56 protein-coding genes (2 of these 56 only partly in view) are annotated in these 56,885 nt (G+C 63.3%); 24 read left to right on the forward strand and 32 right to left on the reverse strand.

What is annotated here, in order from left to right; translation table 11 throughout:
- From fliF to fliR, 13 genes are all read left to right on the forward strand, one after another.
- On the forward strand, positions 1 to 657 hold the end of the coding sequence (gene fliF, locus ACZYGA_RS07530) for a flagellar basal-body MS-ring/collar protein FliF (protein ID WP_404625601.1). Its footprint begins 1,101 nt before the window's first position; only the last 657 of its 1,758 coding nucleotides appear in the window; its start codon lies off the left edge, out of view; the stop codon is at positions 655 to 657.
- Positions 650 to 1,648 carry a flagellar motor switch protein FliG gene (gene fliG, locus ACZYGA_RS07535; RefSeq protein WP_084208650.1) on the forward strand — a complete coding sequence of 333 codons (999 nt, stop codon included), beginning with the start codon at positions 650 to 652 and terminating at the stop codon, positions 1,646 to 1,648. Before fliF ends, fliG begins: the two co-directional genes overlap by 8 nt.
- Entirely contained in the window at positions 1,641 to 2,531 is an 891-nt protein-coding gene (locus ACZYGA_RS07540) for a FliH/SctL family protein (RefSeq protein ID WP_404625603.1), read from the forward strand. The genes fliG and ACZYGA_RS07540 overlap by 8 nt, the downstream gene beginning before the upstream one ends.
- Positions 2,528 to 3,886, forward strand: a complete 1,359-nt coding sequence (gene fliI / locus ACZYGA_RS07545) for a flagellar protein export ATPase FliI (RefSeq protein WP_404625605.1) — start codon at positions 2,528 to 2,530, stop codon at positions 3,884 to 3,886. Before ACZYGA_RS07540 ends, fliI begins: the two co-directional genes overlap by 4 nt.
- Before the next feature lie 55 nt (positions 3,887 to 3,941).
- Positions 3,942 to 4,391 carry a flagellar export protein FliJ gene (gene fliJ, locus ACZYGA_RS07550; protein ID WP_303564895.1) on the forward strand — a complete coding sequence of 150 codons (450 nt, stop codon included), beginning with the start codon at positions 3,942 to 3,944 and terminating at the stop codon, positions 4,389 to 4,391.
- Between the two features lie 58 nt (positions 4,392 to 4,449).
- A complete protein-coding gene (locus tag ACZYGA_RS07555) occupies positions 4,450 to 5,850 on the forward strand; it encodes a flagellar hook-length control protein FliK (protein ID WP_404625607.1) in 1,401 nt (466 codons plus the stop codon).
- A 181-nt stretch (positions 5,851 to 6,031) separates the two neighbouring features.
- On the forward strand, positions 6,032 to 6,520 hold the full coding sequence (locus ACZYGA_RS07560) for a flagellar basal body-associated FliL family protein (RefSeq protein ID WP_077376268.1): 489 nt from the start codon (positions 6,032 to 6,034) through the stop codon (positions 6,518 to 6,520).
- 6 nt (positions 6,521 to 6,526) lie between these two features.
- Positions 6,527 to 7,537 (forward strand): flagellar motor switch protein FliM, encoded by a 1,011-nt coding sequence (gene fliM, locus ACZYGA_RS07565; protein ID WP_404625608.1) that lies wholly within the window; start codon positions 6,527 to 6,529, stop codon positions 7,535 to 7,537.
- Positions 7,530 to 8,021, forward strand: a complete 492-nt coding sequence (gene fliN / locus ACZYGA_RS07570; RefSeq protein WP_191237035.1) for a flagellar motor switch protein FliN — start codon at positions 7,530 to 7,532, stop codon at positions 8,019 to 8,021. The genes fliM and fliN overlap by 8 nt, the downstream gene beginning before the upstream one ends.
- Positions 8,022 to 8,033: 12 nt before the next feature.
- Positions 8,034 to 8,594 carry a flagellar biosynthetic protein FliO gene (gene fliO / locus ACZYGA_RS07575; protein WP_404625610.1) on the forward strand — a complete coding sequence of 187 codons (561 nt, stop codon included), beginning with the start codon at positions 8,034 to 8,036 and terminating at the stop codon, positions 8,592 to 8,594.
- A gap of 80 nt (positions 8,595 to 8,674) precedes the next feature.
- Positions 8,675 to 9,373, forward strand: a complete 699-nt coding sequence (fliP, locus tag ACZYGA_RS07580; RefSeq protein WP_136938393.1) for a flagellar type III secretion system pore protein FliP — start codon at positions 8,675 to 8,677, stop codon at positions 9,371 to 9,373.
- Between the two features lie 157 nt (positions 9,374 to 9,530).
- A complete protein-coding gene (fliQ, locus tag ACZYGA_RS07585; RefSeq protein ID WP_077376253.1) occupies positions 9,531 to 9,800 on the forward strand; it encodes a flagellar biosynthesis protein FliQ in 270 nt (89 codons plus the stop codon).
- A 13-nt stretch (positions 9,801 to 9,813) separates the two neighbouring features.
- Entirely contained in the window at positions 9,814 to 10,605 is a 792-nt protein-coding gene (gene fliR / locus ACZYGA_RS07590; RefSeq protein ID WP_084208640.1) for a flagellar biosynthetic protein FliR, read from the forward strand.
- A gap of 1 nt (position 10,606) precedes the next feature.
- Here the strand turns inward: fliR and flgL are convergent, their stop codons facing one another.
- The 11 genes from flgL to flgB all read right to left on the reverse strand — a co-directional run bounded on the left by flgL (position 10,607) and on the right by flgB (position 21,767).
- On the reverse strand, positions 10,607 to 11,860 hold the full coding sequence (gene flgL, locus ACZYGA_RS07595; protein ID WP_404625612.1) for a flagellar hook-associated protein FlgL: 1,254 nt from the start codon (positions 11,858 to 11,860) through the stop codon (positions 10,607 to 10,609).
- 10 nt (positions 11,861 to 11,870) lie between these two features.
- Positions 11,871 to 13,514 carry a flagellar hook-associated protein FlgK gene (gene flgK, locus ACZYGA_RS07600; RefSeq protein WP_404625613.1) on the reverse strand — a complete coding sequence of 548 codons (1,644 nt, stop codon included), beginning with the start codon at positions 13,512 to 13,514 and terminating at the stop codon, positions 11,871 to 11,873.
- Between the two features lie 109 nt (positions 13,515 to 13,623).
- Positions 13,624 to 15,033 carry a flagellar assembly peptidoglycan hydrolase FlgJ gene (flgJ, locus tag ACZYGA_RS07605; protein ID WP_404625614.1) on the reverse strand — a complete coding sequence of 470 codons (1,410 nt, stop codon included), beginning with the start codon at positions 15,031 to 15,033 and terminating at the stop codon, positions 13,624 to 13,626.
- Positions 15,033 to 16,169, reverse strand: coding sequence for a flagellar basal body P-ring protein FlgI (locus tag ACZYGA_RS07610; RefSeq protein WP_077376238.1), 1,137 nt, complete (start codon positions 16,167 to 16,169; stop codon positions 15,033 to 15,035). The genes flgJ and ACZYGA_RS07610 overlap by 1 nt, the downstream gene beginning before the upstream one ends.
- A 69-nt stretch (positions 16,170 to 16,238) precedes the next feature.
- The gene (locus tag ACZYGA_RS07615; protein ID WP_404625686.1) at positions 16,239 to 16,877 is read right to left on the reverse strand and encodes a flagellar basal body L-ring protein FlgH; all 639 of its coding nucleotides are present in this window, start codon (positions 16,875 to 16,877) and stop codon (positions 16,239 to 16,241) included.
- Positions 16,878 to 16,989: 112 nt separating this feature from the next.
- Positions 16,990 to 17,772, reverse strand: a complete 783-nt coding sequence (gene flgG / locus ACZYGA_RS07620; protein ID WP_136937770.1) for a flagellar basal-body rod protein FlgG — start codon at positions 17,770 to 17,772, stop codon at positions 16,990 to 16,992.
- Between the two features lie 29 nt (positions 17,773 to 17,801).
- Positions 17,802 to 18,569: a flagellar basal body rod protein FlgF gene (locus ACZYGA_RS07625; protein ID WP_404625687.1), complete on the reverse strand. Its 768-nt coding sequence runs from the start codon at positions 18,567 to 18,569 to the stop codon at positions 17,802 to 17,804.
- 124 nt (positions 18,570 to 18,693) lie between these two features.
- A complete protein-coding gene (flgE, locus tag ACZYGA_RS07630) occupies positions 18,694 to 19,953 on the reverse strand; it encodes a flagellar hook protein FlgE (protein WP_136937769.1) in 1,260 nt (419 codons plus the stop codon).
- Between the two features lie 129 nt (positions 19,954 to 20,082).
- Positions 20,083 to 20,775: a flagellar hook assembly protein FlgD gene (locus ACZYGA_RS07635; protein ID WP_077376223.1), complete on the reverse strand. Its 693-nt coding sequence runs from the start codon at positions 20,773 to 20,775 to the stop codon at positions 20,083 to 20,085.
- Between the two features lie 69 nt (positions 20,776 to 20,844).
- Positions 20,845 to 21,345, reverse strand: coding sequence for a flagellar basal body rod protein FlgC (gene flgC, locus ACZYGA_RS07640; RefSeq protein WP_404625617.1), 501 nt, complete (start codon positions 21,343 to 21,345; stop codon positions 20,845 to 20,847).
- Positions 21,345 to 21,767 carry a flagellar basal body rod protein FlgB gene (gene flgB / locus ACZYGA_RS07645; RefSeq protein WP_077376218.1) on the reverse strand — a complete coding sequence of 141 codons (423 nt, stop codon included), beginning with the start codon at positions 21,765 to 21,767 and terminating at the stop codon, positions 21,345 to 21,347. Before flgB ends, flgC begins: the two co-directional genes overlap by 1 nt.
- A gap of 349 nt (positions 21,768 to 22,116) precedes the next feature.
- On the opposite strand from flgB, the gene flgA reads away from it, so the two are divergent.
- The 3 genes from flgA (at position 22,117) to ACZYGA_RS07660 (ending at position 23,834) form a co-directional block, all read left to right on the forward strand.
- Complete coding sequence (flgA, locus tag ACZYGA_RS07650; RefSeq protein ID WP_404625619.1) at positions 22,117 to 22,893, forward strand: flagellar basal body P-ring formation chaperone FlgA; 777 nt, start codon at positions 22,117 to 22,119, stop codon at positions 22,891 to 22,893.
- A gap of 198 nt (positions 22,894 to 23,091) precedes the next feature.
- Entirely contained in the window at positions 23,092 to 23,364 is a 273-nt protein-coding gene (flgM, locus tag ACZYGA_RS07655; RefSeq protein WP_404625620.1) for a flagellar biosynthesis anti-sigma factor FlgM, read from the forward strand.
- Positions 23,361 to 23,834: a flagella synthesis protein FlgN gene (locus ACZYGA_RS07660; RefSeq protein WP_404625622.1), complete on the forward strand. Its 474-nt coding sequence runs from the start codon at positions 23,361 to 23,363 to the stop codon at positions 23,832 to 23,834. The genes flgM and ACZYGA_RS07660 overlap by 4 nt, the downstream gene beginning before the upstream one ends.
- A 204-nt stretch (positions 23,835 to 24,038) precedes the next feature.
- On the opposite strand, the gene ACZYGA_RS07665 is transcribed toward ACZYGA_RS07660, so the two are convergent.
- The 18 genes from ACZYGA_RS07665 to fliD all read right to left on the reverse strand — a co-directional run bounded on the left by ACZYGA_RS07665 (position 24,039) and on the right by fliD (position 44,375).
- Entirely contained in the window at positions 24,039 to 24,476 is a 438-nt protein-coding gene (locus ACZYGA_RS07665) for a flagellar protein FlhE (RefSeq protein ID WP_479398745.1), read from the reverse strand.
- Positions 24,477 to 24,615: 139 nt separating this feature from the next.
- Positions 24,616 to 26,712, reverse strand: coding sequence for a flagellar biosynthesis protein FlhA (gene flhA, locus ACZYGA_RS07670; protein WP_077376204.1), 2,097 nt, complete (start codon positions 26,710 to 26,712; stop codon positions 24,616 to 24,618).
- A complete protein-coding gene (flhB, locus tag ACZYGA_RS07675; RefSeq protein WP_404625626.1) occupies positions 26,709 to 28,022 on the reverse strand; it encodes a flagellar biosynthesis protein FlhB in 1,314 nt (437 codons plus the stop codon). Before flhB ends, flhA begins: the two co-directional genes overlap by 4 nt.
- A gap of 128 nt (positions 28,023 to 28,150) precedes the next feature.
- Positions 28,151 to 28,798: a protein phosphatase CheZ gene (cheZ, locus tag ACZYGA_RS07680; protein WP_136938390.1), complete on the reverse strand. Its 648-nt coding sequence runs from the start codon at positions 28,796 to 28,798 to the stop codon at positions 28,151 to 28,153.
- Positions 28,799 to 28,898: 100 nt separating this feature from the next.
- Positions 28,899 to 29,288 carry a chemotaxis response regulator CheY gene (gene cheY, locus ACZYGA_RS07685; RefSeq protein ID WP_077376199.1) on the reverse strand — a complete coding sequence of 130 codons (390 nt, stop codon included), beginning with the start codon at positions 29,286 to 29,288 and terminating at the stop codon, positions 28,899 to 28,901.
- A gap of 194 nt (positions 29,289 to 29,482) precedes the next feature.
- Positions 29,483 to 30,760, reverse strand: coding sequence for a protein-glutamate methylesterase/protein-glutamine glutaminase (locus ACZYGA_RS07690; RefSeq protein WP_404625628.1), 1,278 nt, complete (start codon positions 30,758 to 30,760; stop codon positions 29,483 to 29,485).
- A gap of 160 nt (positions 30,761 to 30,920) precedes the next feature.
- Positions 30,921 to 31,787 carry a CheR family methyltransferase gene (locus tag ACZYGA_RS07695; protein WP_077376196.1) on the reverse strand — a complete coding sequence of 289 codons (867 nt, stop codon included), beginning with the start codon at positions 31,785 to 31,787 and terminating at the stop codon, positions 30,921 to 30,923.
- A gap of 77 nt (positions 31,788 to 31,864) precedes the next feature.
- Positions 31,865 to 33,673 (reverse strand): methyl-accepting chemotaxis protein, encoded by a 1,809-nt coding sequence (locus tag ACZYGA_RS07700; protein WP_404625630.1) that lies wholly within the window; start codon positions 33,671 to 33,673, stop codon positions 31,865 to 31,867.
- Between the two features lie 188 nt (positions 33,674 to 33,861).
- A complete protein-coding gene (locus ACZYGA_RS07705; protein WP_136937760.1) occupies positions 33,862 to 34,395 on the reverse strand; it encodes a chemotaxis protein CheW in 534 nt (177 codons plus the stop codon).
- A gap of 54 nt (positions 34,396 to 34,449) precedes the next feature.
- Positions 34,450 to 36,567 carry a chemotaxis protein CheA gene (gene cheA / locus ACZYGA_RS07710; RefSeq protein ID WP_404625632.1) on the reverse strand — a complete coding sequence of 706 codons (2,118 nt, stop codon included), beginning with the start codon at positions 36,565 to 36,567 and terminating at the stop codon, positions 34,450 to 34,452.
- A gap of 87 nt (positions 36,568 to 36,654) precedes the next feature.
- A complete protein-coding gene (gene motB / locus ACZYGA_RS07715; RefSeq protein ID WP_404625634.1) occupies positions 36,655 to 37,596 on the reverse strand; it encodes a flagellar motor protein MotB in 942 nt (313 codons plus the stop codon).
- Positions 37,597 to 37,649: 53 nt separating this feature from the next.
- Positions 37,650 to 38,519 carry a flagellar motor stator protein MotA gene (gene motA, locus ACZYGA_RS07720; protein WP_077376180.1) on the reverse strand — a complete coding sequence of 290 codons (870 nt, stop codon included), beginning with the start codon at positions 38,517 to 38,519 and terminating at the stop codon, positions 37,650 to 37,652.
- Between the two features lie 234 nt (positions 38,520 to 38,753).
- Complete coding sequence (gene flhC / locus ACZYGA_RS07725; RefSeq protein WP_136937757.1) at positions 38,754 to 39,317, reverse strand: flagellar transcriptional regulator FlhC; 564 nt, start codon at positions 39,315 to 39,317, stop codon at positions 38,754 to 38,756.
- Entirely contained in the window at positions 39,314 to 39,646 is a 333-nt protein-coding gene (flhD, locus tag ACZYGA_RS07730; protein WP_077376174.1) for a flagellar transcriptional regulator FlhD, read from the reverse strand. The genes flhC and flhD overlap by 4 nt, the downstream gene beginning before the upstream one ends.
- A gap of 784 nt (positions 39,647 to 40,430) precedes the next feature.
- On the reverse strand, positions 40,431 to 41,990 hold the full coding sequence (locus ACZYGA_RS07735; protein ID WP_404625636.1) for a hypothetical protein: 1,560 nt from the start codon (positions 41,988 to 41,990) through the stop codon (positions 40,431 to 40,433).
- 109 nt (positions 41,991 to 42,099) lie between these two features.
- Complete coding sequence (locus ACZYGA_RS07740; protein WP_404625638.1) at positions 42,100 to 42,450, reverse strand: flagellar protein FliT; 351 nt, start codon at positions 42,448 to 42,450, stop codon at positions 42,100 to 42,102.
- Complete coding sequence (fliS, locus tag ACZYGA_RS07745) at positions 42,447 to 42,848, reverse strand: flagellar export chaperone FliS (protein ID WP_404625640.1); 402 nt, start codon at positions 42,846 to 42,848, stop codon at positions 42,447 to 42,449. Before fliS ends, ACZYGA_RS07740 begins: the two co-directional genes overlap by 4 nt.
- A gap of 90 nt (positions 42,849 to 42,938) precedes the next feature.
- The gene (gene fliD, locus ACZYGA_RS07750) at positions 42,939 to 44,375 is read right to left on the reverse strand and encodes a flagellar filament capping protein FliD (RefSeq protein ID WP_404625642.1); all 1,437 of its coding nucleotides are present in this window, start codon (positions 44,373 to 44,375) and stop codon (positions 42,939 to 42,941) included.
- 339 nt (positions 44,376 to 44,714) lie between these two features.
- Here fliD and rbsD point away from each other — a divergent pair, with 339 nt between their 5' ends.
- From rbsD to ACZYGA_RS07790, 8 genes are all read left to right on the forward strand, one after another.
- Positions 44,715 to 45,134, forward strand: a complete 420-nt coding sequence (gene rbsD, locus ACZYGA_RS07755; protein ID WP_136937754.1) for a D-ribose pyranase — start codon at positions 44,715 to 44,717, stop codon at positions 45,132 to 45,134.
- Positions 45,134 to 46,774, forward strand: a complete 1,641-nt coding sequence (locus ACZYGA_RS07760) for a sugar ABC transporter ATP-binding protein (protein WP_479398746.1) — start codon at positions 45,134 to 45,136, stop codon at positions 46,772 to 46,774. Before rbsD ends, ACZYGA_RS07760 begins: the two co-directional genes overlap by 1 nt.
- Positions 46,774 to 47,751: a ribose ABC transporter permease gene (rbsC, locus tag ACZYGA_RS07765; RefSeq protein WP_404625644.1), complete on the forward strand. Its 978-nt coding sequence runs from the start codon at positions 46,774 to 46,776 to the stop codon at positions 47,749 to 47,751. Before ACZYGA_RS07760 ends, rbsC begins: the two co-directional genes overlap by 1 nt.
- Positions 47,752 to 47,905: 154 nt before the next feature.
- Positions 47,906 to 48,799, forward strand: coding sequence for a ribose ABC transporter substrate-binding protein RbsB (rbsB, locus tag ACZYGA_RS07770; protein ID WP_084208618.1), 894 nt, complete (start codon positions 47,906 to 47,908; stop codon positions 48,797 to 48,799).
- 164 nt (positions 48,800 to 48,963) lie between these two features.
- Positions 48,964 to 49,989 carry a LacI family DNA-binding transcriptional regulator gene (locus ACZYGA_RS07775; protein WP_404625645.1) on the forward strand — a complete coding sequence of 342 codons (1,026 nt, stop codon included), beginning with the start codon at positions 48,964 to 48,966 and terminating at the stop codon, positions 49,987 to 49,989.
- Positions 49,990 to 50,127: 138 nt separating this feature from the next.
- Positions 50,128 to 51,348 carry an MFS transporter gene (locus ACZYGA_RS07780; protein ID WP_404625647.1) on the forward strand — a complete coding sequence of 407 codons (1,221 nt, stop codon included), beginning with the start codon at positions 50,128 to 50,130 and terminating at the stop codon, positions 51,346 to 51,348.
- Between the two features lie 227 nt (positions 51,349 to 51,575).
- Positions 51,576 to 52,781, forward strand: a complete 1,206-nt coding sequence (locus ACZYGA_RS07785) for a dicarboxylate/amino acid:cation symporter (RefSeq protein WP_479398748.1) — start codon at positions 51,576 to 51,578, stop codon at positions 52,779 to 52,781.
- 248 nt (positions 52,782 to 53,029) lie between these two features.
- A complete protein-coding gene (locus tag ACZYGA_RS07790) occupies positions 53,030 to 54,064 on the forward strand; it encodes a hypothetical protein (protein WP_404625651.1) in 1,035 nt (344 codons plus the stop codon).
- A 146-nt stretch (positions 54,065 to 54,210) separates the two neighbouring features.
- Here the strand turns inward: ACZYGA_RS07790 and ACZYGA_RS07795 are convergent, their stop codons facing one another.
- The 3 genes from ACZYGA_RS07795 to ACZYGA_RS07805 form a co-directional block, all read right to left on the reverse strand.
- The gene (locus ACZYGA_RS07795; protein WP_176503370.1) at positions 54,211 to 54,750 is read right to left on the reverse strand and encodes a hypothetical protein; all 540 of its coding nucleotides are present in this window, start codon (positions 54,748 to 54,750) and stop codon (positions 54,211 to 54,213) included.
- A 319-nt stretch (positions 54,751 to 55,069) separates the two neighbouring features.
- The gene (locus ACZYGA_RS07800; RefSeq protein WP_141391600.1) at positions 55,070 to 56,611 is read right to left on the reverse strand and encodes a c-type cytochrome; all 1,542 of its coding nucleotides are present in this window, start codon (positions 56,609 to 56,611) and stop codon (positions 55,070 to 55,072) included.
- 2 nt (positions 56,612 to 56,613) lie between these two features.
- Positions 56,614 to 56,885 carry the 3' portion of a GMC family oxidoreductase gene (locus ACZYGA_RS07805; RefSeq protein WP_077376139.1) on the reverse strand. Its footprint extends 1,342 nt past the window's final position, so the window shows 272 of its 1,614 coding nt (coding positions 1,343–1,614); its start codon lies off the right edge, out of view; the stop codon is at positions 56,614 to 56,616.

A 56,885-nucleotide genomic window follows, 5' to 3' on the forward strand; every position in this document is an offset into this window, starting at 1 on the left:
AGCTCGATCACCAACTACGAGCTGGACAAGGTCGTGCGTCATACCCGTGAGCGACTGGGGCGACTGGACAAGCTGTCGGTGGCGGTGGTCGTCAATCACCGAGGCGTGACGGATGCCAACGGCAATGTCACCTCCCGCCCGCTGGATAGCGAAGCGCTTGAGCAGATCAAGGCATTGGTACGTCAGGCCATGGGCTACAGCGAGCAGCGTGGCGACAGCCTCAGCGTGATCAATGCGCCCTTCGTGATGGCAGGCAGCGCCGACGTGAGGCCGGATGACATTGCCGAATGGTGGCAGAACCCTGAACTCCAGGCGCTGGCCATCGAACTTGGCCGCTACCTGATCATCCTGATCGTCGCCTGGATTCTGTATCGCAAGCTGCTGCGGCCGCTGCTGACACCTCTGCTACGCCCGCAGAGTGACTACCAGACCATCGGGCAACCGGCGGGGCCCATGGGAGAGAGCCTATCTGCCGCAGGCATGGAGGCCAGTGTCGCTGTGCCGGGTGCCAGTCAGACGGCCCCCTCGGGACAGGAGCCGCCCTCTCGTGGCCCCAGCACTTACCAGCAGAATCTCAAGGATGCCCGTGACATGGCCCGTGAGGACCCTCGCCTGGTCGCCATGATTCTCAAGAACTGGATGAGTCACCATGAGTAAGTCCCTGTCCAACCTGGAACGCAGCGCCGCGCTGCTGATGAGCCTCGATGAAGACAGCGCGGCCGAGGTCTTCAAGTTTCTCTCCACCGAGGAGATCCAGAAACTGAGCACCACCATGACCCACATGCCTCAGGTGTCCCATCAGCAGATGGCCAAGACCCTCGAGGATTTCCATGCTGACAGTGAGCAGTTCAGCGCGGTCAACATGCTCTCCAGCGACCATATCCGCGCGGTGCTGGTCAAGGCACTCGGTCAGGATCGCGCCAGCTCCCTGCTCGAGGACATTCTGGAAAGTTCCGGCAAGAGCAACGGCATCGAGTCGCTCAATCTGCTGGAGCCGGCATTGGCCGCCGAGATGATCCGCGATGAGCATCCGCAGATCATCGCCACCATCATGGTGCATCTGGAACGTCATCAGGCCTCACAGATTCTCGAGCAGTTCGCGGAAGCCCTGCGCAACGACGTGCTGCTCAGGATCGCCACCTTCAATGGCGTCCAGCCGGCAGCCCTGCAGGAATTGACCGAAGTACTGGCCAACATGCTCGATGGCCAGAACCTCAAGCGCAGCAAGATGGGCGGTATCCGTACGGCGGCGGAGATTCTCAACCTGATGCCCGGCCAGCATGAAGAGCAGGCTCTGGAAGCGGTACGCCACCACGATGAAGCCCTGGCGCAGAAGATCGTCGATGAGATGTTCGTGTTCGAGAATCTGGTTGATCTCGAGGACCGCTCCATTCAGCTGCTGCTCAAGGAAGTGGACAACGACACCCTGGTGATCGCTCTCAAGGGCTCTGGCGACGCGGTACTGCAGAAATTCCTGCAGAACATGTCGCAGCGTGCCGCGGAGATGCTCAAGGACGACATGGAAGCGCGCGGCCCGGTGCGTGTCACCCAGGTCGAGGGCGAGCAGAAGAGCATCCTGCAGACCGTCCGTCGCCTGGCAGACAGCGGCGAGATCGTGATCAATTCGAGTGGCGACGCCTATGTCTGATCACCTCACCAGCAGCGCAGATGACGGCTGGCAGCCGCTGGAACTCGAGTCGCTGGACACGGCGCTGGAAGCGCGGCCAGACGCCACCGGCTCGCGACAGGCAAGCACGAGACAGACGGGGTCAGGCACTTCTCCGGATGCGGAGCTGCTCAGACGCATGACGCAACGGGCACGTGCCACGCTGGAAGCGCAGCGCCGCCAACTCGAACAGGCCGCCCATGAAGCAGGCTACGCCGCCGGTGAAGCGGCCGGCTATCAAGCCGGGCTGGAGCGCGCACGCCAGCAGGCGCAGGCGCAGGCCGAGCAGCAGGACAAGGCCGCTCGACAGGCGCTGGCCGAGCAGATGGCTCAGGTCACGCCGCTTGTCCATCACCTGCAACAGTCATTGACCAGCCTCGAGGAGCAGATCGGCGATGAGCTGGCGGCCCTGGCCGTCAGTGTCGGTCGGCATCTGGCCAGAGAGGCGTTCCGCGCGCACCCCGAGCATGTCGTCGAGAGCGTCCGCAGCCTGCTGGCCGCGGATCCACCGCTGCTCGGGCGCCCTCGCCTCTATCTGAATCCGGCGGATCTGCCGCGGGTCGAGCAGGCGATGGGCGCAGAACTTGCCCGCCTGGGCTGGCAATGCCTGCCGGATGCCAGTCTCAGTGTCGGAGGCTGTCGTGCCGAGGCGGACAGCGGCTGTCACGATGCCAGTCTGGAAAGCCGACTGGCACTGCTGTCACGCCAGCTGCGCAAGCGCGCGGCCCCCACGGATGACACCACGGCAGGCGCACGTATCCTGCACCTGGAGCCGGCGCTGCAGGAGACCCCCGAGAACGCCTTCGCGCCAGCGCCGGCAGCGTCATCGCTGTCCCCTGACACCCTCGAGCGTCTGCCCTCATGAGCGATTCTGCCTCTCAGCAATGGCGCAGCGCCATGCAGGCCATCCGTCAGCGCGTCGAGACGCTGGAACCCCAGCTCACCACCGGGCGTCTGGTGCGTGCCACCGGTCTGGTACTCGAAGCCGTCGGCCTGCGGCTGCCGGTGGGCGCCAGCTGCCTGATCGAACTGGGGCCGGGCATGGCCCCGGCCGAGGCCGAGGTGGTGGGCTTCGCCGACCAGACCCTCTACCTGATGCCCATCGACCCGCTCAGTGGGGTGGCGCCGGGTGCCAAGGTCATCCCCCTGGGGCATGGCAATGTCGGCGAACGTCGCTATCCGGTCGGCGACGCCCTGCTGGGGCGTGTCGTGGATGGCGTCGGCCGACCGCTGGATGGATTGGGGCCGCTGGAGGACGTCAGTCATGCGCCCTTGGAGGGACAGCCGCTCAATCCCCTCGAACGCGCCCCCATCGACACGCCGCTGGACGTGGGGATTCGCGCCATCAATGCCCTGCTCAGCGTTGGCCGCGGGCAGCGTATGGGGCTGTTTGCCGGCTCAGGGGTCGGCAAGAGCGTACTGCTGGGGATGATGGCCCGCTTCACCAATGCCGATGTCATCGTGGTCGGCCTGATCGGTGAGCGTGGTCGCGAGGTGCAGGAATTCATCGAGCACACGCTCGGCGAAGAAGGCCTCAAGCGTGCGGTGGTGGTCGCGACCCCTGCTGACATGACCCCCCTGCATCGACTCAAGGGGGCCAGCTACGCGACACGCATCGCCGAATCCCTGCGCGATCAAGGCCGGGACGTGCTGCTGATCATGGATTCGCTGACCCGCTACGCCATGGCGCAGCGCGAGATTGCCCTGGCCATCGGTGAGCCACCGGCCACCAAGGGCTACCCCCCTTCCGTGTTCGCCAAGCTGCCGGCACTGGTGGAACGCACGGGCAACGGCCGGCGTGGCGGCGGGTCTATCACCGCCTTCTATACCGTGCTCACCGAAGGGGATGATCAGCAGGACCCGATCGCGGACAGTGCCCGCGCGATTCTCGATGGTCATATCGTGCTGTCGCGGCGCATCGCGGAGAGCGGGCACTACCCGGCCATCGATATCGAGGCCTCCATCAGCCGCGCGATGTCGGCGGTGGCGCCGGAGCGCCAGCTGACCAGAGCCCGCCGCTTCAAGCAGCTGTACTCGAGTTATCAGCGCAATCAGGACCTCATCGCCATCGGGGCCTACCAGCCGGGCAGCGACAAGACCCTGGACAACGCGGTGCGCCTGCATGAGCCCATGGGGCATTTCCTGCAACAGGCCACTTCACAACGCGCCAGCCTTGCCGATAGTACTGACATGCTGGAACAGCTGCTGACCCAGCAGTGACGCGGCTGTGTCGCGTCAGCGCTGCGCCTTTCGCCATCACGAGGGAACGTCACGCATGACCCTATCCACTTCACGCTTTGACACCTTGACCCGGTTGAGCGAACGCCGCCGTGATGGTGCCGCACGCCTGCTGAATCAGCAGCGTCAGCGCCAGGACTCCGCCGCCAGCCAGCTGGCGACGCTGGAGCAGTATCGACTCGATTATCGCCAGCAGATGCAGCAGCGCCTGGCCCAGGGTCTGGACCCGGCCAGCTGGCAGAATTTCCAGACCTTCATCGCCTCGCTGGACAATGCCATTGCGCAGTGCCGCCAGCGTGTCGCGATGGAGACGTCGCAGACGACCGCCCGGCATCAACGTCTTGTCAGTGAGCAGCGCACCCATGCGGCCTGGCAGGGTTTGGCGGAACGCGCCGCCCTGGAGACCAGTCGCGAAGTTCGGGCAAGCGAGCAACGTCGCAGTGACGAGATGGCCATGCAGGCCTGGCGGCGCCACGCCAGCCTCTGAGCGTAGTGAATGACGGCACGATCACTGCGCGTATTCCGGCGCATCAGGGAGAGCTTGCATGACCGATAGCCCCAGCATCCTGGCCACGACAGGGCCTTCCTCGTCGTCGATGGCCTTTTCAAACAGCCAGCCGCGCAATGCCCGGGTCAGTCCCCCCGGTCAGGACTTCGAGCAGCATCTGGCGCAGGCTCGCAGTGAGGAGAAGCGCAGTGCGGAGCAGGCTCAGGAAGCTCGCCTGCAATCCCGTCATCAGCGAGCGCAGGCGACGAACGACGAGTCAGCTCGAGCACTCGAGGATGATCGCGCCGCCAAGGCTGACTCAAGTGCTGATTCAAGCGCTGACGCCACGACTGACGAGACCTCTCGAGATCTTGCAGGCGACACCGCCCGTCACGAGGTCGAGCCCCGCCATCCCTCCGATGACACCTCGGACCTCAATGGCGCGATACAGCACATGCAGGCCCTGCAGGAGATGACGAATCAGGCCCGATCATCCTCCAGCCCCGCCACGCCGGATGCGCTCGCGGGCGCCAACGGGCAGCAGGCCCAGGCGTCTCTTCCGCGCAGTGACTGGTTCACCTCACTGCGTAGCGGCAAGGTCGGTGACATCAAGAGCGAGGCAGGCAAGGCCTCGGGCACACCCACCACGTCTCCCCCGACAGACACGCCGCCCCTGTCGTCCCGTATATCAACCGACGCCGTGAGCCGTGCACTCACTGCGCTGACTCCCGCAAGCCTGACTCAGGGCGAGGCGGGACCGTTCACCGCGCTCCCCGGCGAGGGAGGTGTCGCGACGGGGTCGCCGAGCCATCAGGTCGCGCTATTTTCCGGCATGCTGGGCGATGCCAGCAGCGCCTCCGGTGGCCGCTCACTGGCTGGCATGCCTCTCGCCGCCCCCGGCATGGCACCGCAAGGCATGCTGCAAGGCACTCTTCACGGCGTGTCCCCCAACGTCGGCAGCCAGGCCTGGCAGCAGTCCCTGAGTGACCAGGTGGTGCGCATGCAACTGAGCCGAACGCCCCAGGCGGAGCTGACGCTCAACCCGGCGGATCTCGGCAGGCTCAGCATTCACCTGAGCCTTGGCGAGCAGACGACCAGCGCGCACTTCGTCGCCGCGCATCAGCAGGTGCGTGCCGCGGTGGAAGCGTCCCTGGCGGACCTGCGTCAGGCGCTGGATGCGCAGGGCCATGCGCTGTCAGAGGTCACCATCAGTGGCGAGGACGATTCCGCTGCTCAGTTCCACTGGGGCGATGGCCAGCAAGGTGGGCGTGATGACGGCCACGGCGAGCGACAGTCCGGCGAGCACGCTCCCCTTTGGGCATCACGCACCGGAGGAGCCCCCTCATCAGACACTCACGACCGCCAGGCCTCCTCCCTTGGAGACCCGGCGCTTGCGAGCCGCCAATCCTCCGACCTGACGCTTGCCGCGCTCTCCTCTGGTCGCGAGTGGCAGGCATGATCTGCGGGATGAACTTGCGTGACGACATCGTGCGAGCAGAGGCCCCCGCGCCTGACCTGAGGCGCAGATGATACGACCATCACCCAAGTAAGCCCCCAAGCGTGGCCTTATTCCGCCCTTCGGCATGGTCCCCGTCGGGCATACTGGCGCCAGCCACCGACCCCGGAGACCTTGCATCACGATGTCATCGACCACCGCTTCACAGAATCCATCCCGTACCTGGCTGATGATCGGTCTGATCAGCATGGTGACGGCCGTGATTGCTGCCCTGGCAGTGGTCTATTTCGCCTTGCCGGTCTTCAGTGACCGCCAGGCGAGCGAGGCGGACGACACGCCGGACGTCGTGGTCGAAGCGCCCCCCGTCTTCCTGCCGCTGGCACCGTTCACCGTCAATCTGGAGAGCCCGCGAGGCAATCGACTGCTCTATATCGGGGTGACCTTCAAGCTGGCCGACGAGGACGCCTCACGCCTGGTGCAGTCACGCCTGCCTGAGCTCAAGAGCCGGATGCTGCTGTTGCTGTCAGGCCAGAACCCGCAAGAGCTGACCAGCCAGTCCGGCAAGTTGGCGCTCCAGACCACGCTGCGTGACGAGCTGTCTCGTCCCTACAGTGAAGGGGGCCAGCCACTGGCCATCACCGGCGTGCTCTACAACGACTTCATCGTGCAGTAATCCTCCATGGCTCAAGACGACCTGCTATCCCAGGATGAAATCGACGCGCTGCTCTCCGGTGTCAATGGAGAGCACGGCTCGGAGGCCGCCAAGGCCCCCGAGAAGGAGCGTATCCGCCCTTTTGACCCCGCACGCCAGCACCGCGTGATCCGGGACCGTCTGCATGCGCTGGACATCATCAATTCACGCTTCAGCCGCCAGTTCCGCATGGGGCTGTTCAATCTGATTCGGCGCGGAGCTGATATCACGCCAGGGCCGGTGCAGTTTCTCAGCTACAACGAGTTCTCGCGCAACGTGCCGGTGCCCACCAACATCAATCTGTTCACCATGAAGCCTCTGCGCGGCACCTCGATGCTGGTCTTCCCGCCCAGTCTCGTCTTCATGGTGGTCGACAGCCTGTTCGGTGGTGATGGCCGCTTCGTGACCAAGTCCGAAGGCCGTGAATTCACCCGCACGGAACAACGTGTCATCCAGCGCCTGATGAGATTGGCCCTCACTGCCTATCAGGACGCCTGGTCGGGAGTGTTTCCGGCAGAGCTTGAGTACCTGCGCAGCGAGATGCAGGTCAAGTTCGCCAATATCACCAGCTCCCCCAACGAGATCGTGGTCTGCACCAGCTTCCATCTCGAGGTGGGCAATCACAGCAGTGACTTCCAGATCTGCCTGCCCTACTCGATGATCGAACCCCATCGTGAGCTGCTATCCAGCCCGCTGCAGGAAACGACCTCCGAGGGCGACAGCCAGTGGAGCAAGCGACTGCGGCAGGAAGTCCGCGCCACCGATGTCGAGCTGCATACCGATTTCTGCACGCTGGAAACGACGCTCGGGGCACTGGCGGAACTGGCGGTTGGTGACGTCCTGCCCATCGAACGCCCGGGCACCGTCAATGCCTACGTCAATGGCGTGCCAGTCCTGGAAGCCGGTTTTGGCAGCGCCAACGGGCATCGTGCCCTGCGCGTGAGCCGCATCATCAATCACCCGATCAATTCCGCATACGAGGACACCGGCGATGAGTGAGCCCAATTCGCCCGAAGAGCACCCGTCACCCGAATCCCCGGGAGATGCCGGATCGTCAGCCTCGGGCCAATCCCCCGATGATCCCTGGGCGGAAGCGATGACTGAACAGATGGGAGAGGAATGGGCCCAGGCCATGGAAGAGCAGGCGCCGAACGCCAGCGCCGCGCCAGGCTCAAGCGACATCTTCCAGCCGCTGGATGGCTCTGGAGGTGAGACGAGGCCGCGTGAGCTGGACATGATCATGGACATCCCGGTCAAGATGACCGTGGAGCTCGGACGCACCCGCTTGACCATCAAGCAGCTGCTGGAGCTTTCCCAGGGCTCGGTGATCGAGCTGGATGGCCTGGCCGGTGAGCCGATGGACATCCTGATCAATGGCTATCTGATCGCCCAGGGTGAGGTCGTCGTGGTCGAGGACAAGTACGGTATCCGCATCACGGAAATCATCACTCCCAATGAGCGGGTACAGAAGCTCAACCGCTGAGGCTGTCTCTGCATGTCTGCCACTGCTCCCATATCCGCCGCGCTCTCGGAGTCTGATCTCGCCGAGACGACCACTGCCGTCGCCACCGACGCCCCCCCTGCGGGTGACATCCTCGCGGGTGGCACCACCGCTGCACACACCACGCAGACGCTGGCCCCTACCGAGCCCGGCTTCCGGCATGACCCACAGGAATCGCCGCTCGGGGCGGCGAGTCTTGCCACCACGGGACTAGCGCTGTCAGGGGTGATCGCGCTGATCCTGCTGCTGGCCTGGCTGGTCAAGCGTCTGGGAGCCGGGGCCGGTGTTCACGGCACACGCGTACCGCTCCGCGCCCTGGCACGCCTGCCACTGGGCCACAAGCAGAGTCTGGTAGTGGTCGAGGTGGGGCATCAGCGCCTGATGCTGGGGGTGGGGCCGCAGGGCGTCAGCCATCTGGGTGATCTCGACGAGCAGGCACTGCCCGAGAACCTCGACTGCGAGGCCGGCGGCGAGTCTGGGTCTGATGCCGCACGCAAGCAGGGCTTCGCGGCGCTGTTGCAGTCACGTCTGACGAACAAGGCGGTCGAGCGATGACCGCGACATGCCACATCCCCCGACCAGCCGGCCGCGGGACGGCGACGCTCATCAAGGCGGGGCTTGCGATCCTGCTGGCCATGACCAGTCTGCCGACCCACGCCGATGTCCTGACGGGGCTGACCAGCCAGCCATTGCCCAACGGTGGCGAGCAGTGGTCGCTCAATGTCCAGACATTGATCCTGTTGAGCGGGCTGGCGATGTTGCCGGCGGCACTGCTGATGATGAGTGCCTTCACTCGCATCATCATCGTGCTGGGGCTGCTGCGCACGGCCATCGGTACCCAGTCGGCTCCCCCCAATCAGATTCTGGTCGGCATCGCGCTGTTTCTGACCTTCTTCATCATGTCGCCCGTCATCGAGCGCATCCATGACGAGGCCTGGCAGCCTTACGACAGCCAGCAGATCGGCCTTCAGGAAGCCATCGAACGCGGCGGCGTGCCGCTGCGGGAGTTCATGCTCGGCCAGGTGCGTGAGCCTGACATCGCGCTGTTCGCGCGCCTGGCAGAACTCGATGAGATACAGGGGCCACAGGAGGTGCCTTGGCGTGTCCTGTTGCCGGCCTTCGTGACCAGCGAACTGAAGACGGCCTTCCAGATCGGCTTCACGCTGTTCGTGCCCTTCCTGATCATCGACCTGGTGGTGGCCAGCGTCCTGATGGCGCTGGGGATGATGATGGTACCGCCTGCCACCATCTCGCTGCCCTTCAAGCTGATGCTGTTCGTGCTGGTCGATGGCTGGCAGCTGTTGCTGGGGTCACTGGCCGACAGTTTCTACTGACGTCTCGACGGAGGGTTCCTCTGATGTGGCGAGTGAGATGGCTGGCCTGGCCCTCCCGCTGGCCAGCAGCACCGGCCCTCTGTGTCTGATCTTCTTTTCATCCTCATCTTCATCACATCTCCGTCTTTTCTCCGCCTCATCGCCCATGGAGTCGCGCATGACACCTGACGTCATCACCAGTCTGGCCTCACATGCCATGTACATCACGCTACTGGTAGCAAGCCCGCTGCTGGCCAGCGCACTGGTGATCGGGCTCGTGGTCAGCCTGTTCCAGGCCGCCACGCAGATCAACGAGATGACACTGTCCTTCATCCCCAAGATTCTCGGCGTCTTCGCGGTTCTGGTCGCGGCGGGCCCCTGGCTTCTGGAGACGCTGCTCGACTTCACGCGCAGCGTCTTCACGGGCTTTCCGCAGTTGATCGGCTAGGCTGGGAGCGCGCATGAACGGGTTGGACCCGAATCAGCTCCAGGCGATGATCGTCAGTGTCATGTGGCCGTTCGCGCGCCTGTCAGGCTTCATGCTGATCGCGCCGATCTTCGGGCACCGGAGTCTGCCGACCCCGGTGCGACTGCTGATGGCGTTCGGCCTGGCCGTGATCATCGCGCCATTGATCGACAGCCCACCGGCACCGGACATGCTGGGGCTGGTGGCCGTGTGGCAACTGGCACTGCAGATGGCGGTCGGCATGGCACTGGGTCTGGTGATGCGCATCACCTTCGCCATCGTCGAGGCGGCGGGGGAATTCATCGGTCTGCAGATGGGGCTGGCCTTCGCCAGCTTCTTCTCGGAGGACACTGGCACCAACACCCAGGTGCTGTCGCGTCTGCTGGGCATGCTCGCGATGCTGCTGTTTCTGGCCTTCAACGGCCATCTGCTGGTGCTGGAAATTCTGGTGGGACATTTCCATGACATCCCGCTGGATCTCGCTAGGCTGGGGTCACCGGGACTGGAAAACCTGCTGCTCTGGAGCGCCAGCCTGTTCAGCGCAGGCCTGCTGCTGGCATTGCCACTGGTGGCATCGCTGCTGGCCATCAATCTGGCCATGGGCGTACTGAACCGCTCGGCGCCGCAGCTATCCGTCTTCTCCATCGGCTTTCCGCTCACCCTGCTGCTGGGCATCGCCATGCTGTGGCTGATGATGCCCGGCATGACGGATTGGCTGTCGCTGCTGTTCCGTCAGGCGTTGAGCGCCCTGCAGGCCGTGCATGCAGGGCTGGGAAGCGGTCTGTGAATCAGCGCAGATAATCGAACAGCGACATCGAGGAGATCTCGGAAAAGGCCTGCTGGGAGGCCTGCAGCCCGACCTGAGCCAGTGAATAATCAGAGATCGCGGCATTGTAATCCAGGTCGATCAGGTCAGAGCGTGTGGCGGCATAATTGATTTCGCGGTCATCACCGATGAGATCGAGAGCGTCCAGTTCATTGAGCTTGGTGCCGACATCGGCGCGTACGGTCAGCACGTTGTCGAGACTGTTGCGGAACTGGCGACTGGCGCTCGCGATGGCATTGTCGAACGCGGCTTGATCCTCGTCGGTCTCGATGGGCGTCGCCAGCGCCGTGATGAGGCTGTCCAGATTGGCGAAGACCTCGGCGCTGGCCTCTCCCTCCTCGATCACCAGCTGCGTTGCCTTGCCGGACGCCTGAGCCTCAAGCACCTGTTGCTCATCACCGGACAGCGTCATCGACAGGCCATTGAACGCAAGCGTCATGCCATCGCGGAACGCCACCGGTGATGCCAGCGGGTCGCCATCACCATCCAGCATCGTGACATCCGCACCGTCGGCATCGGTGATCGTGACGCCAGTCGCATCGATGTCGATGATGTAGGAAGCGCCATCGACACGCGCGCTTGAATCGATCAGCTCCGGCCCCTTGAAGGTGATCGGCAATGACGACTCGCGGCTGCTGGTCTGGATCGCCAACGACTGGCTGCCGGATGCCACGCCAGCGAAGATCTGGCTGCCGGTGTGATTGACCTCCATCAGGCGCGAGCTGTCGACGCGCTGCTGGCGCTGCTGGTCATCTCCGCGATAGGTGCCGTCCTCAGCGAAGGGCGCCGTATCCCCCTGCAGGCCACCGAACAGATAGTTGCCATTGCCATCGGTGCTGTTGGCCAGCCCCAGCAGCACGTCTCGGCTGCCTTCGATCTCGGTGGCCAGCGCGTCGCGATCGCTGTCACTGAGGGTGCCGTTGCCTGCCTGGACGATCAGGCTCTGGACACGCGTGATGGTATCGGTGACCTGATTGAGCGTACTTTCCTCGAGGGACAAGGTGTTGCGCGCCGTGGTCCGACTGTCTGCGAACTGCTCATTGACGGCCTGTGCCTGTGAGATCGTCACTGCCTGACTGGCGGCACTGGGGTCATCCGAGGGATTGACCACGCGCTTGCCGCTGGCGAGTTGCTCGGACATCTTCGAGAACGCGGCCTGCTGCTCCAGCATCGAATTGACGCCCTGGGCATAGAGGGTTTGGGTACTGATGCGCATCACGACCTCGTTAGCGGATGTTCAGGAGGGTATCCAGCACCGTCGCCGCGGTCTGGATGACCTGAGCGTTGGCCTGGTAGAACTGCTGATAGCGAATCAGGTCCGCGGCTTCCTCATCGAGGTTGACCCCTGACACCGACTGCTCGGCGGCCGTCAGCTGCTCGGTCAGGCTCTGTTGCGCCTCCAGATTGACCTGCACCAGCCGAGTCTGATTGCCGACCTGGCTGACCAGCGAGGCGTATTGATCATTGAAGCTGCCGGCACTGCCCAGCGCGTCGCTGCTCTGCAGCTGCTGCAATGCCAGGATATTGCGGTTGTCGAGGCTGCCGCTGCTCTCGCCCGCCGCGATGTCAGCGCCGTCATCGATCGCGACCCCAAACGTCGCCGCAATCTGGCGCGTCGGCTGGATGGTGAAGCTGTCACCCTCCTGCATGTTGGTGGCCGAGAGGATCAGACCCTCATGTTGCATCAGGCCTTCGCTGTCCGGACTCAGACTCTCCACTGTGCCATTGCCCAGATTCTCGAGCCGGTATTCCCCGCCCTCCAGGCTCAGGCGATAGTCATCACCGGTCAGGGCGACACTGTAGAAGTCCTCACCCTCCTTTAGGGTCGCAGGAGCGAACTCGACCTCAAGCGCCGCATCGAGGGTGTTGCCGCTGGCGGGCAGGATCTCCGGCGTGCCGAGCGTGAAGAAGTCGCCGCCGGCGTCACCATTGGCATCGACCCCGTCGCCATGCTGGGCATTGAAGGTCAATGCCAGACCCGCCGCCAGTTGCCCCAACTGATTCTGGGCCGGCGCCAGACTCTCCTCACGAAAGCCCAGCAACCCGCCCAGCGTGCCGCCCTCAAGCTGGCCCTCTTCGAGACTCATCGGCATTCCCGGGGCCGCGCTGTAATTGACCACCACCCGACTGGCATCCTGTGGGTCCACCACCGCGACAAGATCATGGCTGTCGCTGCCATTGACCAGCAGCTGACCGTTGCCAAGGCTGATGCTCAAGCGCCCGTCCTGCTCCTGCACGTCGACACCCGCCAGCGATTGCAACTCGGTGACCGCCTGATCACGCTGATCCAGCAGCCCCAGCGGCTCTTCTCCGGTGCGCGCACGCGTCATGGAAATCTGCTCGTTCAGCGAGGCGATCTGGGTGGTGGCGTTGTTGATATCGCCGACCACATCGCCGATTCGCGCATTGACACCGGCATCCATCTCATCGAGATACCCCGCGAAGGCATTGAGTTGCCCGGCCAGGCTCTCCGCCGTGCCCAACATGCTCTCGCGGGCGGCAGGGTCGCCCGGCTGGCTGGCGACACCCTCGATGGCAGCGAAGAACTGCTGCATCAGAGGCGCCAAGCCAGCCTCTTCATCCGCCAGCAGATTGTCGATCTGGCTGAGATTGGCCTCACGGGTTTCCAGCGCCGCGCTGGCGCTCAGCGCCGAATCCAGCTGCGCCGAGAGATACGCATCCGTCTGGCGACTGATGGAAGACACGCTGACGCCAGAGACCTGGCTGGCCCCCGGCCCGCCACTCAGTTCCACCGTCTCGCGGCTATAACCCGGCGTATAGACGTTGGCGATGTTGTTGCTGTTGGTGGCAAGCGCGGTCTGGGCGGCCTGCAGACCACTGACACCGATACTCAACATGCTGCTGGCCATGACGTTTACCTGAAGCGAATGAAGAAGACAGTAGGAAGATGGGCACTCTGCCGCGACGTGCCGGGCATGCCTGACTATCGGCCAGTGCTGAGCGAACTTGAGTCACGACCTACTCCAGTAGCCCTCGAGAGGTCGTTATCGCAAGCGGAATCGCTCCGCTCTGCGAAGGCGTTGCCGCCGGGGCTGTCACCGACATTGCCGTATCATCGGCGAAGAGGGGCCTGGCCTCACCGGCGTCGCGCTGCCACAGCGGTGCGGAGGCAGCCAGCCATCCCGGCTCTTGAGTGTCCTGCGAGGCGCTGGCGGTTGAGGTGCCCGGGAGGGAGCGTTCCACCTCCGAAGACGGCAGCACGTCACGTGACGCCAGGCGAGGCAATGAACGCTCGCGATCACCGCTGGCATCCAGCGGGCCGACACGTTGCATGATCGAGATCAGCTTGTCGGCATAGTGAGGGTCGGTGGCATAGCCTGCCGACTGCAGGGCACGCGCGGCGCTTTGCGCATCCGGTGACCGGGCAACATGGGCATAGCGCTCGGCCCCGCTTAGCAACGCGGCGTGGTCACGCAGCGCACTGGCCTGATCCGGATAGACCCGGAAGCTGTCTTCCAGCTGCAGCCGACGTCCCTCACGATATTCCGTGGTCAATACCGTGGTGCTGTCCCCCTGCCAGCCACTGCCGGCCTTGATCCCGAACAGGTTGTGGCTGTCCTGGCCGTCCTCGGTGTGGATGCGTCGCTCGCCCCAGCCGGTCTCGAGTGCGGCCTGCGCCAGGATCAACTCAGCCGGCAAGCCGCTTTCACGACTGGCTGCGCGCGCCGCTGGCGCAAACTCCGCCACGAACCGCTGGACGTTGTCGGGTTGCTGACGCTGGTGCACGCTTAGCATGGACACGTCAGCGGCTGAGCGTGCCGTCTGATGGCCTTGTGAAAGTCGCTCAGTACCCGCCCCGACAGCTCCCTGAGATATCTCGGCATAGAGTCCCTGAACCTCCCGACCCGCCGATACCACCTCCAGCATCGCCATGAAGCCGCCAGGCGAGTCGGCGCCTTCGGCTTCCACCGCTGACAGCCAGTTCGCGTCCGCCACCCCCTGCGCAGCGCCAACCTCCTTGGCGACGAGATCAGAGGCAAGAGCGTGGGCAGACTCACTGGACGATGTCTCAGGCGGGGAATCACCGCCAGCCGTGCCTGCCCGGGAGGACAGTTGCTGAATCAGGATCCGTGAAAGCCCCACCCCCTCCCCGACACTGGCCAGCTGCTGTGAGAGCTGCTGATCCAGCATCGAGGTCATCATCTCCTGCTGCTGGGAGCCGGTCAGCGCTGAGCTTTCGGTCGCCGAGCGCATCTGCTTGAGCATCATGTTGAGCATCAAGGCTTCAAATTGACGGGCGCTCTCCTCAAGAGCCTGCTGTTGCCGCTCTCCGCCACTCGTGGCCGCCCCCTTGAGACTCGCAAGCCCCTGGGTATCGAAGGCCAGACGCCCGGCATCCACGCCGGCATTGCTCGTGGACAGCCCCATCAGATCACCTCGAGATCAGCACGCAGCGCGCCGGCTGCCTTGAGCGCCTCGAGAATCGAGACCAGATCCTGCGGGGTGGCCCCCAGGGCATTGAGACCGTCGACCACCTCGGAAAGGCTGGCCGTCCCCTCGACCATGCGCAGCGCACCGCCCTGCTGGTTAACGCTGATATCGGGGTCGTTGACCACTGCCGTCTGTCCCTGGGACAGCGGCGCGGGCTGACTGATCACCGGATTGGCATCGATCACCACCGAGAGGTTGCCGTGGGTGACGGCGGCACGCGCCAGGCGCACCTCGGAATTCATCACCACCGAGCCGGTACGGGCATTGACCACCACACGTGCGCGCGGCACGCCCAGTGACACCTCGATATTTTCCAGCCCGGCGATGAAACCGACGCGCTGGCTGATGTCGCGTGGCGCCTGAATCACGATGTCCCGATTGCTCAACGGCGAGGCCAGCGAGCCACCGAAGTGTCGATTGATCGCAGTGGCGACGTTCTGGGCATGATTGAAATCGCCCTCGAAAAGATCCAGATGAATCACGCCATTCTCATCGCCGAGTCGGGTGGGTACACCACGCTCCACCGTCGCCCCGCCAGGAATGCGCCCTGCCGTGAGCTGATTGACCTGCACGCTTGAGCCACCCGCCTGGGCGCCGGCGCCCCCGATGATCAGATTGCCCTGCGCCAGTGCGTAGACCTGGCCGTCCACCCCCTTGAGCGGCGTCAGCAGCAAGGTGCCGCCACGCAGACTCTTGGCATTGCCAAGCGAGGACACCACGACATCGATGGGCTGACCGGAACTGGCGAAGGCCGGCAGGCTGGCGGTCACCATCACCGCAGCCACGTTCTTGAGCTGCATGTTGGTGCCCGACGGAACCGTCACCCCCAGCTGGGAGAGCATGTTGGTCAGACTCTGCCCGGTGAAGGGGGCCTGGGTGGTCTGGTCACCACTGCCATCGAGTCCCACGACCAGGCCATAGCCGACCAACGGGTTGTCGCGAACGCCACGTACCTGTGCGAGGTCCTTGATGCGGTCGGCCTGCACCGACTCCAGGGAGAACAGCAGGCCGGTCAGCAGCAGACAGGCAGAGAGTGCTGCACGCAGTCGCACGGGGAGTATCAGCTCAAGCATCGGAAAGCGACTCGTCAAGAAAGGTCATGGTGGGAAGACACCCTGTCAGGCTCACGCCGGGCAGCGCCATCAGAACGGTGCCAGATTCAGGAAGAAGCGCTGCATCCAGCCCATGCTCTGGGCCTCATTGATGTAGCCGTCGCCCACGTATTCGATGCGCGCGCTGGCCACCTGGGTGGACTGCACGGTATTGGCCGAGGAAATCGTGCGCGGGTTCACGACCCCTGAAAAGCGGATCGACTCGGTGCCCTGATTGATCGCGATGCGCTTCTCGCCACGCACCTCGAGATTGCCGTTGGGCTGCACCTGACTGACCGTCACGGTGATGGTGCCGGTGAAACTGTTGTTGGCATTCGAGCCACCGCTGCCGGTGAAGTCGTTGTCGCCCTCGATATCGGCATCGGTACCATCCAGCAAGCCGGTCATGAAGTCGGGAATGGCGCTCAGCGAGAAGCCGACGCTGCCATCGCGACTCGCGTTGCTGGCCGAGCTCTTGCTGGCACTGACGTTCTCATCCAGCAGAATGGTGATGATGTCGCCGATGGCACGCGGGCGTCGGTCCTCGAACAGCGGCTGATTGCCATAAAGCGGCTGGAAGATGGCGCCATTGGCCATCGGCTGGGGACGCGGCTGCAGCGTGGATTCCAGTGGCGTGGTGTCCACCAGCGGCTCGCTTGGGACATAGGCGCAGCCAGCCCCCAGCAGCATCGCGCCCAGCAGGCCCGCAATTCCTGCTCCACGCACAGACGCCCGCCGCACGGCCTGCCGTGACGCCTCTACCCTGCTCACCAGATCACACGAAAGCGACATGCAAGAACCCTTACATCTGGACCAGACGCTCGAGCATCTGATCGGTGGTGGTCACGGCCTTGGAGTTGATCTCGTAGGCACGCTGGTTCTGGATCATGCCCACCATCTCTTCCACCACGTTGACGTTGGAGGTCTCGACGAAGCCTTGATAGAGCGTGCCAGCCCCATTGAAGCCGGGCACGCTGTCGCTGCGCGGCCCAGAGGCGTCCGTCTCGGAATAGAGATTCTCCCCACGACTGAAGAGGCCAGCGGGATTGATGAAGGTGGAAAGCTGCAGCTGCCCGACTTCGGTACTGTTGGTCGCGCCCGGCTGGGTGACACTGACCACGCCATCCGAGGCGATATCCACGCTCAGCGCATTGGCCGGGATGACGATCGCCGGGTCCAGCGGATAGCCACTGGACGTCACCAGCTGGCCGGTACTGTCGAGCTGGAAGGACCCATCGCGGGTATAGGCGCTGGTACCATCCGGCAGCATCACCGCAAAGAAGCCCTGCCCGTTGATGGCGACGTCCTTGGAATTTTCCGTCTGCTCCAGATTGCCCTGGATATGCAGGCGCTCGGTGGCCACGGTTCGCACCCCGGTCCCCACCTGCAGGCCCGAGGGCAGCTCCGTGGTGGCGGATGAAGCCGCGCCCGGTTGGCGCAGATTCTGATAGAGCAGGTCTTCAAATACCGCGCGCGAACGCTTGAAACCATTGGTCGAGACGTTGGCCAGGTTGTTGGCGGTCACGTCCATCTGCATCTGCTGAGCTTCAAGGCCGCTCTTGGCCGTCCATAGGGCACGAATCATCTGATGGGCTCCGCAATCAGGCTTCGGTGTCAGTCGAGACCAAGCAGGCTATTGCCCCGCTCGGCCATGCGCTCCGCGGTCTCGATGCCTTTCATCTGCATCTCGAAACCGCGGGCATTGTTGATCATGGCGACCATGGCGTCGGTCGCCGAGATATTGCTGCCTTCCAGCGCTCCCGAGACGACACGCACCTCGGGGTCCGCCACCAATGGCGCGGCCGGCACCCCCTCGGCGGTCAGCGGCTGGCGAAAATAGCCGTCCGCCCCACGCTCCAGCGGCAGCCCACCGGGCACGCTCTCGGGGTTGACCAGCTTGAGCTGTGCCTGCAGCACCATGGTATCCGGTGCATCCGCCGCCGAACGAGCGCTCACGCCACCATCCGCGGCGATGTGAACGATGGCATTGAGCGGCAGCGCGATCGGCCCGCCATCGCCCATCACCGGCAAGCCACCCGATGTCAGCATGCCGTCGGCGTCGATCTGCAGGGCGCCGTTGCGGGTATAGCGTTCCTCGCCATCCGCGCCCTGCACGACCAGCATCCCCGGGCCGTCGAGGGCGACATCCAGCGCACGTCCGGTGGACTGGATCGTGCCCTGTGCCATGGAGGCCCCAGAGGTGGTCAGCTGGCTGGACACCCGCGTCGGCAGGCCCTCGCCCTGGACATCCACGGCCCGTGACAGGGTCAGCATCTCGCGAAAGCCCGTGGTGGAGACATTGGCCAGATTATGCCCGGCGACATCCTGCGCCGCCAGACTTCGCTGGGCACCGCTCATGGCGGTGTAGAGCATCCTGTCCATCACCGACTCCTCCTTTCATCAATCGTTGCGGTCAGTCGCCGCCAGTCACAGTGGTCAGGCACGGCGGTCAGTGGCCAGGTGCCGCCGCCACACCGTGTCGCGACACATCACCCTTCAGCGCGGATCAACGCAGGTTGATCACGGTCTGCTGAACTTCATCCTGGACCTGGATGGTCTGGGCATTGGACTGATAATTGCGCTGAGCGACGATCAGATCCACCAGCTCCGTGGTCAGATCGACATTGGAGGCTTCCACCGCGCCGGACACGACATCGCCGAAGACACCCTCCCCCGGCACGCCCACCAGCGGCTCACCGGATTCCGCCGTCGCCAGCCAACCATTGTCGCCATTGGGCCTCAGCCCCTGATCATTGGCGAAATTTGCCAGCGCGATGGTACCCAGCGTCTGCTTGAGCTCGTTGGAATAGCTGCCGATGACCCGGCCATCATCCTCGAAGGACACCCCCACCAGGCTGCCCGAGGTATAGCCATTCTGGGACAGCGAGGTGACTTCATAGTCATTCGCGTACTGGGTGCTGCCGGAGAGATCGATGCTGAAGTTCAGATCCTGCGCCCCATTGGAGAGGGCATAGGTCATGGCCGTGGGGGTGTAATCCGCCAACTGACCATTGGCGGCGAAGCTGATCTGCTCGACCTGTGCATCGAACTCGACCGTCGGCGCCGTGCTGCCGGCATTCACCTGTGACTGGTAGTCGGCCGACTTGCCCGCGAAATCCATCACATGCTGGACATCCCAGGTGTTGTTGCCGGTCTTGGTATAGAAGGAGGTCACCACATGCTCGCCGCCCAGGCTGTCATACACCGTCATCGCCGAGGCGTAGTCATAACTGGCGGGGTCCATGGGATCGAAGGTAGTGGAGGTGGTCTCGGCCTCGGCGTCCAGATTGATGGAAACCTGCGCGCCGAAGATGCTGTTGGCCAGATTGTCCTGGGTGGCGCTGGCAGCCAGCGGCGCCGTCGGCACCTGCAGCACGACCGGCTCCCCGGTGACTCGCTCGCCCGCATAGCCCGTCAACTGGGCGCCCTGTGCATTGACGATGAAACCGTCGGCATCGATGTTGAGCTGGCCATTGCGCGAATAGACGACCTGACCGGTACTGTCGGCAAAGCGCAAAAAGCCTTCTCCGGAGATCGCCAGGTCCAGATCACGCCCGGTGGTTTCCAGGGACCCTGTCGAGAAATCCTGGGAAATGGTGGCGACCTGCACCCCGATACCCGCCGCCTGAGAGCTGGCGTAGAGGTCCGCGAACTGGGTCTCGGATGACTTGAAGCCCACCGTTTCCGAGTTGGCGATGTTGTTGCCGATCACATCCAGATTGGTCGCGGCAGCACTCAAGCCGCTCAATGCCTGTGAAAACGCCATGATCTGTCCCTTGTCTCGCTATGTGAATGAGATCCCGAGCAGCATCGTGATACTCGGGGTGGCCGCAGCCTCTTTCCAGCGGCGCGTGTCGAGGGCTCAACGACTCGCCTCCCGCGCCGGCGCATGAGCTCAGAGCACCTGACGCACGGCCGCAAGTTCCACCACCCCAAGCTGCGGACCAAGGTCCAGCTGAGCCCCGCTCTCGGATTGATTGACGCCACTGACCACGCCATAACTCAGTGTCTGCAAGTCGCTATAGGGCTCACCGCCACGCTCGGCACTCACCGCCAGCTGGTAGGCGCCATCCCCAGCCTGACTGCCATCCTCCAGCAGACCATCCCAGACGAAGCCATGGATGCCGGCGTCCAGCGCCCCGAGTTCGAAGGTCTTGACCACGCTGCCATCCGCGGCGAGCACCTCGACCCTGGCATCATCCACCGCTCCTTCAAGCTCGATCCCGAAGGGCGTGGAGGTGGCATTGCCCACCAGCACGGCATCGCCAGCAACCAGCACGCCCTTGTCGATCAGGCTGGCGGCCTGCAGGGCCTCGCTGCTGGAAATCTGGGTGGTGATGCTCTCCAGGGTCGTGTTGAGCTCCTCGATCCCGCTGACCGTGCTGATCTGAGCCAACTGCGCCGTGAGATCGGAATTCGAGACCGGGTCCATCGGGTCCTGGTTCTGCATCTGTGCCACCAGCAACGTCATGAACTGATCATTGAGCTCCTCGGTGCCGCTGGCAGACACGGCGCTGGCAGCCGCGCTCGAGGGGGTGGTGGAGGTCTGGTTCAGGCTGCTGAGCAGACTGGTATCTAGCGTCGCCATGCGATTACCCGGTAGCGGAGAAAGCGGTCAGAAGGCAGAAGCGAGGGGCAAGGCATCCCACGCCCGGGCTCACTCACCCAGCGTCAGTGTCTTGCGCAGCAACGACTTGGAGGTATTGAAGACCTCGACGTTGGCTTCATAGGATTTGGAGGCGGCGATCATGTCGACCATCTCGGCGATCGGGTCCACGTTGGAGAAACTGACGTAGCCCTGCTCGTCCGCCAGCGGGTGATCAGGACGATATTCCTTACGTGCCGGCGCATCACTCAACGCCACCGAGCTGACCTGAACACCGCCCATGCCGGCGCGCTGATCGAGAGGCTGATCGAGAGGCTGACCGAGAGTCTGACCGGTGAAGGACGAGTTCATGCCTGTCAGGGCAGTGGCGGCCTGATTGGCCTGACGGGCAAGCGGTGCATATTCAAAGACCACCTGGCGGGCCTGATAGGGCTTGCCGTCGGGCCCGGCGACGCTGTCGGCATTCGCCATGTTGCTGGCGATGGCATTGAGTCGCTGGGATTGCGCCGCCATCGCGGAACCAGCGACATGGAAGAGACTGAAATCAGGCATCAGCTGTTCTCCGATTGCATGGCCAGACGCAGGCCCTGGATCTTGCCGGTCAGCAGCTCAAGACTGGCTTCGTAATGCAGGCTGTTGTCGGCGAAACTGACGCGCTCGACGTCCATGTCCACGGTATTGCCATCCAGACTCGGCTGGGTGGGCACCCGGTACATGAGCTCGACGCCGGCCAGCGTTGCGGCTCCCTGCGCCGCCTGATGCCCGGCCCGCGGCGTAGCCAGGGAAAGGGCCGCAGGCGCGCCCGCGCTGGCGGACGTCGCCTTGGCGAGCGCCGAGGAAAAGTCAAAATCCCGCGCCTGATAGCCCGGGGTATCGGCATTGGCGATATTGCTCGCCAGCACCTGCTGACGCTCGGCGCGCAGGCCCAGCGCCTGCTGATGAAAACTCATGAGGGCATCAAGTCGATCAAACATGGGGTATCCCGGCCTTGCACCCTGGCGTGTCGGCCATGGGTGATGTCCATTGATCAGCTCACCATCGGGGAGCTTGACTCAAGCAGGAATGAGAATAGTCAGCCGGCGCGAGGATGAAGGTAGGAACAAGCCCCTTTATCGGGGCTATTTCTGGTAATGCCCGATCGGTGGGCGTCATACAATCGTGTCACGCTCGGTTTGCATGCCGATGGCCGATGGCCGATGACAGATAGCCAATGCCCAATGGCCAATGGCCGATGCCGATCCCCGACAGCAGACACCGTCGACGGCAGGCCCTCCAGCCAAGAACAGCTCGGCGGGGCAATCCGATCACGACATGAGAGAGAGCATGACGCCGACTTCAGCAACTACAGCCTCCCACTGGCGCAGCGCAGGACTCGCCCTGCTCGTCGGGTGGGGACTGTGCGTGCCGACCGCCCATGCCGCGCCCTCCTCGTCGCCGGCACCGACACCTGAGCAGGCGTTGCGTCACCAGCTGCAGGCGTTCTTCGCCACCCCCGAAGGCGACACCGTCACGATACGCCTGCCCAAGGATGCCCCGCTCGGCCCGCCCGACGAGCCGGGCGTGCAACTGGAAGTTCGACGTCTTCCGGCACGCCTGACTGACTGCATACCGGCGACGCTCAGCGCCTATCCAGATGGCCATGACCGCCTGTCACCGGGCCTCAAGCGCCTGCAACTGGCATGTTCCGATGGCCAACAACACCTGCTGAGTCTGCGCCTGGAACGCTTTGACTGGCGCATGAGCGCCGCCCGAGCACTGGCAAGCGGAACCCCCCTGACCGCACAGATGCTGCGCCCGCGGCTGACGGCACTCGGCAAGCTGCGCGGCGAGGGTTTCGCGCAAACCGGGCAACTGGCAGGATTTTCCACTCGCCGCCGCTTGCGAGCGGGGGACGTCATCCGCGACAGTAGTGTGCAAGCCATCCCGCTGGTGAACTTCGGGGATACGCTGACCTATCAGGTGGATGGCAAGGGCTTCAGCATGCAGCGCAGCGCGCGGGCTCTGGAGCCCGGTGCGCTGGATGACCGCATCCGCATCGAGCTTTCGCCCGGCCACTGGGTGCGCGCTCGAGTGATCGGTCAGCGTCTGGTCGCCCCCTGAGCCGATGCGTCCACCTCGCTCACGAACACGATGACTCTGGTACCCGACGTCCCAGATGACTCATCGAGGCTAAAGCTGGCTCGCCAGCCGCCGATACTCGATTGGAGTGCAGGATGGATGCCTGCGCTCGCAAAGGCACCGCGACACGTCCGCCTCTCATCAGCTGAAGCGGACGCCCATCATCACAGAGGACAGGCCATGAAGATCGAACACGGCGGCCCCCTGCAGCGCAGTGAGACTCACGGCACCCGTGAGCTGCGCCCGCAGGCAAGCCAGGAGACGACGCCCACCACGTCAACCCCCGGCGACTCCACCCAGGTCGAGTTGTCGAGCAGCAGCATCGATGCCGGACAGGATATCGACCAGGCACGCGTGGACAGCCTCAAGCAGGCCATCGCCGATGGCAGCATCAAGATCGATGTCGATCGCATCGCTCAGGGTCTGATCGACGCCTTCGAGGGTGACGCATGACCCTCGCGACCGCTTCCCCCCTTGAGCTCGAGGCGATCTTTCATGGCCTCGAGCATGAGCTGAAGCACTTCATCGCCCTGCTGGAGCAGGAACAGCGACTGTTGGGAGAGCGCCAGCCCCAGACCAGCGCACTGGATGAGATACGCCAGGCCAAGCTGGCCAACGCCGGCCGACTTGAGGCGCTGGAAACTCGCCGACGTGACTGGCTTGCGCAGTCAGGTCTCTCCAATGACCCGCTGGAACTGCAGACGGCACTGGCCGGACAGCCGCTGCTGGCGCAAACGTGGTGGCAACTGGTCACCCTCACTCGCCGCGCCCAGGCGCGCAATCGCCTGAGCGGGGATCTGATCCGCCAGCGCATGGCGCTGCACAGTCGGATTCTCGACAGCCTGCATGAGCGGGCACCCGGTCACTATGGTGCCGATGGCCGCCCCGGCGCTGCGCCTGCACGGCTGAACGTCTCGGCGTAATCGCCCGCGTCGCGCTCTCCCTTGTCATGCAGTCCCTCGACGCCCGTTACTTGCCTCCTTGCCGTTCTCACTGTCCTTGCGGCTTTCACCGCCCATGAAAACGACAAGGCCCTGTCAATGACCGGGCCGAAATTCTGACCGCCTGCATGACTGGCGGATGCCTGCCGTGGGTAGCTACCACGCATGGGCGCAGGGCGCGAACGCTCAGCCCAGACTCTCCACCTCCAGCACCAGCTGGATGTCTTCCAGCTGCGCCGCGGGCGCCAGCACTCCACGACCGTTGCGATAGACCCGCAGAGAGAACGGCGCCGTGGCGAGAATGGTCTCCGGCAATGTCAGCTTTCCACGTCGCGCGTCCAGCAGCGCGCAATGCGATGCCTGACACAGCATGACCTGCCATTCCCCGGGCGCCGAGGGCAGATGGTAGCGCCAGTGGATCGCCCCGACACGCGTCCTTTCAGGCGCCATCAGCCCCGAATCACGTACCGCAGGGCCGATTGCCAACCTGCGGGTATACCATTCGCCCCGCTCACGAATGGTCACTGACTCCACGCTCATCATGACGGCGGCACTGCCCGCCTGTACCGGTGGCACAGCACCGAGCGCCCCCAGCAGCACCGCTGCGGCCATCACCAGCGGCACCCGCCGCCCCGGCCGCCACGTCGCCGATTCCGTATCTGGGCGAAGCAGGAAAGAAAAAGGGTGAAACACGTCTGACTCCTTGACGATGACTCATTCATTGATGGGGCCTTGCGGACGAGCGCCGCCCACCTGACTCCCTTCAGGCGGCACGCCCGCCGATCATCCGTGTGACGCGCAACTCTCTGTCGTCGGGGATTTCCGCCTGAGACAGCACTGCCAGATGCTTGAAACGCCGACGCAGGAACCGCGAGAGCAGCGGGCGCAGGGAATGCCCCACCACCAGCACGCAAGGATCTCCCTGCGCATCCTGAGCCGTCACGGCACTCTCGGCATGTTGCATCAGCGTATCGGCAAGTCCGGGCTCCAGGGCGTTGCCGTTGCCCAGCGCCTGCATCAATACCTGTTCCAGCTGAGCCTCGAGACCGATCACCCGCAGCACGCGTTCCGCGCCGAACCAGTACTGGGTAATCGCACGTCCCAGCGCCACCCGCACCATGGCCGTCAGCTCTGCCGGGTCCTGGGTGCGGGGTGCGTGCTCGGCCAGTGCCTCCAGAATGCTGCGCAGATCGCGAATGGACACCTCCTCATCGAGCAGGGTGTGCAGAATGCGCTGCAAGGTGCCCTGGCTGACCAGCGCCGGCACGACTTCCTCCACCAGCCCCCCGTCCTGCGGCCCGAGTTTTTCCAGCAACTTGCTGACTTCACTGCGGCCCAGCAACTGCGAGGCATGGCGTGACATCAGATGATTGAGGTGCGTGGTGATCACCGTGGCGGTATCCACCACGGTATAGCCGTAGACCTGGGCCTGCTCTCGGGTGTCCGGCTCGATCCAGACCGCTGCCAACCCGAAGGCCGGCTCGGTGGTGGCCACGCCCGGCAACTTGCCCGAGACCTTGCCGGGATTGATCGCCAGCCAACGCCCCGGATACGCCTCGCCCCGCCCGACCTCGGCGCCCTTGAGGCTGATGACATAGTGATTCGGCCCAAGTTCGAGGTTGTCGCGAATATGCACCACCGGCGGCAGGAAACCGATATCCTGGGCGTACTTGCGACGCACTCCCTTGATGCGCGACAGCAGCTCACCGCCCTGGCGCACATCCACCATGGCGATCAGCCGATGGCCGACTTCCATCGCCAGCGGCTCCACCAGTCGCACATCATCCCAGCTGGCCTCACTGACCTCCTGAACCGCCGCGGCTGGCGCAGGCGCCTGCTCCTGCGCTGATGCCTCGCCTTCTTGGCGTTCACGGCGCCCGGCCCACCAGGCCAGCGCTCCCAGCATCACGGTGAAGAAGATGAACACCAGATTGGGCATTCCGGGTACCAGCCCCAACAGCCCCATCACACCGGCTGCCAGCCACAGTACCTGAGAACTCATGAACAGCTGGCCGATCATCTGCTGGCCAACATCCTCATTGGTGTTGACCCGCGAGACCATGACCCCGGCCGCGGTGGAGATCACCAGCGAGGGAATCTGGGCCACCAGACCATCACCGATGGTCAGCAGCGTGTAGGTGCGGGCTGCCTCATCCATGCTCAGCCCATGCTGTCCGACACCGATGATCAAGCCACCGATGATGTTGACCACCATGATCACGAGCCCCGCCACGGCATCACCGCGCACGAACTTGCTCGCGCCGTCCATCGAGCCGAAGAAGTCGGATTCCTCGGCCACTTCGCGACGCCGCTCACGCGCCTGGTCCTCACCGATGAGGCCCGCATTGAGATCGGCATCGATCGCCATCTGCTTGCCGGGCATCGCATCCAGCGTGAAGCGCGCGCCGACCTCGGCGATACGCCCCGCGCCCTTGGTGATGACCATGAAGTTGATGATCACCAGAATCGAGAACACCACCAGCCCCACGGCAAAGTTGCCGCCGACCAGGAACTGTCCGAAGGCTTCGATGACCTTGCCGGCAGCGTCTCCGCCGTTGTGTCCCTCAAGCAGCACGACGCGTGTCGAGGCCACGTTGAGCGAGAGCCGCAACAGGGTCGAGAACAGCAGCACGGCGGGAAATGCCGAGAAATCCAGCGGCTTCTGAGCGAACATGCTGACCATCAGAATCATGATCGACAGCGCGATGTTGAAGGTGAACAGCAGATCCAGAATGAAGGGCGCCAGCGGCAGCACCATCATCGAGAGGATCATCATGATCAGCATGGGGCCCGCCAGCACCTTCATCTGACCTGGCGTGCCGAGACCCATGCGATCCAGCAATGACAAGAGAGCATTCATGCAAACGGCTCGTCTGGCGGTGAAGACGCACGCGGATCGCGCGGCCTGGAAGAGGATGGTGTCGCTGGCGGCGTGCTGACGGAATCGTCTTCGTCGGCATCGGTGCCACCGGCGTCGATGTCACCGGCGTCAGCGTTCGGGGATTCGTCAGCGCCCCCCGTGTGAGCTTGCGCCTCCGGCGGGACCTGCAGGTCCTGCGGCACCTCGAGGCCCTCGGGATCACGCGGCCGAAGCCCCCCGTGGTCTCGGGCGCGCTTCAAGCGCATGGCCCAGGCGAGCACCTCGGCGATCACCTGATAGAGGGCAAGGGGGATTTCCTGCTCGAGCTCGACGTGGGCATGCAGGGCACGCGCCAATGGCGGAGCATTCAGGACCGGCACGGCATGCGCCTCCCCGAGCTCGCGAATGCGCAGCGCCACCTGATCCCGTCCCTTGGCCACCACGCGTGGCGCGCGCATGTCCGACTCGCGATAGACCAACGCCACCGCGAAATGGGTCGGATTGGTGACGATGACGTCCGCTCGCGGCACCTCCGTCATCATGCGTGCCCGCGCCATTGCCTGCTGCTGCTGACGAATGCGCGCCTTGACCTGAGGGTCACCATCCGTCTCCTTGTGCTCACGCTTGATCTCTTCGAGACTCATGCGCAGCTTCTTGGCATGGCTCCACAGCTGATAGGGGACGTCCATCAGGGTCGGCACGATCAGCATCACGACCGCCAGCGCCGTGCATCGCGCCACGAGCGTCAAGGCATCCGCCAGCGCGTTGTCCAGCGGCATCAGCATCAAGGCCATCAACTCCTGGCGCTGCGCATGCAGATACAGCACCACCACCCCACCGACCAGCAGCGACTTGGCAATCGTCTTGGCCAGTTCGGCCAGGGCCTGACTCGAGAACATCCGCCCGATGCCCTTGACCGGGTTGAGTTTGCCAAGCGAGGGAGCCAGCGACTTGGTGGAGAACATCCAGCCGCCCAGCAGAATAGGCCCGACAAGCGCCAGCACGACCAGCAACGCAAACAGCGGCAACAGGGCGATCAAGGCCTCCTGCCCCAGCATCAAGGCATTGGCGAGCATGACGCGACTATCCAGTGCCAGCGTGCGATCGAAACCGAAAGCCTGGCCCAGGATGCGCTCCAGGGTATCGCCCAGCACACCGGCATACAGCCACAACGCGCCGGCGCCACCGCCCAGCAACAGGAAGGTCGCCAGCTCGCGCGAGCGTGGCACCTGCCCTTCCTCGCGGGCCTTCTGCAGACGGTGAGGCGACGCCTCTTCCGTCTTGTCGTCACTGCTCTGCTCGTCGGACACCTGCCGCTCCACTGCCGTCAGGCGACCAATGCCCGGGAATCATGCCCGCCATTGTGCCTCCCGACGTCAGGATCAAAGCGCGGAATAACGCCGAAAATCGACTCGGACTCATGTCGTCACTCGCTGCGTCAAAAGCCGAGGCTATCGAGCAGATCATCGACTTCATCCTGCCCCTGGACCACATCGGGTCCTCCTGCCTTCACCTGAGGCCCGTTCAACAGCGAACTCCCGCTGACCCGGCGTGCCGTACGGGCATGCGCCTCGGGAGAGTTGTCGATCAACAGCTGCAGCAGCTGCTGTTCGATCTGTTGAATCACGTCCATCATGCGCTTGATCACCTGCCCGGTCAGATCCTGAAAGTCCTGAGCCATCATGATCTCGAGCAATTGCGCATTGGTGGCCGCAGCCTGCTCGGGGACCGCAGACAGATAGGCGCGGGTATCCACCACCAGCTCGCGCGCTTGATCCAGCGCCACGGGTTGCGCATACCAGGCATCCCAGCGAGCGCTCAGCCCCTGGGCATGACTCGCCAGGGCATCCTGCAGTGGCTGGGCACGTTCGCAGGCGTTCAGCGCACGATCCGCGGCCTTTTCCGTGGTGCTGGCCACGTAATTGAGGCGATCCCGTGCATCGGGGATGGCCTCCGCCGCACGCTCTATCTCACGGTCCAGACCCAATTCCCGCATGTTGTCACGCAACATGCGGGTCAAACGTCCGATACGCTGAATCAGCTCTTCGCCAGTCTCCGGCGTGCCATCACTGTCAGCGGGCTGCATCGGCAACTCGGATTGCGTGGCCGGGGATACCGACATCTGTTCGGGATTGCTCATGCCTTTCTCCTGGCCGGCGGCCATCAGTCGACGACCGCACAGTCGTCTAGAGGCCGTGCTTCTCGAAGACCTTGGCCAGTTTCTCTTCCAGCACCGCTGCCGTGAACGGCTTGACCACATAACCACTGGCCCCCGCCTGGGCGGCAGCGATGATGTTTTCCTTCTTGGCTTCTGCCGTCACCATCAGCACGGGCAAGCTGGCCAATGCCTCACTGGCGCGGATCTGCCTGAGCATCTGCAGGCCATCCAGATTCGGCATGTTCCAGTCCGAGATCACCAGCCCATAGCTTCCCTGGCGCAAGGCTTCCAGCGCCTGCTGACCATCTTCGGCTTCCTCTACATTGGTGAATCCCAGCTCCTTGAGCAGGTTGCGCACGATACGACGCATGGTGGGAAAATCGTCGACGACGAGAATACGCAGGGATGTGTCAGCCATCAGTGGTCAGACTCTCTGTAAGTGAACAAGTGAACGTGAAGGGGCGCCCGCCAAGGGTCACGACGCCGGGTGCATCCGCCTCGCAAGCCTTGCGACCCGACCACCCTCTAGGCTGCCAATGCCGTCCTGTCAGTCACTTATCGACCCCGCGCGCGCAAACTTTACCGTGAATCCCCGGGGATTCGCTGACGGGCTCAGACACGCTGCGAGCGCCCCGAAAGCTGGGTCTGGGCCAGGAGGTGGGCACTGATTCGCGTCAGAGGCAGCACCACCTCCGCCGCACCCAGCGCATCTGCCTCACGAGGCATGCCGTAGACCACGCAACTCTGCTCATCCTGCGCGAGGGTATGTGCCCCTGCCTGACGCATCAGCAGCAGTCCTTGAGCGCCATCACGGCCCATGCCCGTGAGTATCACGCCCTGCGCATTGCGTCCGGCTATCCGTGCCACCGACTCGAACAGCACGTCCACCGAAGGACGATGACGGTTGACCGGCGGACGCTGATCCAGCGCGATCACATAGTTGGCGCCACTGCGCGCGAGCGTCATATGGGAATCACCGGGGGCGATGTAGGCATGGCCGGGCAGCACGCGCTCTCCGTGCTCCGCCTCCTTGACGGCAATGCGGCAGAGGCCATCGAGGCGCTGGGCAAAGGAACGCGTGAACCCCGGCGGCATGTGCTGAGTGATCAGAACCGCCGGCGCATCGGCGGGCAGCGGTTCTAGCACGGCACGGATGGCCTCGGTGCCGCCCGTCGAGGCACCCAGCACGATCAGCTTCTCGCTTGAAAGCAGCGGACGACCCGCACCACGAGCGCGCGCCGCTCTGGCGTCAGATGCGTGACTGCCCTGTGCGGGCGCGACATGGGCGGCATCCATCGGCGCAGGCACTTGTCGAGCAGACGAAGCTGACGATTGTCGAGCGGGTTGTCGAACAGCGCACGGTGTCATGGGGCGGACCCGAGCCTGGGCTGCGGCACGAATCTTGTCGGCGATCACATCGGCATATTCCAGCATGCCACCCCGAATCCCCAGGCGCGGCTTGGACACGAAATCCACGGCTCCGAGCTCCAGGGCACGCAGGGTGATTTCGCCACCGCGTTCGGTCAGCGACGAGACCATCACGACCGGCATCGGCCGCAGGCGCATCAGGCGCTCCAGAAACTCGAGACCGTCCATGCGCGGCATTTCCACATCCAGGGTCAGGACATCCGGGTCGTGACGCTTGATCAGGTCTCTGGCCACCAGCGGGTCCGGCGCACTGGCGACCACCTCCATGTCTGGCTGCGCATTGATGATCTCGCTCATCAGCTCGCGGATCAGTGCGGAATCGTCGACACACAGCACACGAATCGGCACCGCGCTGCTCAAGGAACCGTCCGCCAGGGCGCCGGCCGCCGCATCGCCGCTGTCGAGTTCATGGCGACCGGACATTGCGCCATGCGAGGTCGATGATGAGGTTCGCTTGTACATCCTGTGACTCCCGGGCGGTCTATCGAGTAGGCCAGCGGTGGTGAATCGCCTCGCACAACCACGCCTGGCAATGATGACGAATCGTTGATGAATGCTCATGCGCCCCTCGGGCAACGCCGATCGTGGACCGATGCCCACCTACGCATGCCGAGACATGCTCTCAGCCGCTGGACAGGGGCTTTCCGTCGTGCGTGAAGATCTCCGCACGCTTGCGTTCCGACAGGGTATAGACGGTCTGGCCGCGCAGCGTGAAGGCGTCATTGAGCCAGGAGAAGTTCTCGGAATGGCCGGCGAACAGCAGTCCATCCGGCTTGAGCATCAAGGCAAAGCGATCCAGCAGGCGCGATTGCGTCGCCTTGTCGAAATAGATCATGACGTTGCGACAGAAGATCGCGTCAAATCCATTGCCCAGCCCCCACTGAGCATCAAGCAGATTCAGCTGGCGATAACGCACCAGACGTCGAATCTCGGGTTTGACTCGGACCAGCCCCTCTCGGCGACCGCTGCCGCGCAGCAAGAAGCGCTTGCAGCGCTCATCCCCCAGCTTGGCGATGCGCTCGAGGGGATAGACCCCGGCTTCGGCCTCGTTGAGGGCATCGGTGTCGATATCCGTGGCGATCAGCTCCACCTGGTCCGCCGCAGCGCCGAGCACCTCACGCAGTACCATCGCGATCGAATAGGGCTCTTCGCCCGTAGAGGCCGCCGCACACCAGATGCGCAACTTGCCCCCTCGCGCCTGCAGGCGTTGCTCGAGGAAATGACTCAGCAGGGTGAAGTGATGAGGCTCGCGGAAAAAGGCGGTGAGATTGGTCGTCAGCGCGTTGATGAAGGCTGGCCATTCATCCTTGGCTCCGGACGCGCGACCGCCTTCCAGCATCGCCAGATAATCGCTGAAACGGGTGAGCCCATGCAGCCGCAGTCGGCGAGACAGCCGGCTGTAGACCATCTCGCGCTTGTGACGCGCCAGCACGATGCCCGCTCGCTGATAGATCAGACGCGCGATTCGGGCAAAATCGTCTTCCGTCATCTCCAGATCACGCGCAAGCCCTCCAGCCTCCTGCGCAGGGACTCGGGAGACACCTTTGCCTGAGTGGGGAGCGAAACCTAGAAGCTTTTCCACTGATCGCCGCCCTGATCATGTCCCGCAGGGTCAGCTGACCGGACGCTGTCACGGGCCGCCTCTATCGGCACGGATGGCGAGCGCGCTGGCACGCGCTCACGCCCTTCGCCACCGAAGCGAAACACGTTGACGGCATGCGACAGCCCGGCCACCGAGCCCTCCAGGTCCTGCGCGAGATGGGCGCTGCTCTGAACGCGCTGGGCGTTCTGCTGTGTCGCCTGCTCCATCTCGTTGATGGCCATGTTGATCTGCTCGATCCCGCCGGATTGTTCCCGCGAGGCCGCGGAGATTTCGGCGATCAGATCATTGACGCGCGAAATGCCCGCCACGATGTCCACCATGGTGGCACGTGCCTCATCGACACGGGTGCCGCCTGCATGAATCTCGCGTTGAGTCGTGTCGATCAGCGACTTGATCTGACGAGCCGCCTCGGCACTGCGTGAGGCAAGGTTGCGCACCTCACCGGCCACGACGGCGAATCCGCGCCCATGCTCTCCGGCTCTCGCCGCTTCCACCGAGGCATTGAGTGCCAGCAGGTTGGTCTGGAAGGCGATCGAATCGATGACCTTGATGATGTCAGCCATCTGTCGCGAAGTGGCGGTGATGCCTTGCATGCGTTCGACTACGGCCTGCATCGCCTCGTCCCCCTCGCGGGAGGCACGGGTGGTCTGGTCGGCCAGACGCGATGCCTGGCTGGCATTGTCGGCGTTCTGGCGGACCGTGCCGGTCATCTGCTCCATGCTGGCAGCCGTTTCCTCAAGCGAAGCGGCCTGCTGTTCGACGCGGGACGAGAAATCCTGATTGCCGTGGCTGATATCCGTCGCGGCCGGTCGCACGATACTGATCCCGGCATTGACCTCACTGACGATCCCCACCAGCGACTTGCGCATGCTGTCCAGTGACTGGACCAGCCGTGCCACCTCATCACTGCCCTCCAGCACCATCGATTGGGATAGGTTGCCGGCCGCCACCTGGCGTGCGAAATCCAGCGTGCGTCTCAGAGGGCGTACCAGGCGCTGATAGGTATGAACCCCAAGCAGGCAGGTCAGCAGCACGGTGATGCCAAGCCCACTAGCCACCAACCACTGCGCGAGTTGCAGCCGGGTCTGCTGGGCATGCTGCCGGGCTTCCAGCGCCTGTATTCTCTCCAGACCCCCGGCTGCACCGGCCAGCTGACCTTTGAGCTCTGCCGCCAATGTCTGGGAATGCACATGACTCGATTCCAGCAGTTCCAGCGCTGAAATGCCCAACACGAGGCTCGCCCCGACCGGCAGCAACACCAATGACGCGATACGGCGTGCCAGTCGCCACCGCGTAAATCGCCGGAAGATGCCCGACACACCGGTGCTGATGATCTGTCCGCGCAACAGACGATAGCCACCCTCACCCGCCTCCATGGCCCGATAGGCACGCTCGGCACGCTCGATCTGCTCACGGCTGGCCTTGACCCGTACCGAGGCAAACCCCATCACCTCGCCGTTTTCCATCAACGGCGTGACGCAGGCATCCACCCAATAGAAGTCGCCATCCTTGCGTCGGTTCTTGACCAGCCCCTGCCAGTTCTTGCCACTCTTCAGGGTGGACCAGAGATTCTCGAAGGCCGCCTCGGGCATTTGCGGGTGCCGCACCAGATTGTGCGGCGCGCCGATCAACTCATCGCGCGTGAAACCACTGACCTCGATGAACACCGAGTTGGCGTAGGTAATTCGCCCCTGAAGATCCGTTCTGGAAATCAGATAATCATGCTCGCCAATGGGATATTCCCTGGCAGTCACCGGCTGATTGTTTCGCATATCCCTTCATTGCCCTCGCGACGAACCTTCGATAGCTGCACCACTTCCCTGGACATTCCCGCCTGCCTCTGCCAGTCACTATCGGCCGACGCCACCGAAACTTGAATCTCGTCTCGCAAGGCCCGCCCGCCTCCGACAGACCACAAGCGTCTGTCGTGTGAGCGGCTTGAGTGAACACCGGGGAGGAATCAGACCACTGCGGTCTCAGGGTCCATCAAGGCCATTTCCTCGCTGGTCATCATGCGTTCGATGTCCATGATCAACAGCATGTGTTCATTGACCGTCGCCAGTCCTGCGAGGAAGTCACTTTTCAGGCGTGCTCCGAATTCAGGCGGCGGCAGCAGCTGGTCTGCCGCGAGGCTGATCACGTCCGAGACACCATCCACGACGATGCCCACCACACGCGCCCCGAGGTTGATCACGATCACGACGGTCTGTGCGGTGTACTCGGCTGCCCCGAGATTGAATTTCAGACGCAGATCGACGATCGGTACGATGACACCACGCAGATTGGTCACGCCCTTGATGAAGGCCGGCGCATTGGCGATACGCGTGACATTCTCGTAACCGCGGATCTCCTGGACCTTGAGGATATCGACGGCATAATGCTCCTCGCCAAGGCTGAACACCAGATACTGGCCGCCGTCACTGGCGCTGCTGGCGTGATCCTGCGCCAGACCGACATCTGAGTGCTGGGTGCTCGAAAACCGTGTGCTCGTCATGCTGATATCCTGTCAGTGAAGTTGGCGTCACCCGCCGATGAAACGTGATGGACGTCAGGCCAGCGCCAGCGCGCCGTCCTGACGTGCCGCCAGCTGCCCGCCCTGGCGTCCGAGCCGATGCAGGTCATGGACATCCAGGATCAGGGACACACGCCCATCTCCCAGAATGGTCGCCGAGGACACGCCAGGCACCTTGCGATAGTTCTTCTCCAGATTCTTGACCACGACCTGTTGCTGCCCGATCAGTTCATCGACCAGCAAAGCATATTGGCGCCCCTTGCCTTGCACCACGACCACGATGCCCTCTTCAGGCCGTGTTCTGGCACCCGGCACGTCGAAAACCTCATGCAAGGCCACCAGGCCGAGATACTCTTCGCGCACCTTGAGCAGCCGGTCACTCCCCACCATGCTGAACAGCATGTCACTCGTCGGCTGCAGGGATTCCACCACCGCGGACAGCGGCAGAATATAGATCTCCTCGCCGGCGCGAATGGCCATGCCTTCCAGAATCGCCAACGTCAGCGGGAGCACGATCCGCGTCGTGGTGCCGCTGCCCTTGCGCGACGCAAGCTCGACATGCCCACCCATCGCCTGGATGTTGCGCTTGACCACATCCATCCCCACGCCCCGCCCGGAGACATCACTGACCTGCTGTGCGGTGGAGAAGCCCGGAGCGAAGATCAGCTGCCAGACCTCGTCATCGCTCAAGCCGTCATCCACCGCCATCCCGTGGCTGCGCGCCTTGGCCAGAATGCGCGCGCGATCCAGCCCGGCGCCATCGTCCATGACCTCGATGACGATGTTGCCACCCTGGTGGCGCGCCGATAGCGTCAGGATGCCCTGGGCGGACTTGCCCTGAGCCTGGCGAACGTCAGGCAATTCAATGCCATGATCGAGACTGTTGCGCACCAGATGGGTCAGCGGGTCGATGATCCGCTCGATCAGACTCTTGTCCAGCTCGGTGTCATGGCCATGACTGACCAGCTCGACCTGCTTGCCGAGTCGTCCGGCAAGGTCACGGATCAGCCTCGGGAAACGCGAGAAGACATAATCCATCGGCATCATGCGCACGGACATGACCGCTTCCTGCAGATCACGCGCATTGCGTTGCAGCTGGCTGATGCCACTGACCAGCGCCGCCTGATCCAGTGTCGAGCTGGCGCAGGCTGTCTGTTCGAGCATCGACTGCGTGATGATCAGCTCGCCCACCAGATTGATGATGGTATCCACCTTGTCGACCCCCACCCGAATCGACCCTTGCTCCTGCGGGACATCCGTGGCACGCCGTCCACGTGATTGACGGCGATCCGCTGGCTCAGTCGGTGACTCGAGGACTTCCATGGGGTGGCGGACCGGGTCGGGCACCTCCACGGCCGGCATCACCTTTACCGCCTGTACCGAAAGACGGCATGATCCAGCCGAGGGCGCCACGTCAGACAGCGGTTCGATGAGAATCTGCTCAGGCTCGATCACGAAGCACAGCACGGCTTCGATGTCGTCGGCAGCCACGGTGGTGGCGAGAACGACGGTGCAGACCTGCTCATCTCCCTGGACGCCAAGTACCTCCCCGAGATTGCCCAGCTCCTCGATCAGCAACTCCCTGTCACGGTCAGGCACGAACATGAGACTGATCTGCATGCGCGGCTCTCCCTCGGCTCCCGGCACCGCGTCAGGGCCGGGATCGACGGCGAGAGGCGCGCTCTGCTCACCCCCAGGCTCTCCGTCAGCACCGGGCTCTCCCTGCTGGCTCTCAGATGAGTCGTCCCTGGCGGGCACGTGCTGGAGCATCTCCTCCTCGGCCAGTTGCTTGAGCACACTGACGATGTGCGCATAGGCCTCCGGATCTGGCGTCTGCGCATTGCGATACGCTTCCAGTTGATCTTCCAGCATGTCCTTGGTCTCCAGGAAGCGATCGATATGCGCCGCCCGCAGCACAAGTTCTCCACGGCGCGCATGGTCAAGCAGGTTCTCGAGATGATGGGTCGTCTCTTGCAATACGCTGAAGCCGAAGGTCGCAGCGCCGCCCTTGATGGAGTGGGCAGCACGAAAGATCGCATTGAGCTGCTCGGCATCCGGGGTCTCGACATCCAGCGCCAGCAGCTGCTTTTCCATCTCCGCCAGCAGCTCCCGCGCCTCCTCGAAGAAGGTGTCGTAAAATTCACTGATGTCCATGTGCGCTCTCGGTTGGCATCCGTTGACCTGCCTTCTGTCTTTCGGGGTCAGCTCTCGGGGGCTAGCTTTGATGACCAGCTTTGAGGGCTAGCTCTCAACCCCAGTCCGGGCATCACGAATCTCGCCGGGACTTGCCAGCTGCTCGAGGCGCGCCCTGAGGCTATCGATGTTCTCTGCCGGGCGCGGATTGACCCCGTTGCTGTCAGTGATTTCGCGATAGGCGGTGTGACTGAGCACCATCAGGCTGATGCGTCGGTTCACGGCGGCCTGCGGGTCCTGGCTGTCCAGACTGATGCGTGACCCCATTCCGACGACACGCACGATGCGATCGACCGCCAGCCCATGCGCGACCAGCACTCGGCGCGCGACATTGGCACGATCAGTGGACAGCTCCCAGTTGCCATAGCCTCCCTCACCGACAAAGGGACGATTGTCGGTGTGTCCGGTGATGCTCAGGTGATTGGGCAGGCGCGCCAGAATCGGCGCCAGCAGGGACAGCAGTTGGGAAAGCTGTGCCGAGGGCTGCTTGCTGCCAAGAGCAAACATCGGATGCTGATCACTGTCCGTGATCTGGATACGCAGACCTTCCGCGGTCAGCTCGATCTGCAGCTGCTCGCGTAGCTCAGCAAGCGATGGGTCTTCACGCATCTGCTGCGACATGATGCTGTCGATCTCGTCACGGATATCCGCGAAACGCGCCTCTTCCGCCAGTGCCTGACGCTGCATGCGCGAGACATCCGCGCCCTTCTCCCCCTGGACTTCCTCGGCCATGAATCCCCCACCGGGAATGGCACTGCTGGAGGCGGAGTTGCGATCACCGCCCATCAGCGAGATTTCCAGCGGCGCACCGAAATAGTCGGAGATTTCCCTGAGGTCCTCATCAGAGGCATTGGAAATCACCCACATCACCAGAAAGAAGGCCATCATCGCCGTCATGAAATCGGCGTAGGCAATCTTCCAGCCGCCACCGTGATGGCCCTTCACGATCTTGGGTCGCTTGATGACGATCGGTCTGCGCGTCTCACTCATGCGCCGTCTCCCCGTGTCTCGGCGTCCCCGTCGTCGGGATGCTTGCGCTCATGTCAGCCGGCTCCCTTGTTCTTGATGTCGCGAACATGTTCTTCCAGCTCATTGAAGCTGGGGCGTTCGGCGGTGAACAGCGCCTTGCGGCCAAACTCGACGGAAATCTGCGGCGCATAGCCATTGAGCGAGGCCATCAGGATGACGCGGATGCACTGCATCATCTTCACGGCCTCATGCACTTCGTGCTGGATCTTGTTGGCCACCGGCGTCACGAACCCATAGGCCAGCAGAATCCCCAGGAAGGTGCCGACCATGGCATTGGCGATCAGGACGCCAAGCTGAGCAGCGCCCTGATCCGCGGAGGCCAGCGCATGCACGACCCCCATGACGGCAGCCACGATCCCGAAGGCAGGCAGTCCGTCCGCCACCGCAGACAGCGAATGGACCGGGATCTCGGTCTCGTGCTTGAAGGTCTCGATCTCATGCTCCATCAGGGATTCCAGCTCGAAGGGGTCCATGTTGCCGCTGACCATCAAGCGCAGATAATCCGTGATGAAGTTCATCAGAATCGGGTCCGACAGCACGCGCGGATACTCCGCGAACAGCGCGCTCTCCTGGGGATTGTCGATATCCTGCTCGATGGCCAGCATGCCCTGCTGGCGCGACTTGGAAAGCAGCAGATACAGCAGGCTGATGACTTCCATGTACAACGACTTGTTGTAACCGCGCGTTCGCTTGAGTCTGGAGAACGCCTTGCCGGTCGCCTTGATGGCCTTGCCATTGTTGCCCGCCAGGAAGGCACCTACCGCCGAGCCGAAGATGATCAACAGCTCAGCGGGCTGCATCAGCACCGCCAGATGCCCCCCCACCATCAGATACCCACCCAGGGTCGACCCGATCACCACCAGATAACCTATGAAAAGCAACACAACCACCCCCTTGGCATGCGATCGACCTCACGTCTCAACGGTTATCGGCCGCACGAGGGAGGTCTTGAGGGTCATGTGGGAAAACGTTCACGCATTGCCTTGCCGGCCGTAGCAGGCACAAGACGTGAGAGCGCCCACAGCCAGAGACGCGCCGCTGCCGCACTCAGGGCAACAAAAAAGGCTCACCGGGAGGCGAGCCTTTCTATCGTGATACCAAAGGGACCAAGAGGCGCATCAGCCTAGCTTGACCGCGAGTGCCTCGCGCTGCATGTCCTGCTCCCGAGCCTTGCGACGCGCCGCTGTCTTCCCGGCGCGGGAAGGCGGCTGGCAGATACCGCACACGTAATCATGCGAGGGGGTATGGGCATGAATCACGAAGTGGCCGGTACAGGTCTGGCAGGTCGCCAGGTCCAGCAGTTCACTCTCGAAGAAGCGCACCAGTGTCCAGGCGCGGGTCAGCGCCAGTACCGGCTCCTCCTCCCCCACGTGCTCGAGGTAGAAGCGATACGCCTTGACGAAGGCATCCATGCGCGGCACACCCTGGGAGCGCAGGCGACGATAGAAGCCATGGAAGAGGGACGCGTGCAGGTTGGGCTGCCAAGTCATGAACCAATCCGTGGAAAACGGCAGCATGCCCTTGGGCGGGGAGACGCCGCGCACCTCCTTGTACAGCTTCACCAGACGCGCACGACTGATTTCCGTCTCTGTCTCGAGCACCTGCAGACGAGCCCCCAGCTCGATCAATTCGACCGCCAGCTGCAGCTGCTGCAATTCATCCACCAGACTCTTCTGACTCATTGTCCAGCACCGCCCAGGCGGGTGACCGAGCCCGCCTGACGTGCATTCAACAACATGGCCGTGTGCATGGCACCGAAATCCTGGTCGCGCCCCCCCTGAAGCACTCCCTTGAGCTGAGCCGCATCATCCAGGGCCAACTCACACAACAACTGATTGCAGGAAGACAGCGATACCAGCTGACTGACACTCATCCCGGACAATATATCTGCCATTTCCTGACTGAGGCCAAGACGTACCCTTGCCATATCGACATCTTCGGCCAGCAAACGCTGCACGAGAAGAAGATAGGAGAGATTGACACTCTGGATGTCGTTGAGAAGTGAAGACATAAAGGTTCCCTGAATAGCCTGATCTTATCGAGATCAACACAAGAAAACGGCTGATCCATCGCCAGACCTTATGATTTAGATGTAGTGACCCTACATTTCTGGTATTTCGTTTCTGCGGGACATGAAAATCATTACCTGAGTAACACCTCATGTACTGGCGATTCTAATACCAGTATCGCGATCAAACCAGCGTTATCCTGAACAACCCTTTTCAAACGCTGTGATCGACAGGAAGAAACAGCTCAAAAAAACCACGAAAAGCAGGCAACTCCTGCAAAATAATGCGAAAAGTACGCCATAAAAATATTCTGCAACATATGGATGAGAAACTTAATCCCAAAAAGAGCAGACCACCCTCTTGCAATGTCACAACATGAGAGCAAGGTTGAACAAACCTTGTATTGCAGATTGATGAAATGACGCGCCATATAGACCTGCCATCGCATTACCGGGATTGTCGGATAGCGCCAATCACCCCACACCCTCTTCCTGGCCTGACATGACGCTTGATCAGGGCAGGATGCGGCTGCCCGACAATCCGCATACTTAGGATCAGGCGGCTGAACAGGCATTGGGACGATGATGAGTCTGTCGGGACGTTTCCCAGTGCATTTATTGATCCAGATCAACAATGGGTTACCGTCGATAACGCCCTACCCTGCATCAAACTTAAACAATTATAATATTCTAATTATAAAGGCGTTCTTGCCCACGGTTATTTCAGGAATCCCGGTGTCCTGCGCAGCCACCGGCATGCCATGCACGCCAGGACCTGCGTACGATCTCAGGGGGCTTCTCTCCCATCCGCCCTGGGCCCTTTACCACTCGTCCCCTGGCGTGACCAGAGGTGGGCAATCTCGACGATGCACTGAAACAGCGCCTGGGGGATGGTGCGACGCGCAGGCAATCCCTGCGCAAGCAGCGCCACCAGCTCTGGCGAGGCATGGACGGGAAGCCCCACTTCAGTGGCGTGCTGCTGAAGACGCGTGCCCAGGGATTTTGCCAGACCGCAGGGGAATGCTCGCTCTGCGGGCTCTTGGGGCTGAGAGCGGATATCGACGTCGGCAGCCCCGTCTTCGCTGCCACTGGCGGTCTCGGACATTGCCGGGCCATCAGCGTATCGCGGCGGTCCCATTGCCTCACCAGGGCGGCGTACGTGAACGCGAGGGGCAAACGCATGCAATGCCTGAGGCAGGCTCTCGAGCAGTGCATCCCGCGCAACGCCATGCCGTGACTCCAATATCACGACAAGCGCCACTGGCGATGCGAGTTGATACCACAGAAGCGTGGCCTCCAGCACGGCTCCCTGCTCGGCCGTGAAGGTCATGACGACCCGCCACTGGGCCACGGCCTCCTCTTCAGTGTCCGCCTGCCCCGCCAACGCCGTCACACTGGCAACAGGCAAGACCTCTCGGGGCCCCTGCTTGCGTGACCCCATGTCTCGCGGTCGCGGAGTCGGCGGAAAGTAGAGGCTGAAGAAGGCATGCAATCCAGGCAACAGCAGCCCCTGCCAGTTGAGAGGTTGCCCCAGCACCAGACGCAATTGCTGCTGAAGCACGCCTGGGTCAGCGCCCTCCCACTCATCGACAGCTGTGGCGATCGCAGAGCTGGCGTGCTGCATCCCCTCACGGTAGGCGCTCACCGCCTGTGACTCGCGAGTCGCAGGCTCCCTGCGCGAGGCAAGTGCCGGGTATGCCATCAGCGCCGTGGGTATCGCCACCCCCGAATCCGGACGTGTCGACACCCACGGCGGCGACACCCGAGACTCCGAGACCGGCAGATAGCGTGCCTGGGTCAGCAGCAGCGCCTGACGCCAGGCAAGCAAGGCATCCAGACGGGCCGTCGAGGTCTGGGGATGAGCACTGAGGTCGGCAAGCGGGGTCCGTCCTTGATACCAGTCCAGCAGGTCAGCCTCATAGAAGAGACCGCTCTGACTGATCTGCTGGCGCAATGCCGCAGCCAGAGGAACGTGCGGGGTGGCCGTGGCGATCTTGTAGGCAAGCCCCGGCAATGGGCGGCCACTCGCGAGCCACTCCTGCAGGGAGATCCCTGCCGGCATCTTGATACCGCTGACAGCGGAAGACGTATCGGCAGGCAGGCGACTCAACGCCTCGAGTAGATCAGAGATCAGATGGGCACGATCCGTCAGCTGCACGGCGGCCGCCGGCGACTCAAGACCCGACGAACGGCGGGATACGTCGGTGTCGGGCTGAGCCCCACCGGCAAGGCCCGGCGTGCGCGTTATCGGAAAGACAGTCCCCGAATCCGCCGCCGGGGGTGGCTGGGCCGTGCGGCCCAGCACCTGGTGGAGCAACCCATCGATCAAGGGAGTGATGCCCGTCATCTCAGCCCCCCCCCCTGGTGTAGTGGTGTCATGCGCGGCGCTCAGAGCTGGACAGGCTGGCCATGATGACGCTCGGCATTGCCAATGGCCTCATCCGGCCCGAACCGACTCAACTGAGATGCTGGCGATGTCCGTAACTGCGCGCCAGCTTGCGCCGAGTCCCCACATCGCCAAGCACTTCCTGCAACTGCGCCTTGCGCGCATTGAGCAGCGTCGTCAGCTCCGCCTCCATGCTCGTCAGCCCCTTCAGCTGACGCTCAAGATACTCACGAGCCTCCGCGCTGCCGGAATCCGGCATGCGCAGCGATTGCATCTGCTCGATATAGCGCGTCTGACCCTGTATGACACCCGGCCAGTCTCCTGCGCGCGCTGCCACCAGCATGTTGGACATCTGAGTGAAGAGCGCATCGCATAGAGCGGACGCTTCATCCACTGATAGCGCATCGATTTCCATGATCATGACTGTCCCTTGTCGTGAGCCGCGATCTGACGCCAGGCCTCGCCCAGTTCGCTGAGCAGACGGCGCGCTTCATCCAGCTTCTCCACACTGTTGGACAGATTGGCCTGGAGCAGCAAGCGGGCAATGTAGTCATACATCCGATCCAGGTTGGCAGCGACATCCGCTCCCTGCTCGTGATCCAGACAGGCACGCAACCCATCGGTGATGATGTTGATGGCCTTGGTCAGAGATTGTCCCTTGGCCACGATATCGCCTGCCTCCATCTGCAGACGGGCCGCGGCCAAGGTGCGATCAACTCCCTCGAACAGCATCACGATCAGCTGGTGGGGACTGGCAGACAGGACTCCGGATTCCACACCGACACGGGCGTAGGCATTGGCCCCACGATAGCGACTCATGACGTTTGTCTTCCTTTGTTCATAGCGTATTCAAGGCCTTCAACAGCCTGATGTCAGATGTAGGATGGCAGCGTTTGATCACCTGGCCGGCTAGTCGGTCAGGTTCCAGCTGTTTTCCAGAGTTTCCAGCTGTCCCGTCAGGTAATCGCTGGTCGAGGTCAGATTGGCGACTAGAATGTCCAGCGCCGTGAACTGTTCCCGGTAGCGCTCGATGGTGGCGTCAATGGTGGTCTCGGTCTGCTCGTATTGACTCTCGAGACTTTCCAGCGAGCTTTCGATGCTTTCGGTCGTGTTCTCGAGGGTACCGTCATCGCCGACCACCTGATCCAGCAGGCCAGCCATCTGACTTGCGAAGCCCACGCTTCCCGCCTCGCTGTCCGAGATGAAGAAGCCGGACATGGCGGCCAGCTGCGTGGCATCCGCCTCATCGACCATGGCGCTGTCGAACTCAAGCTTGCCATCGTCCGTGCGAGTGACTCCCAGCGAGGACAGCGCATAGAAGTCCCCCTCACTGGTGAAATTCAGCGCCGAGGTGAGCCGGCTCTCGATGGTTCGCAGCGTCGAATCGCCCAGCAACTCGCCCGCCGTGCCTTCATCGGCATTGAAGGCGGTGTAGTTGTCGATGGTCTTCTGCAATTCGTTGTAAGCGGTGACGAAGGCCTGCAATGCCGAACTCGCCTTGTCCGGGTTCTCGGCCACCGTCACCGTGCTCGGTGTCGTGGTCACGTCGCTCAAGACGAGGCTGAGGCCATCCACGGCATCGTCGATCTCATTGGAGGTGCTGTGCATGACGATGCCATTGACACTGAAGCTGGCATCCAGCGGCTCCACCACCTGCTCGACCTGACTCGCGGATGGCGCGGCGGGGTCGAAGCCAAGCAGGTCCTCCAGCGCCGGCTCTTCACCGCTGGTCGACAGGCTGATGACGGAGTCCTTGCCGGTCTCCCGGGAGGTCAGCACCAGACGATACGGCGAGTCAGAGCCGTCGTTGACGATGGAGGCGCTGACCTCAAGCCCTGCCGCATTGATGGCATCTCGGATGCCTTCCAGACTGTTGTTGCTGGAGTCGATCACGATCTCGGCGGTGCGCTCGGCGTCCGCCACATAGCCATCGTCACTGCCGAGACTTCCAAGCGAGAGCGTCAGCGTGGTGGCCGTCCCGCTCCCGATGGCCTCATCGCGATGGGTCTGACCCCCGGTCGCCAGGCTCTGCGCCTGCGCCAGCTGGGAGACCGAGACCGAATAGCTGCCCGGCTCCGCGATATTGGTGGCGCTGGCACTGACGCCACTGCCACTGGCGGTGGTCGTCATGCCGGCATAGATATCGGGATCAGCCAGGGACGCTGCCGCCGTGTCCAGCGACTCCAGACGGCTCTGGATCGTTCCCCAGGCCGACAGCTCCGCCTCGTAGCTGGCCTGCTTGTTGGCAATCGGCGTGAGCTTCTGGCGCTCGGCGCTCTCCAGGTCACTCAGCAGGCCATTGAGGTCAAGCCCTGACCCTATCCCCAGCGATGAAATCGTCGCCATAAGCCTTCCCCTTGAGCATTAGCGATATTCTGGCATGCCGTTCGCAGCGCCATCGGGCGAAAAAGCACGCATACCACACGCATTTGTGTCCCGGTTGCTGCATTTATCGGCCACATCAGCAATCACTTGAGTCCCGTGGCGTCATTTCTTCATCACCGATTCTCGCCCCCGCTCGCTCGCCTTCTGCGCCGTCCACTACAAAAAAGTAGTCGCTCTACAGGGGCTACGACGTTTCGCCTACCGCGCCGCAAACGTTTGCGCGTCATACTGTCGCCCATGGTGAACCCGTCAGGTAAATGACTGGATCGACTCGCCCCTGCCTCATTCAAGGACTGAGACGTGAAACGACAAGGCCTACTCAACGCGCCGCTCAGCGGGCACATCGCTCGCCTCGGCCATACCCAGACCCTGGTGATCGCCGATGCCGGCCTGCCGATTCCCGCCGATATCCCCTGTGTGGATCTGGCGGTCATTCCCGGGCTGCCGGCCATGCTGCCGGTGCTCGACGCCCTGCTTGCAGAGCTGTGCATCGAAGCCGTGACCCATGCCAGCGAGCTGGCGCTCAAGAGCCCGGAGCTTCACGACGCGCTCTCGACCCGCCTGGCCTCACTGGAGCAGCGTGACGCCAAGCCGCTTGAGCGCCATGTGATCGAGCACGAGGCCTTCAAGGCCGAACTCCCCAAGGCCAGCGTGATCGTGCGCACCGGTGAGTGCACGCCCTACGCCAATCTGATCCTGCATTGCGGAGTTCCCTTTTGATGGGCATGCAGACGCAAGATGTCACGCATCCGACCCCGCAAGCGCCCAAGGTCAATGAGGACGCTGCCCCGCGCGTGCTGATGGCATTGCGCGGCATCGACAAGGGCTTCTCCGGGGTCAGCGTGCTCAAGGGCGTCGACCTGACGCTGCGCGCCGGCCGCGTACATGCGCTGGCTGGCGAGAACGGCGCAGGCAAGTCGACGCTGATGAAGATTCTCTCCGGCGTGTATCGCTATGACGCCGGCACCCTGTGGCTCCGCGATGAGGAAGTCATCTTCACCACCCCACGCCAGGCCATGGACAGTCGCATCGCCATCATCCACCAGGAACTCAATCTGGTGCCGGGCCTGTCCGCCGGCGAGAACATCTTCCTCGGGCGTGAACCACGCACTGCGCTTGGCACCGTCGACTGGAAGCGCCTGCATGCCGATGCCCGCCAACTGCTGGATCGCCTGCGCCAGACACTGGATTCACGCACCGCCGTCAGTGAACTGAGCATCGGTCAGCAGCAGATGGTGGAGATCGCACGTGCCCTGTCGCTTGACGCCGAGATCATCATCATGGATGAGCCCACCGATGCCCTGACGGACATCGAGACGGACATCCTGGCCGAGGTGGTCGCGGAGCTGCGCGGTGAGGGACGCTCACTGGTGCTGATCACCCATCGTCTCAACGAGATCTTCAGCATGTGCGATGAAGTCGCCGTGCTGCGTGATGGCCAGATGATCCACCAGGGGCCGACGGCGGAACTGGATGAGGATGGCTTGATTCGCCTGATGGTCGGCCGTGAACTTGCCGAACGCTATCCCTATACGCCCGCCAGTCCCGATGGCGAGGTGATGCTGGAGGTGAAGGAGCTTCACGCGCCGGGCGTCAATGGCATCAGCTTCTCGGCACGCCGCGGTGAGGTGCTCGGCTTCGGCGGCCTGATGGGCGCAGGACGCACCGAGCTTGCACGCGCGCTGTGCGGTGATACCCGCATCGCGGCGGGAAGCGTGACCTTCAACGGACAGTCCGGGCAGTTCCCCTCGCCGGCCGCGGCACTGGCGGCAGGCCTGGTCTATGTGCCGGAAGATCGCAAGCAGTCAGGACTTATTCTGGCGCACTCGGTGGCCAGCAACATGTCTCTCAGTGCCCTGCCGAACTTCTGCGGTGCGCTGGGGCGCATTCGTCACGGCGAGGAAGCCGCCGCGGTCGAGCAGTTCGTCAAGAGCATGCAGATCAAGATCAGCGATACCGCCCAGGCGGTCGATACGCTGTCCGGCGGCAATCAGCAGAAGGTGTCGCTGGCCAAGGCACTGATGCCGGCACCGGAGCTGGTGATTCTCGATGAGCCGACCCGCGGCGTCGATGTCGGTGCCAAGCGCGAGATCTACCTGCTGATCAACGAGCTCAAGCGTCAAGGCAAGTGCATCCTGCTGATCTCCTCCGAGATGCCCGAGCTGCTGGGTCTGGCGGATCGCATTCTCGTGGTGGCCGATGGCCGGATTTCCGGTGAATTCAGCCGCGAGAACGCCACCCAGGAAGCGATCATGACAGCCGCCTCCGGTCTCGAGAGCCCGCTGAGTGCCAGCACTGGCGCCGCCCGGGCGACCCCTCCACACACGTCTTCTGATTTCCCCCACGAGATGCCGAACTGATGTCCACTCCCACTTCCTCCGCCGCCGGCGACCGTCGACTCGACATCATGCGCCTGCTGGTCGACAACAAGGCACTGATCGCGCTGGCACTGTTGATCGCCGTCAGCGCCGGCCTGTCCGACAACTTCCTGTCTGCCGACAACCTGCTCAACGTGCTGCGCCAGACCAGCATCAACGCCATCATCGCCATGGGCGTGACCTTCGTCATTCTCACCGCCGGTATCGACCTGTCAGTGGGTGCGGTACTGGCACTGACCGGCGCCTTCGCCGCCTCGATGACCGCCGCCGGCCTGTCACCGTGGCTGAGCGTGCCCGGCACCATCATCGCCGGTGCCGCACTGGGCGCAGTCTCGGGTCTGTTCGTCGCCTTCGGACGCATCCAGGCCTTCATCGTCACCCTGGTGGCGATGACGGTGCTGCGCGGCGCGACGCTGGTCTACACCGATGGTCGCCCGGTCTCCATCGGCGTCAGTGAAGCCGCCGACAGCTTCTGGAACCTGGGCGGCGGCTACTGGATGGGCGTCCCGATTCCCATCTACATGATGTTCTTCGTCTATGTGCTGTGCTGGGGCGTGCTGCATCACACCCGCTTCGGCCGTCACGTCTATGCGGTCGGCGGTGGCGAGAAGGTGGCACGCCTGTCCGGCATCAACGTCAATCGCATCAAGATCAGCGTCTACGCCATCGCGGGTGCCTTCGCGGCACTGGCGGGTGCCATCCTGGCCGCCCGTCTGGGTTCGGCACAGCCGAATGCCGGCACCGGATACGAACTCGACGCCATCGCGGCCGTCGTCATCGGGGGCACCAGCCTGATGGGTGGTCGAGGCCGCATCTTCGGCACCTTGATCGGCGCACTGGTGATCGGGGTCTTGAACAACGCGCTGAACATCATGGGGGTTTCAAGCTACTTCCAGATGATCGCCAAGGGCGCCGTCATCCTGCTCGCGGTACTGATCGACAGCCGCGCCCATAAATAGTCTCGAACGCGCGCGAAAGACGCTTGCGATTTCATTCCCGGCAGCATCGAAGACCCTCGATCCCGTGCGCCAACCACGGGGTCATGAATCGCCAGGGTCGCCGACAACGAAGACGCCAGACGATGGCGTCGACAACAATGAAAGGAACCACGCCATGAAAAAACTGCTCGTTTCCTCGCTGACCACCGCCATCACCGCCGCCGGTCTGAGCATGATGCCGGTGCAATCCGCCATGGCGGACAAGATCGCGCTGGTCGTGTCCACACTCAACAACCCGTTCTTCGTCAGCCTGCAGCAGGGTGCCAAGGACAAGGCGGCGGAGCTCGGCCATGAGCTGATCGTGCTGGATTCCAGCAACGACGCCGCACGTGAGCTGTCCAACGTGGAAGACGCCCTGTCACGTGGCGTGGACCTGCTGCTGGTCAACCCGACCGACTCCGACGCCGTCGTCTCCAGCGTGCGTACCGCCAATGCGCGCAACGTGCCGGTGGTGACGCTGGATCGTAGCGCCAACGGCGGCCGGATCGCCGCCCACGTGGCCTCCGACAACGTCGCGGGTGGCGAACTGGCCGGCAGCTTCATCGCCGAGAAACTCGGCGGAGAAGGCAAGGTCGTCCAGCTTGAGGGCGTGGCCGGTGCCTCCGCGACACGTGACCGTGGGGAAGGCTTCCTCAAGGCCATCGAGGGTCACTCGGACATCAGCCTGATCGCCAGCCAGCCGGCCAACTTCAATCGCACCCAGGGCCTCAACGTGATGGAGAATCTGCTCCAGGCGCATCCTGAGGTAAATGCCGTCTTCGCGCAGAACGATGAAATGGCCCTCGGCGCACAGCGCGCGCTGCAGGCGGCCGGCAAGGACATCCTGCTGGTCGGTTTCGACGGCACCGATGAAGGCATCAAGGCGGTTCAGGCCGGCAAGATGGACGCGACCATCGCGCAGCAACCGTCACTGATCGGCAGTCTCGGCGTGGAAGTCGCCGACAAGCTGCTCAAGGGCGAGGACGTCGACAAGACCACCGACGTGCCGCTCAAGCTGATCACCGAGTAAGCGCGAGCCCGCGAGACGTGACACCAAGACGCCGGCCTCGTGCCGGCGTCTTCGTCACCGCTCTCCACCGGCGCCACCAACACGCCACGACATTCACATCGACAGACGTGACGACAGGCGTCAGAACAGACGCATCATTCCACCAGGGACAGGGGACAGGCAGCGTGATTCGACTCAAGGATGTGGCGGCACGGGCAGGCGTTTCCGTCACCACCGTCTCACATGTGGTGAACGCCACTCGGCCCGTCGCCAGGGACACCGAAGCGCGGGTGCGCGAGGCCATCGCGGCACTCGGCTATCGGCCGGACAGCGTGGCACGTGCGCTGAAATCCAATCGCAGCCGCACGCTGGGGATGATCGTCACCAGCGCGCACAACCCGTTCTTCGCCGAGGTGATCCGTGGAGTCGAGGACCGCTGCTATCAGGCAGGCTACAGCCTGATCCTGTGCAACAGCGATGACATCGATGCCAAGCAGCTCAGCTATCTCGAGACACTGCGCGATCGCCGCATCGATGGGCTGGTGGTGATGACCGCCGAGAACGGCGAGGGCTTTCTGCAGGCTCTCAGCGCCCTGCCACTGCCGACAGTGATGATGGACGCCGACCCTCAGCCGGGCTGGGACATGACGGTGGTCAATGATGACTCGCGCCTGGGGGGCAGGCTTGCCATCGAGCATCTGATATCCCGCGGACTCGAGCGCATCGCGCTGTTGACCGGCCCACGCGATCACGCCCGCTCGCGGGAGCGCCTGTGCGGAGCACTCGGGGCGCTCAAGGCCGCCGGCCTGGGCGTACCGGAGGACTGGCAGGTCGCCACCGACCTGATGCTGGAAGATGGCCATCGCGCCGCTCACCTGCTGCTGGCGGACCCCGGGGATCGACCGGACGCCATCTTCGCCTTCAATGACCTGCTGGCGCTGGGCTGTCTGCGCGCCGCACAGGATCTTGGCCTCGAGGTCCCACGCGAGCTGTCGATCATCGGCTACGACGACATCGAGATCAGCGCCTACCTCAACCCGGCACTCACCACCATCCGCCAGCCGATCTATGACCTCGGCACCACGGCAGTGGAACAGCTCATCGCCCGCCTGGAGGGTTCCCCCTTCCCGGGACAGACCCAGCTGGCCCCCACGCTGGTCGTGCGCGAGAGCGTCTCGAGGGTAGACCGGACCTCATCAGGCTCGCGCTGATAACAGCTCGGCATCAAAGATATCCATTATCAACATTTCTCTTATAGGTGATGGCGACATACCGTAGGCCACCTTGATCGACGCCAGATCAGCGCGTCAGATCCGCACATCAGCACAATGCGCAAGAGGAGCCTTTCGGTGAGCCATCAAGACGAGACGACCACGGAGACCCCCGAGTCCTCCCCCATCAGTCGCAGCCTGCTGTTGCTGATGGCGATTGCCGTGGCCGCCACGGCAGCCAACCTGTATTACAACCAGCCGCTGCTGGCCGACATGGCAGCCTCACTCGGCGTCAGTCAGGGCACCATCGGCATGATTCCCTCGGCCACGCAGTTCGGTTATGCCGTGGCGATCCTGCTGATCTCGCCGCTGGGCGACACCATGGACAGACGCCTGTTGATCCGCAATCTGTCCATCACCTTGGCCGTGGCCTCGCTGGGCGTCTTTCTTGCCCCGAGTCTCTGGCCATTGCTGGTGGCGAGTTTCGTGGTCGGTCTGGGTGCCAACATCACCCAGCAGCTGATCCCGCTTGCCGCGTCACTCTCCACACCGCAGAGGCGCGGCAAGGTGATCGGCACGCTGATGACGGGGCTGACCATCGGCATCCTGCTCTCGCGCACCCTGAGCGGCAGCATCGCCGAGTACTGGGGCTGGCGCAGCGTCTTTCTGGTCGCCGCCATCCTCGCCATCATCATCGGCGTGTCACTGTATCGTCAGCTGCCGAGTCGCGCCCCTGCGGTGCAGATGGCCTATCCCAGGCTCATCGCCTCGATGTTCACGCTGCTGAAACGCCATGCGCTGCAGCGCGAATCCGCGCTCACCGGCGCACTGTGGTTCGCGGCCTTCAACGCCATGTGGGCGACACTGGCACTTCATGTCACCGACACGCCCTTTGATTACAGCGTTCAGCAAGCCGGACTGTTCGGCATCATCGGACTGGCGGGGATCATCGGAGCCAAGGCGTCGGGACGTCTGGTCAATCGTGTCGGCGCAGGCCCCTTGATCAGCCTCGCGCTCACGATGGTGGTGGCCGCCTTCGCGGTACTCGGCCTCTGGGGCGACAGCCTGTCGGGGCTGGTCATCGGCATCATCCTGCTGGATCTCGGGGTCTTCGCCGCCCAGATCCCCAATCAGGTACGCGTCTTCTCCATCGACCCCGAGGCGCAGAGCTGCATGAATGCCGTCTACATGCTGTGCTATTACACCGGTGCCGGCCTGGGCTCGGCCGTCGGGGTCAAGATGATGAGCCTCTTCGGCTGGCAGGGCATGGCAGTGTTCGGGCTGACGCTCGGGGCGCTGGCGCTCGGGCATCACCTGCTCAGACAGCGCCGGCCAGCGGCACCCTCCCACAAGGCCTGAACGTCCCTCTCAAGGGGGTCCGTGGGCCCCGACGACAGCGAATGCCGCCATCACTCACGGACTGCGGCAAATGACGCCATGATTCAGGTAGTCGATTCAGGTACACTCTGCGCGCCATTTCGGTGCGTGGCCTGACTGCGACGACCTGCAGTCCGCCGACCAGCGAGATGGTACGCGATTCACGGCCTGTACTCAGGGCAAGAACCCGTCAAACTCTCGAGATCCACATGAAGCTCATCGTCAAACTTGTCCTCGGCATCATCGCCGGTCTTCTGATCGGTCTGATGGCCCCGGATATCGTGGTCCGCGCGGCGCTGACCGCCAAGGTCATCATCGGCCAGCTGATCAACTTCACCATCCCGCTGATCATCCTGTTCTACGTGATGAGTGGCATCGCCTCTCTGCCGAAGAATTCAGGCGCCATGCTCGGACGCACCGTCGGCATGGCCTATGGCTCTACCATTCTCGCTGGCATCTTCGCCTTCCTGGTCGCCAGCAATCTGCTGTCGGGCATGCTGTCCGGCATGGCGCCCGTGGCCGAAGGCCGCGACGCACTGACCCCCTTCCTCGATCTCGAGATTCCGGCCGCGTTGCCGGTGATGACGGCGCTGGTACTGGCCTTCGTCTTCGGTGTCGTCATCAGTCGTCGGGAGCTTCCGACCCTGAAAAGCGCGGTATTTGAATCACGTGAAGTGGTCGACGTGTTCCTCAACAGCGTCATCATCCCGCTGCTGCCGCTGTTCATCGCCGGTACCTTTGCCGAGATGGCCTATGAGGGCAAGGCGCTGTCGACACTGGATACCTTCTGGAAGGTGCTGGTGCTGGCCATCGTGATGCACTGGATCTGGTTGAGCACGGCCTATCTGATCACCGGGCTCGTCCAGCGTCGCTCGCCGCTGGGACTCCTGCGCAACATGCTGCCCGCCTATCTGACGGCACTGGGCACCATGTCCTCCGCCGCGACCATTCCGGTCAGCCTGCGTCAGACCAAGGCCAACGGGGTCAGCGATGAAGTGGCGGATTTCAGCGTGCCGCTGTGTGCCACCATCCATCTGTCAGGCTCCACCATCACCATCGTGACCTGCGCTACCGCCGTGATGATGATGAGCCATGACCTGGCCATCGCCAGTCTCGGCGAAGTCGTCCCCTTCCTGATCATGCTGGGCCTGACCATGATCGCCGCGCCCGGTGCGCCGGGCGGCGCCGTGATGGCCGCACTGGGCGTGCTGGGCAGCATGCTCGGCTTCGGCGAGGCGGAACTTGGCCTGATGATCGCGCTGTATCTGGCACAGGACAGCTTCGGCACCGCCACCAATGTCACCGGCGACGGCGTGATCGCGCTGTGGGTCGACCACTTCGCCCGCCGCGATGGCGTGGTCGCGGACAGCGATGCCCGAGCGCTTGATGAGCAGGCCGCGCGTTCACGCTCCTGAAGCAGGCCACCCGAGCGTCACGGACTGATTTCCAGGGCGTTCGGGACAACCGCTGCACACGAAAATGCCCCGCCACTTCTCGAGTGGCGGGGCATTTTCGTGTGCAAGGCTTCCACATGCTCAAGGTGAGGCATGACGCCGCGCCGCGCCTGACACCATGCCCGTGAACGGCTACCATGAGCGCCCACGCGTGAGCGCTGTCATGGCGGTGAGTTACCGCCTCTCTGTTACCGTTGCCGGAGTGCCAGATGTCCCTGCTTGACTCTTTCCCCCTCCCCCCGCGTGCCCAACGCCTGCCCCTGCGACGCACACTGGCGGCCTGGTGCCTCGCCGGTGGCAGCTTGATGCTGGCACAGGAGGCCAGCGCCCTGGAGATCGGCATGCCTGCCGACGCCGGTGTCAGCGCCAGCCCTGCCGTCGTGCTGGAAGCCGAAGGTACCCTCGAGGACTCACTGCGCGAGCCGCTGACCCTGACGCAATACGCCAGTGCGGATGAGGTGATGAAGGGGCTGCGTGATGGCACGCTGGACGCCGCCTACCTGACGCCCTGGAACCTCAAGGCACTGGCCGAGAGCGGCGTGCCGCTGCGGGTACTGGATGGCGCGGACCTGGATGATGTCAGCCTGGTCGCACGCGATGAGCTGATCCGCTATACCAAGCTGTTCGAGCCGCAGGAAATGCTGATCCGCTTCCTGAATGACACCACGCGTGCAGTGCGGGTGGTGATCAGCGACAGTGATGCGCGCTCGCATCTGGCGCTCAAGCAGTGGATCGAGGTCAAGGTCGGTTCCAGCATGCAGCTGGTGAGCCCGCGCTCGCTGGAAGCGCTGGAAGGTGATGAGTACGCCGGCGATGCGCCCAAGGCGCTGATCAACAGTCGCAAGATGCATGCCGCCTTCCTGGGTGGCGATGACGCCTCCCGCCTGGTGGCCCTGCACCCGCTCTCCAAGGACTGGCTGCCGCGCGCCAACATGCTGGATCTCCCGCGCATGCTGCTGGTCAGCCGCGCCGACATCGCCGATGACGCTCTCGATGCCGAGCTTCAACAGCTGGGCCAGGCCCACGCCGCGGCACAACGCACCCTGCATCAGGAAGACCCGACGAAGGCGGCCTTCATGCTCAAGCAGGAGTGGCCGGCCCAGGCCGGTGAAGCGCCAAGCCTGCCCCAGGTGGTACATGCGCTGAATGGCAATGCGCTTGCCGTCAGTGACATGCGTCAGGCGCTCAATGACTGGCTGGGCGAGCAGCAGGCCAATGTCACCTGGCCCGAACTCCAGCCGTGAGTGACGGTCATGAGAGACAGTCGTGAGCCGTCTTGATCCCAGGCTGTCTTGCCCCTCAGGCCGCCTCGGACCGTCAAACGCCAGGCGCGTCAGCCAGAGACAAAAAAACCCGCCAATTGGCGGGTTTTTTCATTCATCAGCGACGATCAGGCGTCCAGCGCTTCCGCGATCTGGGACTGAGCCTTGGGACCGATACCCTTGACCTCAGCGATCACGCCGTCAGCGTGGGCCTTGCGGACCTTGGCGACGTCATCGTAGCCGGCTTCGGTCAGCGCGCGGATAGCCGCAGCGTTCAGACCCAGGTCTTCCAGGGTAGCCGCGTCTGCGGTGTCCTCGGACTCCGCCTGCTCTTCAGCGGCTGCCATCGGCATCATGCGGGACTGGGCGATGGCCTGTTCACGGGCCAGACGCGCCTTGTACTGCACCAGCTTCTGGTTGAACTCGTGTTCGACCTGCTTGCGGTGCTTGTCAGAGGCTGCAGCCTTCTCGCTCAGACGCTCGTTGCGAGCACGCAGGTCCTCGACTTCCTTCTTTGCCTTGTCACGGGCATTGCGGAGCTTGTCGGCTTCCTTGCTGGCTTCACGCAGCTGACGCTCCAGCTCCTTGATGCGGGCGTTCTGGTCCTGCTTGGTGTCCTGCTCCTGAAACAGGGATGCAAGCTGATCGTCAAGAGTAGCGTCGGTCATACTGCTATGTTGCCTCGAATAATTGATAAAGAGCTAAAGTCTGGGCGCACATTCTACCGCAGTTCTTCAGTTTGTGCTGCATTTGAGCGCAACCGAGCGGGATGAATGTGATGTCGGTGTCCTACCTGGCGCAATTTTACCCCATCCTCACCATAGCGCCAGCACTGGTTGTCTCTGGCGCCGGGTGAGCCTATCGGCTAGTCGTCGTGGCGGTCTTCACGCATGCTTCGACGACTGGCCAGGCAATTCCTGCCCCCTTCTCACGTTCACATTCACATTCATGTTCACATTCACGCAAGAGGGGACGATCAAGGGCGCCTCAGTGCTTGCGCCATTCTTCCAGCTTGTCCGCCAACTGCTGGCGACGCGCATCAGGCGCCGCGAGAGAGGCACTCTGGTGACCTTCCCCGAAGCGATTCTCCAGGTAGTCCATCAGGTTGATCAGCTCGTCGTCGGTCAGGTTGTCATCAAAGGCCGGCATGAAGACGCTGTGACCATTGTTCTCGCGCTGCACGCCATTGAGAATCGCCTGCGCCAGGTTGTCCGGATAGACACTGCCGGTCACGCTGTTGTGGAACAGCGACGGGTAGTAACCATCCTGGGTGCCGGCGCCATCCGCCCCGTGACACATGGCACAGTGGCCCAGATACAGGCGCACACCCGGGGTGGCATCCGTCAGCTGGCCGATCAGCGCTTCATCATCCGGGCGCTTGTCGAGTGGCTGACCGCGCAGCAACAGGACATCGTCAGCCGGTGCCCCCTGATTGAACCGCGTGGCGACCTGAGGCTCGCTGGCCTGCTCGGCTTCCGCCTGGCGATCGCCATCATTGATCGCCTCGCCCTGCTCACCCTTGCCATTCACGGCCGGGATGGACTTCAGATAGACGGCAATGGCACGCAGATCATCTTCGCTCATGTGACGCATGGAGTGCGTGACGACATCCGCCATCGGGCCGCCGGCCTGCGCCTTGCCCTTGAGATTGCCGGTGGCGAGGTAGGTCTGGATATCCTGCTCACTCCAGCTGCCCAGACCATCCTGCATGTCCGGCGTCAGGTTGAAGGCGCGCCAGCCTTCGATCATCGCACCACCGAGATAGCCGTCCTCATCGCCTGTCAGCGCCTTCTCCTGGAAGGCGATGCCACGCTCGGTGTGGCAGCTGCCACAGTGTCCCGGCCCCTGGACGAGATAGGCGCCACGGTTCCAGTCGGCGCTCTTCTCGGGGTCATCCTGCCAGGGCTCCAGCGGCGAGAAGATCTCTTCCCACAGCGCCATCGGCCAACGCATGTTGAGCGGGAACGGAATCTCGCTCTCACGGTTCGGCGTGGCGCTCGGCGTCACATCATGCATGTTCCAGGCATAGAGTGACTTGATGTCGTCATCGGTCAGACGTGCATAGGACGGGAACGGCATCGCCGGATAGAGATTGTGGCCATCGGCCGCCTCACCTTCGCGCAGTACACGGGTGTACTCCTCGAGGGTGTAGTTGCCGATGCCGTGTTCGGTGTCCGGGGTGATGTTGGTGGCGAAGATCTTGCCGACCGGCGTCTCGAAACCGAGGCCGCCGGCGTACTCATCACCATCTTGCGTACTATGACAGGCAGCGCAATCACTGGCGCGTGCCATGTACAGGCCCTTCTCGATCAACGCCGGATCATTGGTGGCGGCCTTGTCGGCCTCCACCTGCCTGGCGTGCTCATCTTCACCACTGCCACAGGCGCTGAGCAACAGCGCACTGGAACCGGCAATGGCAGCAAGACGAATTGCACGGGCCAGACGCGCGGGACGGGCCGTGAGGCGGGCACCTCGGGCATTCTCATCAATGGCATCACGAATGCCAGCAGTACGGGCGTGCGGGACCATGCTTATATTTCCTGTTCGAGCAGATCGGCAATACGAAGAGACAAGGCGGCAATCGTCAGAGTGCAGTTGACCGAGCCGACTGTCGGCATGCTGCCGGAGCTGGCGACGAACAGATTGTCGTGGCCATGCACTCGGCAATCGCGGTCCACCACGGATTGCGTCGGGTCATCTCCCATCAGGGTCGTACCGCAGATATGCTGGTTGTTGGAGAACTCATCACGGAACGCGATGTCCGTGCCTCCCATCAGCTTGGCGATGCGTGCATATTGCTCCC

It is taken from the genome of Cobetia sp. BL01 (assembly GCF_056493605.1).

Bases quoted from the DNA above. Each gene is read 5' to 3' on its own strand.
- ACZYGA_RS07540 (WP_404625603.1), top strand. From the start codon at position 1,641: ATGTCTGATCACCTCACCAGCAGCGCAGATGACGGCTGGCAGCCGCTG.
- rbsB (WP_084208618.1), top strand. From the start codon at position 47,906: ATGAAAAAACTGCTCGTTTCCTCGCTGACCACCGCCATCACCGCCGCC.
- fliP (WP_136938393.1), top strand. From the start codon at position 8,675: ATGACCAGTCTGCCGACCCACGCCGATGTCCTGACGGGGCTGACCAGC.
- fliR (WP_084208640.1), top strand. From the start codon at position 9,814: ATGAACGGGTTGGACCCGAATCAGCTCCAGGCGATGATCGTCAGTGTC.
- ACZYGA_RS07785 (WP_479398748.1), top strand. From the start codon at position 51,576: ATGAAGCTCATCGTCAAACTTGTCCTCGGCATCATCGCCGGTCTTCTG.
- fliG (WP_084208650.1), top strand. From the start codon at position 650: ATGAGTAAGTCCCTGTCCAACCTGGAACGCAGCGCCGCGCTGCTGATG.
- ACZYGA_RS07700 (WP_404625630.1), bottom strand. From the start codon at position 33,673: ATGCGAAACAATCAGCCGGTGACTGCCAGGGAATATCCCATTGGCGAG.
- ACZYGA_RS07615 (WP_404625686.1), bottom strand. From the start codon at position 16,877: ATGCTGCTGGGGGCTGGCTGCGCCTATGTCCCAAGCGAGCCGCTGGTG.
- flgK (WP_404625613.1), bottom strand. From the start codon at position 13,514: ATGGCCAGCAGCATGTTGAGTATCGGTGTCAGTGGTCTGCAGGCCGCC.
- ACZYGA_RS07635 (WP_077376223.1), bottom strand. From the start codon at position 20,775: ATGGCGACGCTAGATACCAGTCTGCTCAGCAGCCTGAACCAGACCTCC.
- flhD (WP_077376174.1), bottom strand. From the start codon at position 39,646: ATGTCTTCACTTCTCAACGACATCCAGAGTGTCAATCTCTCCTATCTT.
- fliJ (WP_303564895.1), top strand. From the start codon at position 3,942: ATGACCCTATCCACTTCACGCTTTGACACCTTGACCCGGTTGAGCGAA.
- cheZ (WP_136938390.1), bottom strand. From the start codon at position 28,798: ATGCAGCCCGCTGACAGTGATGGCACGCCGGAGACTGGCGAAGAGCTG.
- ACZYGA_RS07790 (WP_404625651.1), top strand. From the start codon at position 53,030: ATGTCCCTGCTTGACTCTTTCCCCCTCCCCCCGCGTGCCCAACGCCTG.
- flhC (WP_136937757.1), bottom strand. From the start codon at position 39,317: ATGAGTCAGAAGAGTCTGGTGGATGAATTGCAGCAGCTGCAGCTGGCG.
- fliM (WP_404625608.1), top strand. From the start codon at position 6,527: ATGGCTCAAGACGACCTGCTATCCCAGGATGAAATCGACGCGCTGCTC.
- ACZYGA_RS07735 (WP_404625636.1), bottom strand. From the start codon at position 41,990: ATGACGGGCATCACTCCCTTGATCGATGGGTTGCTCCACCAGGTGCTG.
- ACZYGA_RS07690 (WP_404625628.1), bottom strand. From the start codon at position 30,760: ATGTACAAGCGAACCTCATCATCGACCTCGCATGGCGCAATGTCCGGT.
- ACZYGA_RS07625 (WP_404625687.1), bottom strand. From the start codon at position 18,569: ATGGACAGGATGCTCTACACCGCCATGAGCGGTGCCCAGCGAAGTCTG.
- ACZYGA_RS07660 (WP_404625622.1), top strand. From the start codon at position 23,361: ATGACCCTCGCGACCGCTTCCCCCCTTGAGCTCGAGGCGATCTTTCAT.
- ACZYGA_RS07795 (WP_176503370.1), bottom strand. From the start codon at position 54,750: ATGACCGACGCTACTCTTGACGATCAGCTTGCATCCCTGTTTCAGGAG.
- flgL (WP_404625612.1), bottom strand. From the start codon at position 11,860: ATGCGCATCAGTACCCAAACCCTCTATGCCCAGGGCGTCAATTCGATG.
- ACZYGA_RS07695 (WP_077376196.1), bottom strand. From the start codon at position 31,787: ATGACGGAAGACGATTTTGCCCGAATCGCGCGTCTGATCTATCAGCGA.
- motB (WP_404625634.1), bottom strand. From the start codon at position 37,596: ATGAGTGAGACGCGCAGACCGATCGTCATCAAGCGACCCAAGATCGTG.
- flhA (WP_077376204.1), bottom strand. From the start codon at position 26,712: ATGAATGCTCTCTTGTCATTGCTGGATCGCATGGGTCTCGGCACGCCA.
- ACZYGA_RS07800 (WP_141391600.1), bottom strand. From the start codon at position 56,611: ATGGTCCCGCACGCCCGTACTGCTGGCATTCGTGATGCCATTGATGAG.
- ACZYGA_RS07555 (WP_404625607.1), top strand. From the start codon at position 4,450: ATGACCGATAGCCCCAGCATCCTGGCCACGACAGGGCCTTCCTCGTCG.
- rbsC (WP_404625644.1), top strand. From the start codon at position 46,774: ATGTCCACTCCCACTTCCTCCGCCGCCGGCGACCGTCGACTCGACATC.
- fliI (WP_404625605.1), top strand. From the start codon at position 2,528: ATGAGCGATTCTGCCTCTCAGCAATGGCGCAGCGCCATGCAGGCCATC.
- flgE (WP_136937769.1), bottom strand. From the start codon at position 19,953: ATGGCGTTTTCACAGGCATTGAGCGGCTTGAGTGCTGCCGCGACCAAT.
- fliN (WP_191237035.1), top strand. From the start codon at position 7,530: ATGAGTGAGCCCAATTCGCCCGAAGAGCACCCGTCACCCGAATCCCCG.
- flgM (WP_404625620.1), top strand. From the start codon at position 23,092: ATGAAGATCGAACACGGCGGCCCCCTGCAGCGCAGTGAGACTCACGGC.
- fliS (WP_404625640.1), bottom strand. From the start codon at position 42,848: ATGAGTCGCTATCGTGGGGCCAATGCCTACGCCCGTGTCGGTGTGGAA.
- flgG (WP_136937770.1), bottom strand. From the start codon at position 17,772: ATGATTCGTGCCCTATGGACGGCCAAGAGCGGCCTTGAAGCTCAGCAG.
- ACZYGA_RS07760 (WP_479398746.1), top strand. From the start codon at position 45,134: ATGGGCATGCAGACGCAAGATGTCACGCATCCGACCCCGCAAGCGCCC.
- ACZYGA_RS07740 (WP_404625638.1), bottom strand. From the start codon at position 42,450: ATGATCATGGAAATCGATGCGCTATCAGTGGATGAAGCGTCCGCTCTA.
- ACZYGA_RS07560 (WP_077376268.1), top strand. From the start codon at position 6,032: ATGTCATCGACCACCGCTTCACAGAATCCATCCCGTACCTGGCTGATG.
- flgA (WP_404625619.1), top strand. From the start codon at position 22,117: ATGACGCCGACTTCAGCAACTACAGCCTCCCACTGGCGCAGCGCAGGA.
- flgC (WP_404625617.1), bottom strand. From the start codon at position 21,345: ATGCCTGATTTCAGTCTCTTCCATGTCGCTGGTTCCGCGATGGCGGCG.
- flgB (WP_077376218.1), bottom strand. From the start codon at position 21,767: ATGTTTGATCGACTTGATGCCCTCATGAGTTTTCATCAGCAGGCGCTG.
- fliD (WP_404625642.1), bottom strand. From the start codon at position 44,375: ATGGCGACGATTTCATCGCTGGGGATAGGGTCAGGGCTTGACCTCAAT.
- ACZYGA_RS07610 (WP_077376238.1), bottom strand. From the start codon at position 16,169: ATGCTTGAGCTGATACTCCCCGTGCGACTGCGTGCAGCACTCTCTGCC.
- ACZYGA_RS07705 (WP_136937760.1), bottom strand. From the start codon at position 34,395: ATGACGAGCACACGGTTTTCGAGCACCCAGCACTCAGATGTCGGTCTG.
- fliO (WP_404625610.1), top strand. From the start codon at position 8,034: ATGTCTGCCACTGCTCCCATATCCGCCGCGCTCTCGGAGTCTGATCTC.
- cheA (WP_404625632.1), bottom strand. From the start codon at position 36,567: ATGGACATCAGTGAATTTTACGACACCTTCTTCGAGGAGGCGCGGGAG.
- cheY (WP_077376199.1), bottom strand. From the start codon at position 29,288: ATGGCTGACACATCCCTGCGTATTCTCGTCGTCGACGATTTTCCCACC.
- fliQ (WP_077376253.1), top strand. From the start codon at position 9,531: ATGACACCTGACGTCATCACCAGTCTGGCCTCACATGCCATGTACATC.
- flgJ (WP_404625614.1), bottom strand. From the start codon at position 15,033: ATGGGGCTGTCCACGAGCAATGCCGGCGTGGATGCCGGGCGTCTGGCC.